The sequence below is a fragment of the Limnobacter sp. G6BE5S genome (genome assembly GCF_058448965.1).
The window spans coordinates 57052-114359 of the sequence record NZ_JBZFLM010000008.1 but is presented as its reverse complement, the minus strand read 5'-3'; the positions used below and the strand labels follow the sequence as shown (position 1 = coordinate 114359).

The window sequence follows — 57308 nt, the reverse complement described above, 5'->3', positions numbered from 1 at the left end:
CTTTCAGGGTGTCATTCACGCTCATGATTTCACTTCTCAATAATTGCAGTTACACCGATACCACCGGCTGCGCAGATAGAGATCAAGCCCTTGCCGCTGCCTTTTTCATTCAGCAACTTGGCCAATGTGCCAATGATGCGGCCACCAGTGGCTGCAAATGGGTGGCCAACAGCCAATGAACCACCTTTCACGTTCAGCTTGCTGCGGTCAATTGTTCCCAAAGGTGCGTCAAGACCCAGTTTTTCCTTGCAGAACTTGGGGTCTTCCCAAGACTTCAATGTACACAGCACCTGTGCAGCAAACGCTTCGTGAATTTCGTAGAAGTCAAAGTCTTGCAGCTTCACACCGGCTTTCTTCAACATGCGTGGCACAGCGTATGCGGGGGCCATCAACAGGCCTTCCTTGCCAGACACAAAATCAACACCAATGGTCTCGCTGAATGTCAGGTAAGCCAATGGCTGAATGCCACGTGCTTTCGCCCAGTCTTCAGAAGCCAGCAACACAGCAGATGCGCCATCGGTCAACGGTGTGGAGTTGCCAGCAGTCATGGTGCCCTTGCCGCTTTTGCGATCAAACGCAGGCTTCAAACCTTGCAGGCGCTCAACTGAAGAATCAGCACGCAGATTGTTGTCGCGAGTCAAACCATTGAAAGGTACGACCAAGTCATCGAAGAAACCTTCTTCGTAGGCCTTGGCTGCTTTCAAATGGCTGCTTACAGCCAATTCGTCCTGCTCTTCACGGGTAATGCCCCAGGTTTGCGCCATCACTTCACAGTGCGCACCCATGCTCATTTTTGTGCGTGGCTCTGCATTGGCTGGTGGCAATGGTGCCAGGTGCTTGGGGCGAATTTTCAGTAGCGCAGCCAGTTTGCCTTTGGTGTCGCGGGCGCGGTTGGCTTCCAGCAAAATTTTGCGCAAACCTTCGCTTACGGCGATCGGTGCGTCAGTGGTGGTGTCTACACCACCGGCCATGCCCACTTCAATTTGACCCAAGGCAATTTTGTTGGCCACTACAATGGCGGCTTCCAGGCCAGTACCACAAGCTTGCTGAATGTCGAATGCAGGTGTCATTGGGCTCAAGCCTGAACCCAATACAGACTCGCGACACAGGGAAAAATCGCGGCTGTGCTTCACAACAGCACCCGCCACCACATCGCCCAGTTCTTCACCGTGCAACTGGAATTTGTCGACAACGCCACGGAATGCTGCAGTCAGCATGTCCTGGTTGGATTTGCCAATGTAGGCTGTGTTTGAACGTGCAAATGGAATGCGTGAACCGCCGATAATGGCAACGCGACGACCGTGTTTCATAGTTTTCTCCAGATAATTTTTATTTGCAGGTGACGTAAATTAATTACGCGCCCACCAGGTTTTGTCCGCACACACGCAAGGTGGCACCGTTTACACCAGCAGCCAATGGGCTGGCCATGAAAGTCACTGCTTCTGCAATATCCACTGGCAAGCCGCCTTGCGACAGGCTGGACAAACGACGGGCCACTTCGCGGGTTACCACGGGAATCGCAGCAGTCATTTGAGTTTCAATAAAGCCCGGTGCAATCGCATTGATCGAAATGCCCTTGCCTTCCAGTTGCTTGGCCATTGCATCCACATAGCCAATCACAGCGCTCTTGGTTGCAGCGTAATTGGTTTGGCCTGCGTTACCGGCAATGCCACCAATCGATGAAATACACACAATGCGCGCATTCGCACCAAAAGCATCGTCAGCCAGCAGTTGGTCGTTACAACGAACAATCGCACCCAGGTTTACGTCCAGCACCATGTCCCACAAGTGGGCAGCCATGTTGCGCATCATCTTGTCGCGGGTAATACCGGCGTTGTGCACAATAATGTCAATCTTGCCGCCCTTGGCGGAAGCCACAGCAGCCAGCTTCTTGCCAGCATCCGCATCGGTAATGTCCAGCGGGCAGGCAATGCCGCCAATGCTGCTCATGGTGGTACCCAGCACGCTTTCATCAGCCGGGCGATCCACACCAATCACGGTTGCACCTTCGCGGGCCAACACTTCAGCAATGGCTGCACCAATGCCGCGTGCAGCACCGGTGACCACAGCCAGTTTGCCAGTCAATGGCTTCTCAGCAAACGCAGCAACCTTCACACCCTTGGGTGCGCCAACCACGGGCAACACCTGACCAGTTACAAATGCTGAATGCGGGCTCAAGAAAAAGCGCAACGCACCTTCAATGCCGTTTTCGGCACCAGTTTTTACCTGAAGCAAATTGGCTGTGGTGCCGTTCTTGCCACTTTCTTTCGCAAGGCTGCGAATAAAGCCGGGCAATGAAGATTGCGCAGTTTCTGCCAATGCGTCTTTGCAATCACCGCGTGGGCGACCAATCACCACGATGCGGCTGTTCGAAGGCACTTTGCGCAGGCGTGGGTTGAAAAAATCGTACAACAACCGCAGATCAGCCACGTTCGCGGCGGCTGTTACGTCGAGCACATACACATTTTCAGGCACGCCGTTGTCGGCCTGGGAAATGGACACATCAACTTTGGCCTTGGCTGCCGCTTGCTTAATGCCATCCAGACCAGCCAAATCAGCCGACACCTTGATGGAAGCACCCATGGCATTCAAAGCCTTCACCACCGAAGTAGCCACCGGGCCAAATGCGCTGGCACCCACCAAGGCATTTGCATTGACCAGTGCTTTTTCAGCATAGCCAGCCTTGGCGCGCTTCAACATGGGGGGCACGGGCAAGCCCAGTGCGGCGGCAATTTGTTTACCTGTGGAGGTGTGAACAAATTCAAGAATTTTGTCGGCCATGAGTCTCGTCCTTCTTATAGGGGGAATGTCTTTTTTCAGGGCTTAGCATAGCCCAGCAAGACAATGTTACTGTTGCGTAACTTGCGAGTGTATAGAAAGTTGACCAGAAAATCGTAGAGGGTCGTCTCTAACCCGGAAAGGTTAAAGGTATGTCAGCTGGTTGCCAAGGGCTGTACTTCACCATGGCTGTCTCCAGCAAGTCCGATTGTAGAAAGCCTGCGAGCCACTGCTTCAGCGCCTCGTAACCGGGCACAGCATCAAACCAGGCCTCATCAGCAATGCGAAACTGGCGCACGAAAGGAAGAATGGCGAAGTCAGCAAAGCTGGGTTTGTTGCCAAATAGCCATGGGCCTTGCTGCATCAGCACTTCATTCCATTGCATCAGAATTTTTTCACACGCCGCACGGTGCTCAAGCGGATCACAGGTATAAGACTCCGTGTGATATCTGTAAGGGTACTTGTAACGGTCCAGGTTGCGCTTGAACTCACCATCCAGCAACGCAATCCACTCATCACACTGTTGCTGCTGTTGAGCATTCAGCACCAACCAGTCGGCCGGAAAATTCTGACCCACCGCCCAGCGCATTACATCCAGGCTTTCATCAATCACTGTACCGTCTTGCAACCACAATACGGGCACAGTCCCTTTCGGTGAAATTTCCAGCATGTGGGCGGGTTTTGCACGCAACACCAACTCGCGCACTTCAACTTTCAAACCCGCGGCAACAATCGCCAGCCGTGCACGCATGGCATACGGGCAGCGGCGAAAGGTGTACAACACAGGCAAACCAAGTTGGTGCTCCACCCTATTTACTCCGCATGCGCTTCTTTGGGTGGCATCTTGCGGCCAATGTGCTTTTCATTGCGCAGTTTGGCCAGTTGAATCTGCTTCTGGCGCTCGCCAAAACGCTGCTTCTGATCATCCGTCAATGAATCGTAGCAATGCGGACAACCCACACCCTGAATGTACTTCTCGCTTTGCTTTTCTTCATCGGTAATTGGCATGCGGCATGCGTGGCAAAGGTCGTAGTGCCCCACCTGCAAACCATGGGTAACCGACACACGCTGGTCAAACACAAAGCACTCGCCTTTCCACAAGCTTTGTTCTTCAGGAATTTCTTCCAGGTATTTCAAAATGCCGCCTTCAAGGTGGTAAACCTCTTCGAAACCCTGCTCCAGCATGTAGGCCGTGGACTTTTCGCAGCGAATGCCACCGGTGCAAAACATCGCAATTTTCTTCGGACGCTTGTCAACGGGCAGGCTTTTCAAATTCCTCTCCACCCATTCCGGAAATTCTCGAAATGTGGTGGTTGCTGGGTCTACCGCACCTTCAAAGGTACCAATTGCATATTCGTAGTTGTTGCGCGTGTCGATTACCAAGGTATCCGGGTCTTGAATCAAGGCGTTCCAGTCCGAAGGCTTCACGTAGCGCCCCACCAAACGCTTGGGGTCAATGCCGTCTTTGCCCATGGTCACAATTTCACGCTTCAGCTTCACTTTCATGCGTGTAAAGGCCTGCTCGGGCGCAATCGAATACTTGGGCGCCAAATCCGCAAATCGGGCATCGCTCCACAAATAATTCATCAGCGCCACAAGGCCTGCGCGCGGTGCACTCACTGTGCCGTTGATGCCCTCTTTGGCCAGCAGCAAGGTGCCTAGCACGTCGTTATCAGTGCACACCGCTTCAAGCGCTGGCTTGATGTCTTCGAAATCGGGCAGGCTGACAAACTTGTACAAAGCTGCAACCACGATTTGGTCGGATTGTGGAATAGAGGATTCGCTCATGGACATGGCAATACTTTCAAAAAAATCATCTGACAAAACAACTTAGCCCGTTATTGTAACCGAGCCCCCGGTTTTACCCAATCAAGCAAAAAGCCAAAGCGACACGGGCTTTGGTAAACTGGCAAACACGGCCGCACAACGCGGCAGCAACACCTACAACAAGAACACACATCATGAATGCCTTCTGGATTTTGGTCCTTTTGATTTTGGTTTCCGGCTTTTTTGCCCTCTCGGAAATGGCGCTGGCCTCTAGCCGGCGGTCCAAGCTGCAAACCATGGCCGACGCAGGCAACCCAAAAGCACGCATTGCCCTGCAAATTATGGACAACCCCAGTCGCCTGCTGGCCGCCACACAAACCGGCATCACTGCGGCCGCATTACTCATGGGTATTTACGGCGAATCCGCCCTAACAGCCACCTTTCAGCATTTCATTGACCAGTACTTCCCGACACTGACCGATTGGGCCGATGCCATTTCTTTCACAGTCACCATCGCCTTAGTCACCGGCTTCTCGATCATTTTTGGTGAAATTGTTCCCAAACGGCTGGCCATTGCCAACCCTGAAAAAGTAGCCGCCTTTTGCGCTCCCTTCATGTCAGTGTTTCTGAAAGTACTCAGCCCGGCCATTGCCCTGTTGTCCAAAGGCTCCGATCTGGTACTCAGTTTTATTCCCTTCAAGGCGGCTCCCGCAGTCAGCACCATCGAGGAAATTCAGGCATTTCTGGATGAAGGTGCAAAAACCGGCATGCTGGCCCCGGAAGAACGCCATTTGATGAGCAATGTGCTGCGCCTTGAAGACCGGCGGCTGGCCTCGGTCATGACCCCGGTCAGCGACATTGCCTACATTGATTTGCATGCCCCACGTGAAGACAACCTGCGGTTGTTGCGGGAAGCGCCCCACTCCATGCTGCCGATTTGCAAAGGCAGTTTGCAGCAAGTCATTGGCGTGGCAGAAAGCCACGACATTCTTCAGGCCGCCATGGAAGGCGACATCGACTTTGCAGAAATACCCCTGCAAAACGCCTTGTTCGTACCCGCCTCACTCACACTGGTTGATTTGCTGCGCACCTTCCGGCAACAGAAAAACACCTTCGCATTTGTGGTGAGCGAATTCGGCATGACCGAAGGCATTGTGACCATCGACGATGTGTTGTCTAGCGTGGTGGGCGACATGATGCCGATGATGGACACCCCCGAAGAAGCACTGGCAGTGAAGCGCGAAGATGGTTCGTGGCTGCTGGACGGCCTGCTGCCCATCGACGAAATGAAAATCAAACTGGGTATTCGCGACCTGCCCCAAGAAGACTTGGGCAACTTTCACACCGTGGGCGGGTTCGTGTTGGCCTCACTTGGGCGCATACCCAAGAAAACCGAGAAATTCGACTGGAACGACTGGCGATTTGAAGTGGTCGACGTAGACCGCAACAGGGTGGACCAGGTGTTGGCCACCCCGAAAACTCCAGGCTGATTAATCAAACCTTGGGGTTCAAACCCGAGGATTCAAACCTTTCGGCATGGGGAAAGCAATATTTTCTTCCACGCCTTCCAGATTGCGCACTGACAAAGCGCCCCACTCCTTCAGGCGCTTCACCACACCCTGCACCAAATGCTCGGGCGCAGAAGCACCCGCAGTCAAACCAATGTGCTTTACACCCTCGAACCAGGTTTGCTCAAGGCTGTCTGCGTTTTCAATCAACTTGGCAGGCACACCCAGCTTCTCGGCCACTTCACGCAAACGGTTGGAATTCGAGCTGCTGGGGCTACCCACCACCAACACCAACTGCACCTGGCGCGCCATGAATTTCACCGCATCCTGCCGGTTTTGAGTTGCGTAACAAATATCGGCTTTTTTGGGTTCCCGAATGTCTGGAAATTTGGCTTTCAGCGCTGCAATTACTTTGGACGCATCGTCCACACTCAATGTGGTTTGGGTCACAAACGCCAGCGGTGTGCCTGCAGCAATGGCAAGCCGGGCTACGTCCTCTTCGGTTTCAACCAGGTAAATACCGTCGTTGACCTGCCCCATGGTGCCTTCCACCTCCGGGTGGCCCTCGTGACCAATCATGATGATTTCACAACCCTGAGCACGCATTTTGCTCACTTCCACATGCACCTTGGTGACCAGCGGGCAAGTGGCATCAAACACCTTCAATCCCAGGCTTTCAGCCTGGCTGCGCACGTCTTGCGACACGCCATGGGCAGAAAACACCACGGTGGAACCTGTGGGGACATCTTCAAGTTCATCGACAAAAATTGCACCCTTGCCACGCAAATCCTCGACCACAGTTTTGTTGTGAACAATTTCATGCTTCACATAAATCGGCGAGCCAAACTGCTGCAGCGCGCGTTCCACAATTTCAATGGCGCGGTCAACACCCGCGCAAAAACCACGTGGTTGGGCCAGGCTAATTTCCATACTCACCTCACAGCACCCCGATCAACTGCACTTCGAATGTCAGCGCCTTGCCGGCCAGGGGGTGGTTAAAGTCAAACAAAATATCGTCTTCACGCTCCTCCACCACCGTGCCTGCAAACTGGCCACCATCGGGGGCAGGAAAATGCACAAATTCGCCCGACTCAAACTTTGTTCCTTCCTCTGCGTACTTGGACAACAAGGCTTTGCTCACCGGGCGATACAAATCGGGATTGGTGTCGCCATAACCGCTGCCAGCAGGCAAGGTAAATATGTCACGTTGACCTGCCTGCATGCCAAACAGGCAACGCTCCAACCCCTCGGCCAACTGGCCGGCGCCAATGCTCAAGGTCGCGGGTTTGTCCTCAAAAGTGGAAACAATTACCTGCTGGCTCTCAGCCAGGCGAATACGGTAATGCAAGGTCACGAATGAAGATTCATTCACCACGGGCTTGGGCTGTACTGCATCAGTCATTTCAACATCCTGAAATCATTTCAAAAACGCCTCTATTCTACGCCTTTGAAAGCGTTCAAGCAGTCATAGACTGGCGCGAATGGTTCGAGTTCGTCCTCACATTGTGGTAATAACATGAAGGTAAAACTTAAATATCCGAATTTAAAAATGCATTGAAGAACGAACAAAGGAGTTTAAACGCCATGGCATTTAATACAGAGAATCACCCTGGGGCGTGTGCAAAAGTACCCGATGCCACCCAAGGTTTCGTTTTGAACCACAGCATGTTGCGTGTGAAAGACCCCGCGGTTTCGCTTGATTTTTACACCCGGGTCTTGGGCATGCGAGTGCTTCGAAAACTCGATTTCCCGGAAATGAAGTTTTCACTTTATTTTTTAGCCCGAATCGATAAGCAAGACGAAGTGCCCGAAGAAGAAGGCCAGCGAACAGCCTGGACATTCAGCCAGCGAGGCATTCTGGAGTTAACTCACAACTGGGGCACCGAGAACGACCCCGAGTTCAAATATCACGATGGGAATCAGCAACCACAAGGATTTGGACACATTTGTTTTTCGGTCCCCGATCTGGCAGCCGCAGTGCGCTGGTTTGACGAGAACGAGGTCAACTATGTGAAGCGCCCTGATCAAGGCAAGATGAAAAATGTCGCATTCATCAAAGACCCGGATGGCTACTGGATCGAGATCGTGCAACCTTCGCTGCTTCACGCCTTGGGAAAATCCTGAATTAAAATTCAGTCGCACAGTGTGAACTTGCCCTCCCTGAAAGCCACTCAATGGCTTTCAGGTTCAATTCCCGATGAGTATTCAAAGCTGGCCCAAACACGATCGTCCTCGCGAGCGGCTTATTAAACAAGGGGCACAGGCTCTCTCCGACGCTGAACTTCTGGCAATTTTTTTGCGCACCGGCCTTCCAGGTAAAAGCGCCGTCGATCTGGCTCGCGAAATGATCACGCAGTTCGGTGGCTTACAAAACCTGAATCGCGTTTCGCTGGCAGAATGGGTTCAAATTCGCGGCCTTGGCGAAGCCAAATATGCGCAACTTCGTGCCTGCCTTGAAATGGCGAAACGCTGCCTGAATCATGAATTGCGCGAGACACCCAACTCGCTGGGCACACCAGACCAGTTTGAACAATTTGTGCGGGCTCAAATCGGCCTAAGCGACGTTGAAAACTTTTTGGTTATTGCCCTGGACAGCCAACTCAAAGTGCTTGACCACAAAATACTGTCGAGTGGTACTGTCAACAAAACAGCTGTTTTTCCGCGTGAAGTTCTTAAATTCGCCATACAAACCAATGCGCCGCGCCTCATGATCGCCCACAATCACCCCAGCGACTGCTGTACGCCGAGCAACTCGGATGATCGCCTGACATGCGAGCTTTCCGCCGCTTTGGCCCTTGTTGATATAGACTTGGTGGACCATTTGGTTGTCGGTCCCACCTGTGGGTATTCCTACAGACTCAACAATCGTCCACCTTTTTGATTTTTTCCGCAAAAAAGGCTGGGCAAAGCAATCGTAATTGGTTACAATCTTGGACTTCGCCGCAAATCCATGGCTTTTCAATTTATGCCGTGTGGTTTTGCAGATACACTAATTTGCTGAATTTTTTGGGGTCATCATGGCTCGCGTATGTCAAGTAACGGGTAAGCGCCCGATGGTTGGAAACAAAGTTTCCCATGCCAACAACAAAACAAAACGTCGTTTCCTGCCTAACTTGCAGTCACGCAAGTTCTGGGTTGAAAGCGAAAACCGCTGGGTTCGCCTGCGTCTAACTAATAACGCCCTGCGCACTATCGACAAAAACGGCATTGATGCCGTTCTGGCCGATCTTCGTGCACGTGGCGAAATCTAAGCAGGAGTAAATCATGGCTAAAGGTGGTCGCGAAAAAATCAAACTCGAATCTTCCGCTGGTACTGGTCACTTCTATACAACGACCAAGAACAAGCGCACGAAGCCCGAGAAAATTGAAATCATGAAATACGATCCAGTGGTTCGTAAGCATGTGTCATACAAAGAAACCAAGTTGAAGTAACTCAACCTACTTCGCTGTTTCTACAGAAACCCGCTACTGAAATTCAGAGCGGGTTTTTTGTTGGCCACTGCTTCGGCGAGGCTTAATAGTTGATGTAGATGTGGCTTGGGTGATTTGCAGCAGCGTTGCATTATCCTGCCGATTCAAGATCAAGTCGCCCGCTTGATTCGCAGCGAGGGGCGATTGCGAAGCAAGCGATGCGAAGACGCTTTGGCGTTTCGAATGCCCCAAGCCAGAATCAAAAGCGGGGAATTCGACTTGGATCTTGGCAGGATGAGTAGCGCTGCTGCAAATCACCCCCTGCAAACTACCCACAAAAAAAGCCGCTGATTCTCACCAGCGGCTTTCACAAATCAAACAACTTCCAAATTACGCTGCGTAACGACGAATCCGGATCGACATGTCTTCCAGCCAGCGAATTCCGCTTTGCTCAGCACGCTCACACCACGCTTGCAACTGAACCAACATTTGCTCACGGCTCAAGTTGGTTTTCTCCCAAATCTGGCGAAGCTCTGCGCGCATCTCAACCAAAGTGTTGATCATCTTGGATTGAGCGCACAGCTGGGCCAATTCGGCACGCTGCACATCGCACAGCTTGCTCTCGTCGATCGACAACAGCTTGGTGCCCTTGGACAACACCTTACGCTCTTGTGCGTTGGCTGCTTTTTGCTTCAATGCAGCCACTTCCGAACGGAAAGCCTTGCGCATGGAACTTGCATAACGCGCCATCACATCGTAGCGGTGATTCACAACCGCCTGAACAGTGACCAAACTAAGCACCGGCTTGCTTTCAGACGAAAACTTCGGTGACTCAGCCACTTTTTTCACCTTGGCCAGGCCAAGGAAGCTGAAAATCTTGATGTACATCCAGCCAATGTCGAACTCGTACCACTTGTTGCTCAACTTGGCTGAAGTGGCGTGCGTGTGGTGGTTGTTGTGCAACTCTTCACCACCGATCAGGATACCGAAGGGTGAAATATTGCGGCTTGCGTCAGGGCAATCGAAATTGCGGTAACCCCAATAGTGACCAATGCCGTTGATAACGCCAGCGGCCAGCACAGGGATCCACAACATTTGAATCGCCCAAATACTTACACCAGGAAAACCAAACAGGATAAAACTGAGCACCAAGGTAAAGCCCACGCCTTGCCACGGGAAACGCTCGTACACCTGAAACTCCAAAAAGTCGCTCGGTGTACCGTGGCTGTATTTGGCCAGGGTTTCAGTGTTCTTGGATTCACTACGGTATAGCTCGGCACCGCGCCAGAATACAGTTTTCAAGCCACGGGTTTGAGGGCTGTGGGGGTCATCGGGCGTTTCGCACTTGGCGTGGTGCTTGCGGTGAATGGCCGCCCATGCACGGGTGCTCATGCCGGTGGTCAACCACAACCAGGCGCGGAAAAAATGCGCCAGAGCTGGGTGCACTTCCAAGGCACGGTGGGCTTGGCAACGATGCAGGTACACGGTTACGGCCACAATGGTGATGTGTGTCACGATCAGGGTGTAAATCACCATTTGGCCAATGCTGGCACCGGTAATACCCGAGGTCAAAAATTCAATCATATTCACTAACTCTCAACAGGTCGTATTTCAAAGGTTACGGCCATCTCAATTTGCTTCTGAAGGAGCCGTATCATATTTTCAGTGTACAAGTGTACTTTTAAAGTCGGAACAGATTTGGAATTTATATTCAGTTCAGGCTTTGGACCGTTGTAACACTGCTGCAAAGAAGCCGTCAGATTCTCCATCCTCTGGCCACAATCGAAGCATGTCGTCAGTCGTGTTCGCCTTGACAGGCCGTTCTCCAGGGTTCAACACTTCAGTCCAGCGGCGAAGCCGGAATTCCGGATGACTTTCCAGGAACGCATTGACAATGTCTTCGTTCTCATCGCGAAGTACACTGCATGTGATGTAAACAAGCCGACCATCGGGCTTTACCAATTTGGCTGCATGCTCGATGATGGATTTTTGCTTCGCGGTCAATTCTGCCAGACTCTGCAAGTTCTGTCTAAACTTAAGATCCGGGTTACGCCGTAAGGTTCCCATGCCGCTGCAAGGCACATCGGTGACCACACGGTCTGCCTTGCCAAAATACTTGTTCAGTCGCGGGTCAGCTTCGTCGTTGATGACCATGGTGTAAAAGTTGCTCAATCCAGAGCGTGCCGCGCGGGGCTTGAACTTCACCAAACGCTTCTCTGAAGTATCCAGCGCAACAATACGGCCGGTGTTTTTCATTTGCGCACCAATGGCCAGGGTTTTACCGCCAGCACCTGCGCAAAAATCAACCACCAAATCGCCGCGGCGCGGGGCCACAAGGCGGCTAACCCACTGGCTGCCAGCGTCTTGCACCTCGAAATAACCCTCTTGAAACACTTCCGTTTTGCCCACGATAGGCTTGCCCACAGCGCGCAAACCTTCCGGCAAACCTTCAATCGGGTTCACTTGAATACCCATATTGGTCAATGCCGCCAGCAAATCGGTGGTGCTGGCCTTCACAGTATTCACGCGCAAATCCAGTGGAGCAGCACTCAACACTGCCTGCGAGAACGACTCCGCCCTGTCCTGCCCGAATTGCTCAGCCAGCTTGGTGTAAAACCACTCAGGCAAACAGGTGCGGGCTTCAACACCCAGGTCATCGGCTGAAATATTGATGACTCGGCTTAGCCACTCATTGTCGGCTTGCTTGCCGGCCGACCAGATTTGCTCAGGCGCACCCGACCACAACAAGGCCAGCTTGGCTTGGCGAACCACAGAAGGCCCCTCGCCCGACTGTGCCAAGTGGTTAATTCTGTAGCGATAGCGCAACCAGCAGTACACAGCCTCCGCCACCATGGGGCGATCTCGCCCACCCAGCTCGGGATGGTCTTTGAAAAACCGGGAAATTGCCGCGTCTGCAGGGCCTTCGAACTGGGCCAGCAAATCAATCAACTGGGCCACGGTGCTAACCAGGCCATAACGCGATTGGGCGCCCTGGCGCTCTACCTTGGTTTCGCGCCGTTTAACTGGCTTTCGAAATGGGGTGTTTTTAGTGGAGCCGACCATATACTTGTATTTCCTGATTATTGAATTGCGTGGACCAGGGCTGTGGCCAAAGTGCCATGCAGTTTCCCGTCCACCATTTTAATTTGCCCGCTGGCCAAAGCTGCCAGTGCACGGGGATAAATTTGATGCTCCAGTGCCAACACGCGAGTCGCCAGGCTTTCTGCCGTGTCTTCGGGCATCACCTGCAACAGCGCTTGGTCCACAATGGGGCCGTGATCGAGTTCAGGTGTGACCAAATGAACTGTGACACCATGCACCCGCACACCTGCGTCCAATGCTTGCTGGTGAGTTTTCATGCCAGGGAACGCGGGAAGCAACGAAGGATGAATGTTGACCAAGCGCCCCAAATAACGATTCACAAAACCTGCTGTTAACACCCGCATGAACCCTGCCAACACCACCCAGTCCGGCTGATACTGATCGATCAAACCAGCCAATGCTGCATCAAAGACTTCTCGGCTTTCGTATTCGGTGTGATCAAGAACGGCCGTGTCGAGCCCCGCCGATTGCGCCAAAGCCAAGCCAGCCGCGGCTGGGCGGTTGGAAATGACTGCTCGAATTTGGTAGGCCCCGGTCTGTTTGGCGTGATCGATCAGGGCATTCAAGTTTGAACCTCGCCCCGAGATCAAAATGACGACGGAAGGTGTGGAATTTTGCATGGCGCGAGTTTATCACTGTGCGGGCGAAAAAGCCCTATTTTTCACCATTCAGGCCTTATAATGACCGGTTGTTTTGCAACCACTAAAGAGCCGACACACTCGGTATGAAAATCATTCGCCGCCCCCGGCCACACACATTTGCCAAGGGCACTGCGCTCACCATTGGAAACTTCGACGGCGTTCACTCCGGCCATGCCGAGTTGTTCCGCCGTGTGGTGTCCGCCGCACACGCGCAAGGTTTGGTGCCCACCGTGGTGACTTTGCACCCGCACCCGAAAGAATTTTTCAATCCGGCTTTCAAACTTGACCGCATTTCAACACTTCGAGACCGAATCATTGAAATGAAGCGTTGTGGTATTGAACAAGTGTGCATTTTGCCCTTCGACAAACACATGGCCAGCTTAAGCCCCGAGGCCTTTGTTCAGGAAGTGCTGCTGAAGCAATTGAATGCCAAACAGGTTTGGGTCGGCGACGACTTCCGGTTTGGTGCCAAGCGGGCGGGCGATTTCACCATGCTGAAAGGCTTGGGCGACTCCCTGGGCTTCACAGTCAACGACCTTGCCGAAGTTCAAAACAACGGCAGCCGCGTTTCCAGCTCCAATATTCGCGAAGCCCTGAAGGCTGGAGACATCGCAAAGGCCACACACATGCTCGGGCACCCTCTGGTTTACTCCGGGCACATTGTTCACGGCAAAAAACTGGGGCGTACGCTGGGCTTTCCCACCATGAACCTGCGTATTGCAGGGCGGGCCAGTGCCCTTACCGGTATTTTGGCGGTGTGGGTGCATGGTCTGGAAGAACACCCACTGCCCGCCGTAGCCAGCATGGGAGTGCGCCCTACTGTTGAACAATCCGATCAAATTTTGCTGGAAACATTCATTCCAGACTGGCAAGGCAATGCCTACGGCAAGTTGCTGCGCCTCGAGGTGTTGGCGCACATTCGCCCAGAGCAACACTTCGATTCACTCGATACGATGGTTGAGCAAATGCACAAAGACACGACACAAGCCATGACTTTGCTGGCCGCCAACCAACCCCAGATTTCAAATACAGGCTGCTAACCCGACATGGATTACAAGAACACACTGAACCTGCCCGACACCCCCTTCCCCATGCGCGGCAACCTGCCGGCAAGGGAACCGAACTGGGTTGAACAATGGTGCAAGGAAGACCTGTACAAGGTGATTCGCCAGTCCAAGGCTGGCAAGCCAAAGTTCGTACTGCACGATGGCCCACCCTATGCCAACGGCGATATTCACATTGGCCACGCTGTCAATAAAATCCTGAAAGACATCATCGTGAAATGCCGTTGCCTGGCCGGTTACGACGCACGTTACGTACCCGGCTGGGACTGCCACGGCATGCCGATTGAAATTCAAATCGAAAAAACCCACGGCAAGGGCAAGCCCACACTGGAAGTACAAGAGAAAAGCCGCGCCTACGCCACTGAGCAAATTGAACGGCAGAAAAAGGACTTCATTCGCTTGGGCGTGCTGGCCGACTGGGAGAACCCTTACAAAACCATGAATTTTGGCAACGAGGCGGATGAACTTCGCGCCCTGGGCAAGATCATGGAAAAAGGTTACGTGTTCCGCGGCCTGAAACCCGTGAACTGGTGTTTCGATTGCGGCTCTGCCTTGGCTGAAGCCGAGGTGGAATACAAAGACAAACAGGACATCGCAGTCGATGTGGGGTTCGCTTTCAACGCAGAGAACCTCGACAAACTTGCAGCCGCTTTCAATGTGCCACTGGCCACCCTGCAAGCCAAACCTGGGCAGTTGGTGATCTGGACCACAACCCCCTGGACCCTGCCTGCCAACCAGGCGCTGAACATGCACCCGGAACTGGTGTACAGCCTGGTGGATGTGGGTAGCAAGTATTTGTTGCTGGCGCAAGAACGTGTGAAGCCCTGCCTTGAAAGCTATGAACTGGAAGGTTCTGAGATTGCCACCGCTTCAGGTGCCAAGCTTGAAGGCGTTGCTTTTCATCATCCCTTCTACGATCGCCTAAGCCCGGTGTACTTGGCTGACTATGTGAGTACCGATACAGGTACCGGCATTGTGCATTGCTCGCCCGCCTATGGCGTAGACGACTTCTTGACCAGCAAAGCTTATGGTCTGAAAGACGCCGACATCATCAACCCAGTCATGGGCAATGGTGTTTACGCTGACTCCCTGCCCTTCTTTGGTGGGCTGCACATCTGGAAAGCCAACCCGCTGATCGTCGAGAAAATGATCGAAGTGGGATCGCTCATCAAACAGGTGAAGTTCGGCCACAGCTACATGCATTGCTGGCGCCACAAAACCCCCATCATTTATCGAGCCACTTCGCAATGGTTTGCCGGCATGGACGTGCATTCCATTGATGGCAGCGGCAGCTTGCGGGAAAAAGCACTTGCGGGCGTTGAAGCCACCGAATTTTTCCCGGCCTGGGGCAAAGCTCGCCTGCACGCCATGATTGCCAACCGGCCCGATTGGACCCTCTCGCGTCAACGCCAGTGGGGTGTACCCATGGCTTTTCTGGTGCATCGCGAAACCGGTGAATTACACCCACGCACACCCGAGCTGATCGAGACCATTGCCCAACTCATCGAGAAACAAGGCATTGAAGCCTGGCAACACCTGTCTGTTGAAGACTTGATCGGTGAGCAAGCAAAGGACTACATCAAGAACCCCGACACACTGGATGTGTGGTTCGACTCGGGCACAACGCACGAAACGGTGTTGCGCGGCAGCCATGCCGAGGAAAGTCACTTTCCCGCCGACCTGTACCTTGAAGGCTCCGACCAACACCGAGGCTGGTTTCATTCTTCATTGCTCACCAGCTGCATGATCAATGGTGTTCCACCCTACAAAGCCCTGCTCACCCACGGTTTTGTGGTCGATGGCCAGGGTCGCAAAATGAGCAAATCGGTGGGCAATGTGATTGCGCCCCAACAGGTGTCCGACAAAATGGGCGCTGAAATTTTGCGCCTGTGGGTGGCCAGCACTGATTACTCTGGCGAACTGACCATTTCAGATGAAATTTTGAAACGGGTGGTTGAAAGCTATCGACGCATTCGCAACACCCTGCGTTTTTTGTTGGCCAATATTTCTGATTTCGACTTCGCCACTGAAGCAGTTCCCACCGAAGAACTGGCCGAAGTGGATCAATACGCACTTACGCTGCTCGCGAAATTGCAAAGCGAATGCGAAGCGCATTACACGAAGTACGAGTTCCACCCCATTGTCAGCAAGCTTCAAATTTTCTGTTCCGAGGATTTGGGCGCGTTTTACCTGGACGTGTTGAAAGACCGCCTGTACACCACTGGCGGGAATTCCAAGGCACGTCGCAGCGCGCAAACCGCGCTGTATCACATTACACATTCGCTACTACGCCTCATGGCGCCTATTCTCAGCTTCACAGCCGAAGAGGCTCGTGAAGTGATGGGTAATGTGGAGCCATCCATTTTCTGCAATGAGTTTTACAAAGTACCCGGCGTGGACAACGCTGATGAACTTGGTACCAAATGGGCCGAATTGCTGGCACTGCGTGCGCGTGTGGTCAAAGAACTGGAAAACCTGCGCACCGATGGCAAAATTGGCTCGTCCCTGCAGGGCACCGCAACGCTTCATTTGCCAGCCAACCTTTACAAAGCCGCCGCAAGCCTGGGCGATGACCTGAAATTCCTGTTCATTGTTTCCAAAATTGAAATTGTTCAAGCCGCTGAGGAGAAAATTGAAGTGGGTATTGCCGAAGGTGAAAAGTGCGAGCGTTGCTGGCATGTGCGACCCGACACGGGTGCCGACCCCGAACACCCTGGCATCTGTGGCCGCTGTGTAAGCAACCTGTTTGGTGAAGGCGAGGTGCGCAACCATGTCTAAACCCATGCCAAGAAAACCAGCCAGGGCAACCACTGCTTTGAAACCACCCAAAAAATCCATTCTTCCCTGGATCGGCTTTTCATTGCTGCTTATTTTGATCGATCAAATCAGTAAACTTTGGGTTCAATCACGCCTTGATTTGGGCGCCGTAGTTGAAATCACAAGTTTTTTCAATTTGGTCTACGTGCTTAATCCGGGTGCTGCATTCAGCTTTCTGGCCGACCAGGCGGGCTGGCAAAAGCACTTTCTATCGGCTGTGGCAGTCATCGCGTCCATCGTCATTCTGTTCATGATGCGCTCCTCCAGCCATCGCAAATTCGCAATGTTCTGCCTGGCCTGTATTTTGGGCGGAGCGATCGGCAATTTGATTGACCGTGTTGCACACGGTGCGGTCATCGACTTTCTCGATTTTTATGTCGGCAATTACCACTGGCCTGCGTTCAACGTGGCCGACATTGCAATTACCATAGGTGCAATCGGCTTGATCATTGATGAGCTGTTCTTTAACAAAGAACACAAAGCCGCCAAACCCGAAAAAAGCGAATAAGGTTTTCAGCCCATGCGCCCAATCGAATTGCCACAGCTTCCCGGTTTAAACCAACTGCGCGTGGTGTTGGGTGTGTGTGGCGGCATTGCGGCCTACAAGTCTGCTGAGCTGGTTCGCCTGCTTGTCAAACAAGGCTGCTCAGTTCAAGTGGTCATGACTGAATCGGCAACCCGGTTTATTGCCCCACTCACCTTTCAGGCGCTCTCTGGTAAAACAGTACACGTGTCGCAATGGCCGTTAGAACACAACGAGCAACTGAGCGCCGACCGTGGCATGCCGCACATCGACATCAGCCGCAATGCCGATTTCTTGTTGATCGCACCCTGCACTGCCAATTCCATGGCCAAATATGCACACGGCTTTGCCGACAATCTGCTGGATAACCTGGTATTGGCCCGCAACTGCCCAATGGCCATTGCGCCTGCCATGAACGTGGAAATGTGGAACAACCCAGCCACCCAGCGCAATGTAAACCAGTTAAAACATGATGGCGTGCATGTATTTGGTCCTGCAGCGGGCGAACAAGCCTGCGGCGAGGTGGGTAGCGGCCGCATGCTGGAACCCTTTGAAGTGGTGCTTGAGCTGGCCCGTGCAGTCAACCCCAAACCACTGGCAGGCAAAAAAGTGTTGTTAACTGCTGGGCCCACATTCGAAGCCATCGACCCGGTGCGCGGCATCACCAATCGCTCTAGCGGAAAAATGGGATACGCCCTTGCACAGTCTGCCTGGTTCATGGGTGCTGAAGTCAATTTGGTAAGCGGCCCCACCGCCCTGCCCGCACCCTATGGCGTGCGCATGTTGTCTGTTCAATCGGCCAAACAGATGCATGCCGCTGTGTTCAGCCAAATTGAGCAAAGCGACCTGTTTGTTGGTGTAGCGGCAGTGGCCGATTATGGTGTTAAAAATCCAAGCACGCACAAGCAGAAAAAACAGAATGATCAGCCTGCTGGCTTGCACATGGAATTCGAACTGAACCCGGACATACTTGCAGAAGTGGGTGCGTTCGCCGGTACAAGCAAAAAGCCGCTGACAGTGGTCGGCTTTGCCGCCGAGACAGAAAATCTCGATGAATACGCAAGTCGCAAGCTGGACAGCAAAAAAGCGCAATTCATTGTCGGCAATCTGGCGCAACATGCCTTGGGCGCGGATCACACCGAGCTGACTATTTACAGCAAGAAACTCAAGCCTGAACACTTGGGTAGCATGAACAAGCTTGAAGCTGCACAAACCCTATTGACCTTCATTTCCAAATATTCCTGAACCTACACACGCCATGAAAATTCAAGTTGAACTGAAAGTTCTCGACCCACGCATGCAAGATCAACTGCCCGCCTACGGCACACCTGGCAGCGCGGGTATCGACCTGCGTGCCTGCCTGGGCGAAGCACTAACCTTACAACCAGGGCAGGCCGAACTCGTGCCCACAGGGCTTTCCATGTACATTGGCGACCCCAATTACTGCGCCACCATTCTGCCTCGTTCCGGTTTAGGACATAAAAAAGGTTTGGTACTCGGTAACCTCGTGGGTCTGATCGATTCCGACTACCAGGGTCCGCTCATGGTCTCGGCCTGGAACCGCAGCCTGGTGCCAGTGACCATTGAACCCATGGAACGAATTGCCCAACTGGTCATACTGCCAGTTGCACATGCTGACTTCAAAGTGGTCAGCGACTTTACGCCCAGCGAACGCGGAGAAGGCGGATTCGGCAGTACCGGAACACGCTAGGGAACCTACCCACAAAGTTTTGCCACTGAGTGTCATTGTGAATCATTAGGAAAACAATGGACTCAGGGGGCAGCGGACCAAGCGCAACCACAGGCCGCACATGGTGGGTTCATGCAATCAAACACCTGCGCCCCTGTTCAGAAAAAACCATCCGCTATTTTTGGTTGATACTCTGCGCCATTCTGGCCGCAGTTGCCTTGTTCAATTACAGCCAGGCGCATCAAATTCAAGGTGAACTGGCCCAAAGAAGACTTCTTGAAATTTCATTGCAGGATCTGATCGTGCAAAGCACTGCCTTGCATCATCTTGGCAATCAGCACACCTATGAAACAAAACTTGGCCTGGAAACACGTGGATATAGTTCGCCCCAGGAATTACTGAATCAACTTGCCGCCAGATTGGCAGTGATCGAGGCCATTAACCCCCACAGCGGCTTGACGGTGTCAGCTTCCAGCCTTCGAGAACACCTGATCGTGATGGACCAGCAACTTGCCCGGCTCGGCCGACCCGACCCCAAACGCATCGAGCTTTGGTTAATTGAGCTTGGGGTATTCAATGCCACCTTGAAAAACGATGCCAAGGTAGCCGACGACAAGGTCAATCAATTACAACGCAACAACTTGATACTGACACTCATCGTATTGCTTCATTCCGTGAGTTTTGTCAGCCTGACACTGTGGCGCCAATCAACATTGCGCAAGCGTTTCGCAATTGAACTGCTTCACCTCAGCAACCAGGCTCGCACCGATCCACTCACTGGCCTGCTCAATCGTCGGGGCTGGCAAGACCTTAGCAGCGCATACCTGCGAAAAATGCAAAGGGAAAATCAACTGCAAGGCAGCGTGGCCATTATCGACATCGATTACTTCAAGCAATACAACGACACCTTTGGTCACGAAGCCGGAGATATACGGCTTCGCGAATTTGCTGAAACATTGAGAAGCAATTTCAGACCTGTCGACCTGATTGCCCGCGTTGGAGGCGAGGAATTCGCAGTGCTGCTACCCAACTGCACTGCCGACGACACACAAAGAATTATCGATAGAATCCGCTTGAACGGGAATTGCACGGTCGGGTTTTCAGCCGGTATTTGCAATATTGCGCACCTGGACAGCATTGACCGCACAATGGCTGAAGCTGATCAGGCACTGTACCAAGCCAAAAACAAGGGAAGAAATCGCAGTTGCCTGGGGAAGGTGAGCAGTTAGCACCTACAAACACGCAGCCGCAAAAGAAAATGCCTGAGTAGGCCCCCACAAGGGCACTCAGGCATGCTGTTGGGTCAGCTGTTTAGGTGTGTGTTAGTCCACCGCCACTTCGGTGCCACTTTCAGACTCTTGGCCCGATGAGCCTTCGTCAAAAGTCAGCGACACTTGGTCGTTTTCTTCATTGTGGTCCACAGTCACCTTGCCACCGTTCACTAACTTGCCAAACAACAGTTCGTCGGCCAAAGCTTTTCGAATGGTGTCCTGGATCAAGCGCTGCATTGGGCGAGCACCCATCAGCGGGTCGAAACCCTTTTTGGCCAGGTGTGTGCGCAACTCATCAGTGAATACAGCGTCCACTTTCTTCTGGTGCAATTGTTCTTCAAGCTCCATCAGGAACTTGTCGACCACACGAAGAATAATTTCTTCATCGAGCGCACGGAAGGAAATCACTGAATCCAGACGATTTCGGAATTCCGGGCTGAACATGCGCTTGATGTCTTCCATCTCGTCGCCCTGCACCTTCGATTCCATGAAGCCAATACCGCGCTTGGTCAAAGCCTCCGCCCCCGCATTGGTGGTCATGATAATGATCACGTTACGGAAGTCGGCTTTGCGGCCGTTGTTGTCGGTCAGCGTGCCGTTGTCCATCACCTGAAGCAGAATGTTGAACACGTCCGGGTGGGCCTTTTCGATTTCATCAAGCAGCAACACGCAATGTGGCTTCTTGGTAATGGCCTCGGTCAGCAAACCGCCCTGATCAAAACCAACATAACCGGGAGGCGCACCAATCAGGCGTGATACGGCGTGGCGTTCCATGTATTCCGACATGTCAAAACGCAGCATCTCGATACCAAGGACAAATGCCAACTGCTTGGCCACCTCGGTTTTGCCCACACCTGTGGGGCCGCTGAACAGGAATGAACCAATTGGCTTGTCGGCCTTGCCCAAACCGGCACGCGACATTTTGATCGCGTTGGCCAGCGCATCAATGGCTGGATCCTGACCAAACACAGTGGCTTTCAAGTCGCGATCAAGCGTGGCCAGCTTGTTCCGGTCGTCGGTGTTGACCGACTGAGGCGGAATGCGTGCGATTTTCGACACGATATCCTCAATGTCGCCTTTGGTAATTGTTTTACGTTGTTTGCTTTTCGGCAAAATACGTTGAGCCGCACCGGCTTCATCGATCACGTCAATGGCCTTGTCGGGCAAATGGCGATCGTTGATGAATTTGGCAGACAATTCTGCAGCGGCAGAAATCGCAGCGCTGGAGTACTTCACGCCATGGTGGTCTTCAAAGCGACTTTTCAGGCCACGCAGAATTTCAATGGTTTGCTCCACGGTGGGCTCAGACACATCAATTTTCTGGAAGCGGCGTGACAGCGCGTGGTCTTTCTCGAAAATGCCACGGTACTCGGTGAAGGTGGTCGCACCGATGCACTTCAACTGACCTGACGACAAAGCAGGCTTTAGCAGGTTAGATGCGTCCAGCGTGCCGCCCGACGCCGAGCCTGCGCCGATCAAAGTGTGAATTTCATCGATGAACAACACCGAGTCTGGATTGGCTTTGAGCTGCTTCAATACTGCTTTCAAGCGCTGTTCAAAATCGCCGCGGTATTTGGTACCCGCCAGCAGTGCGCCCATGTCCAGCGAATGCACTTGGGCACTGCTCAAGATCTCGGGTACATCACCCTGCACGATTCTCCATGCCAGGCCTTCAGCAATCGCGGTTTTACCCACACCAGCTTCGCCCACCAACAGCGGGTTGTTCTTGCGGCGGCGACACAGCACCTGAATGACGCGCTCAACTTCCTGCTCACGACCAATGAGGGGATCAATTTTTCCTTCCTTGGCCAAGGCATTCAGATTCTGCGTGTACTGATCCAAAGGCGACTGCTTGTCACCCACGGTTTGCGCAGTCTCCGCTTCCTGTTCCGGATTCTCGTTTTGAGCATTTTCGGGCTTCGGTGCGGGTGTCTGTGGTGTTTTGGTAATGCCATGGGAAATGTAATTCACCACATCCAAACGCGTAATGCCTTGCTGGTGCAAGTAGTACACGGCGTGGGAATCCTTTTCACCGAAAATTGCAACCAGTACGTTGGCGCCGGTCACTTCCTTCTTGCCATTCGAGGTGCTTTGAACATGCATGATGGCGCGCTGAATAACGCGCTGGAACCCAAGTGTTGGCTGGGTGTCCACTTCATCCTGACCTGTCACCACAGGGGTGTTGTCCTTGATGAAGTTTTGCAGGTTCTTGCGAATTTCCTCAACATCAGCGGAGCAGGAACGAAGCACCTCTGCTGCGGACGGATTGTCCAGCAAGGCCAATAACAGGTGCTCTACTGTGATGAATTCATGCTTTTGCTGACGTGCGTCAACAAATGCCATGTGCAAACTTACTTCCAATTCTTGCGCAATCATGTTTCCTCCATCACGCACTGCAGCGGGTGTTGATGCTGCTTTGCGAAACCGCATACCATTTCGACTTTTGTCGAGGCGATGTCCTTGGGATATACCCCACAGACCCCTTTGCCTTCTCGATGCACTTTCAGCATGATCTGGGTGGCCTGTTCCCTTCCCTTTCCAAAAAACTTCTGCAAAACAATCACGACGAACTCCATGGGGGTGTAGTCATCGTTCAAGAGCACGACTTGATACATCGGGGGCAGCTTCGCTTTTTGCGCCTGCGACTCTACGACTGTTGTTGGACTGTTTTGCGAACTCATAACTTCATTGTAATCACTTCTAAGGGGCACGCAACAAGGATTAGAGAGCAATACACTGCCTTTATTGAAGGCTAGAAAATTTTCCTGAAAATTCAATCAGCAACACGTCAAAAAATATGCAAACCCTCAGTCCAATTTGCAATTTTGGCCCCACCTGGTCAATCACCCAAAAAGCCGGATGTGACTAGATATAGACAGATCCTGTCTATTACAAGGGGTAAACCCTGAAAAAATGTATCTATTGTATGGTTGACCCCAGCGTAAACAGGTCAAAGAATAGGAGTCAAGCTGGCTATGACTGGCGAGTTGTCGGAAAGTTCTTGCGTTCCGATCGAAGTATTGTTTTTTGAAGGAGGTTTCGCGATGGCGACCGGCACCGTAAAATGGTTCAATGATGCAAAGGGTTTTGGTTTTATTACTCCAGATCAAGGGAGTGATGAACTATTTGCCCACTTTTCAGCAATCCAGGCATCTGGATTCCGCACACTTAAAGAAGGTCAGAAAGTGACTTTTGAAGTGGTGGATGGACCAAAAGGTAAGCAGGCTCAGAACATCTCTGTAATGGACGCAACCAGCGCCGCCTGATAAGTAAAATAATCAAACCATCGATTAAGAAAAAAGCCGGCCCCAAGCCGGCTTTTTTCTTGGGACAAACAGACGAATGCCTTACATGTGGTCGATCATGACCTGACCAAAGCCAGAACAGCTCACTTGCGTGGCGCCTTCCATCAAGCGTGCGAAGTCATAAGTCACTTTCTTGGAAGAAATGGACTTCTCCATCGAACTGATGATCAAGTCAGCCGCTTCAACCCAACCCATGTGGCGCAACATCATTTCTGCAGACAAAATTTGCGAACCTGGGTTCACGTAATCTTTGCCCGCGTACTTGGGCGCCGTACCGTGTGTGGCTTCAAACATGGCGATGGAATCGGACAAGTTCGCGCCTGGGGCAATGCCAATACCGCCCACTTGTGCAGCCAACGCGTCGGAAATATAGTCGCCATTCAAATTCATGGTGGCGATTACGCTGTATTCAGCAGGGCGCAACAAGATTTGCTGCAAGAAGGCATCCGCGATCACGTCTTTGATTACGATATCGCCGTGAGCTGCCTTGATCTTCATCCATGGGCCACCGTCCAGCAATTCTGCGCCAAACTCATTCTTGGCCAATGCATACGACCAGGCTGCAAATGCGCCTTCGGTGTACTTCATGATGTTGCCCTTGTGAACAATAGTCACAGAAGGCTTTTTGTTGTCGATCGCGTACTGGATTGCCTTGCGGAACAGGCGTTCAGTACCTTCCTTGGAAATGGGTTTAATACCAATACCCGAAGTTTCGGGGAAGCGAATTTTGCTCACGCCCATTTCTTCGCGCAAAAACTTGATCAGTTTTTGGGCCTTCTCAGTTTCGGCTTCGTATTCAATGCCTGCATAGATGTCTTCCGAGTTTTCACGGAAAATAACCATGTCGGTTTTGTGGGGCTCTCTCACCGGGCTGGGCACGCCAGTAAAGTAACGCACAGGGCGCAAGCACACATACAGATCAAGCTGCTGACGCAAGGCAACGTTAATGGAACGAATGCCACCACCTACTGGCGTGGTCAGCGGGCCTTTTACAGACACCACATATTCTTTCAACACTTCCAGGGTTTCTTCAGGCAGCCACACATCGGGGCCATACACCTTGGTGGACTTTTCACCGGCGTAAATTTCCATCCAGCTGATCTTGCGCTTGCCACCGTATGCTTTGGCCACAGCGGCGTCGACCACGTCGATCATCACTGGTGTAATGTCAAAGCCAGTGCCATCGCCTTCGATGTATGGAATGATGGGTTGATCGGGTACGCTCAACGAGTAATCACTATTGACCGTGATTTTTTCGCCGACTGATGGGACTTTAATGTGTTGGTACATGGTCTCTCCGCTGCTTCTCTGGTGTGTTAGAGGGAACACTCTAGTGTATCCCTTCACTACGAAAATCACAATTATTTCGCAATATGAAATTGCATTCCTTATTGCGCCAAGCCGTATAATAACGCCATCTTCTTTCAGATCTCTGACAGGAACCAGATTTCATGCACTTTGATCAAATGAACAATCACCGCGCCACATTCAGGCTGACACTGGCGGCGACCGCACTGGGCTTGGCTGCCTGCATAAGCAATGCGGCAGGACCGGTTCAGGCGCAATTGCCAATCGTACAGCTTCGTGTGGGCGAACATGTCGTGAAAGCCGAGCTGGCCAACAGCGACCTAACCCGCCAAATTGGTTTGATGAACCGACAAAATCTAGGAAAAAACGCTGGGATGCTTTTTGTGTTCAAACACAGCGAAACCCAGTGCATGTGGATGAAAAACACGTTGATTGATCTCGATGTGGCCTTTGCAGACAGCAACGGAGTCATTCTGAATATTGAGCCAATGAAAGCCGGTAGGGCAGATATTCACTGCTCCAGTGGCAGCGCCAGGTTTGCACTGGAAATGAATCAGGGCTGGTTCTCAAAACTCGGTATTGAGGCAGGCGAGCAGTTGCATCTGCCCGAACAAGCCAAGGACACACAACCATAACGAACATAAAAAAACCGACCCTTTGTTGCACATGCTGCACAACTCGAGGGTCGGTCTTCTCAATCTGATTTCGAAAAATTTAGCCTTCGAAATTCTTGGATGCAAATTCCCAGTTCACCAGGTTCCAGAAAGTCTCAACGTACTTGGGGCGGGCATTGCGATAGTCGATGTAGTAAGCGTGTTCCCACAAGTCGCAGGTCAACAGGGGCTTGTCCTGGGTAGTCAACGGTGTGGCAGCGTTGCTGGTGTTCACAATGTCCACAGAACCATCGGCTTTTTTCACCAACCATGTCCAGCTGGAACCAAAATTACCGATTGCACTTTTTGTAAATGCTTCCTTGAATGCATCAAAGCTGCCGAATTTGGCATTGATTGCGTCAGCCAGTTTGCCGCTTGGTGCGCCGCCACCATTGGGTGACAGGCAATGCCAATAAAAAGTGTGGTTCCAGATTTGCGCTGCGTTGTTGAATACGCCGCCGGTCGACTTCTTGACGATGTCTTCCAGGCCAGAGTTTTCAAACTCAGTGCCCTTTACCAGGTTGTTCAGATTTGTAACGTAAGCAGCATGGTGCTTGCCGTAGTGGTATTCCAGTGTTTCTTTGGAAATATGGGGAGCCAGCGCGTCCATCGCGTAGGGCAGTTCGGGCAGTGTGTGTTGCATATCAGTATCCTCTCTCACTTCAATCAATACGAAAACTTCAGCTTGGGGCAAAACCCGGCATTTCAACCCCTCTGATTCTATCTTGATTTTTTGACATCCTTGTTGAACGTTCCGCGCAGCTCTGTTTTCTCGCGAACATTCACCACAATTTCACCGTCGGCCAGGGTGGCGCGCAAACCATCGCCTGTTTGCACATCCGCCACAGAGCGAATCACCGTATCACGACCTTCTGGCTGCAAAAAAGCATAACCTCGCTCAAGGGTTCTTTGAGGGGAAACAGCCTCGACCACAGAACCCAAACGCTCGATGCTTGAATCAAATGCGGCCATGCGCCGTCGCTGAGCCGCCGAAAGCGCACTTTGCAGAAATTGAGTGCTTCGGTCCACCGAATTTTGCGAGGCCTCCATTTCAAGTGACATGGATTGCCACAAACCGCCAATTGAGTTGGACTGTTGCACCAGTCCACGCTCCACCAGCTTTGGCAAACGGCTACTGGCGCTACTCAGGCGTGACTCAAGAGAATTCAAATAAGCCGTGGGTGTCAGCAAGCCCAGCTCGGCACGATCCACGCGCTGAACCAGCATTTGAGCCCGGTGACGCAAGGCTTTGCGCAAGCCCATGTGCAAACCTTGAATCTCGGCCAGCAATTCACGCGTAGGCCGGCTGATCAATTCAGCGGCGGCAGTCGGTGTTGCGGCACGCAAATCTGCGGCAAACTCGGCCAGCGTCACATCGGTTTCATGCCCCACCCCAACCACAATTGGCGTTTTACACGCCGCCACCGCGCGCACAACAGCCTCTACGTTGAAACACCACAGATCCTCCAGGCTACCACCGCCGCGGCAAAGTACAAGCGCTTGGTGACCTGCTTGGTCGGCCTTGCGCAAGGCCTCAATAATTTGCGCTGCCGCCTGCTCACCCTGTACTGCGGTGTGATAAACGGAATATTCGACATGGGGCGCGCGCCGAGCCAGAGCCTGTTTTACATCGGCAAGCGCTGCGGCTTGCAAAGAGGTAATCACGCCAAGATTGAATACAACAGACGGAAGTGAGCGTTTGCGACCAGAATCGAACAAGCCTTCCTGGGTCAACTTGGTTTTCAGTTGCAAATACTGCTCATGCAAATTGCCCTGCCCGGCTTTCTTGATCACATCAACGATCAACTGCAGTTCGCCACGTTGCTCGTACATGGCCAATTGGGCAAGCACCTCGACTTTGTCCCCCACAGCCGGAAAAAAGCCTGCAAGGACATTGCGTTGGCGGAACATGACCGCCTTCAATTGAGCAGATTCGTCTTTCAACGCCAAGTACCAATGCCCGGAAGAAGCACGGGTAAACGCTGCCACTTCGCCTTGAATCCGGATCGAACCAAATTCATTTCGAAGATGATCATTCAAGTGCCGCGCCAGTTGGCTGACCGAGAAAACTGTTTTTAAGTCAATCATTTATAGACCAAACTGGCTAAAAAACCAGAACATTTCCACATGCGATAACAAAAGATTACTTTCTGTGCAACATGCCCGAAATACAAGAGAACAAACATAAGCAACTGATTACAAAAGAAAAAACAAACAAATTACAGTGCACAAAAAGTTCATTTTTCTTAAAAGCAGCTGATAATTCAAAAATTTGAGGGGCTTTTCCCCAAAGTTATCCACAATGAACAAATATTTCGACTTCGGCGCAATTTGTGTAATGTTGGTTTTTTCGCTAGAGTCCGTGTCTTACTGAATAGGAGTCTACTTGTGTGGTCAATCATTTCTGCGGCGGGCTGGCCAATTTGGCCTCTGATTTTTGGTTCGGTGGTCGCCTTGGCAATCATGCTGGAACGCATTTGGGCCTTACGCAAGAAGGACTTGATACCTGAAAATCTGGTGACCGATGTTTGCAAAACCCTCCCCCAGTTCAAAGACCGACAAAACATTGCCCGACTAGAGGCACACAGTGCGTTGGGTGGTTTGATGGCCGCAGGGCTTTCCGCGTTCTACAAGAACGAGAGCATTGAGACCGCGATGCAGGATAAATCAATCGGAATTCAAAACACGCTCGAGAAACACCTGGATGTGTTGTCCATGATTGCCAGCGCCGCCCCTTTGATGGGCTTGCTGGGCACGGTCATCGGCATGATCGAAATTTTTGCTGTTCAAGGTTCCGGGGCTCAAACGCCAGAAGCGATTGCTGCAGGTATTGCCGTGGCCCTATACAACACTGCTTTCGGCTTGATCGTGGCCATTCCCGCCTTGGTCGCCTATCGACTGTTCCGGATCCGGATCAACAGCCTGCTCGATGACATGGGCGACTCGCTCAAGCCGTTTGAAGATTTGCTCAAACAGCACGCCAACTCGCGCAAACAGGCCTGAGGGGCGGGCATTGAGAATCAAGCGAAAAACAGGCACTGAAGCACCCGACATCAACCTCATTCCACTCATTGATGTGTTGTTGGTGATTGTTATCTTTTTGGTGGTGTCGACTACGTTCATGCAACCGAGCCAACTAGAGGTAGACCTGCCCGGCACCCAAAGCGCGAAGGAAGACACCACGCCGCCGGAAGCACTGCGAATACGAGTAGGTCGAGATGGCAATTACGCACTGGGTGCTCAAAGTGTACTGACCGAAACCCAATTGCGCACCGAGCTCAGCAAGACTTTGGCTGCAAAACCGGCTGGCGAAGAACGCAGGGCAATTGTGGAGGCCGACGCAGCAGCAACGCATCAATCTGTCGTGCTGGTCATGGACATGCTGGCCTCACTGGGCGTTGCAAGGGTATCGATCGCCACTGCCGGCGGCAAAGCCCCATGAACACCGGGAATCGCAAGGCCCAGGTTGAGTCGGGCTTGCTTCAGATTTGGTATGGCGGGCACAAGCCAAGCCTCATCGTCGGTCTGTCCTTAAGTTTGCTCGAATTGATTTACAAAAGCCTGCGCTGGGTGAGCAGACAAAACAAAAAATCGGTCGCTGCCAAAAAAGCCTGCAGACCTCCTGTGTTGGTTATTGGCAATCTGATTGCGGGTGGTGCCGGCAAAACCCCGATCGTGATGGCAGTGTGCCAACACTTTTTGGCGAATGGTCAGCAGGTCGGAATCGTCAGCCGTGGGTACGGTCGTTCAGCACAAACCCCCATGCTGATTGACCCCGGGCAGACACTGCCTGCAGCAAGTGAGGTAGGAGACGAGCCTCTCTTTTTAAGCCATGAAACCGGTTGCCCGGTGGCCGTGTGCGCCGATCGAAGCCAGGCGGTCAACCTTCTGTTGCGACACTTCCCCGATTTGAGTTTGATCGTGTCAGACGATGGTTTGCAACATCACCGCCTTGCCCGCCAACTTGAATGGGTTGTGTTTGATTCCCGCGCGCATGGCAATGGTCGCCTTCTGCCTGCTGGCCCTTTGCGAGAGCCACTCGCCAGACTCGACTCTGTGGATGCGGTGCTGTGCTCTAACATTGCACCGCAAGTGCTGAGCAAGGCACTGAACAGGCCGGTTCAAAACAATTGGCACGCCATACAGGTTCAACTGACAGGATTCAGTCAACTGAGCTCTGGCCTTTTCTTGACAATCGACCAAGCCAAGGAACACTGGAAAGGGCTGAAATTAGTGGCATTTACCGGAATGGGCAACCCGGAAAAATTGTTCGCTGCGCTTCGGTCTGCCGGCCTGAACCTGGATGCCAGCCATGGACTTCCGGATCATTTCAACTATCCTGAAGACTTTTGCGCACAGTTCATTCAACAGGTGCTGATCACAAGCGGCAAAGATGCCGTAAAATTGGATCATTCGAACCCAAAGGTGTGGGTGGCCGAGATAAGCGTCACACTGCCCCCCGCCCTGACACAAGCCCTAGAGGATTGCATTGGACCCACAATTGATTGACATCCTGGTTTGCCCCATCTGCAAAGGGCCACTTGTAAAACGGCCAAGCGACGGCTACCTGGTGTGCAAAGCTGACAAACTCGCATTTCCTGTGCGAGACGGAATCCCCATCATGCTGGTGGATCAGGCTGAACCCGTTTCAACTTCCAACCCTTAAGCCCCATGTTCAAAGCCGTCATTCCGGCCCGTCATGCATCCACCCGCCTGCCCGGCAAACCGCTACTCGACATTGCGGGAAAACCCATGGTGGTGCGCGTGGCTGAACAGGCCTTGAAGTCTGGAGCCGACGAAGTGCTGGTGGCCACGGATCACCCTGACATTGAGACGGTGTGCAAAGCGCATGGCCTGCAGGTTGTCATGACGCGTGGTGACTGGCCAACCGGTACGGACAGAATTGCAGAAGTAGCCCAGATCAAAGGCTGGGCAGACGACACGGTGGTGGTGAACGTGCAGGGTGACGAACCTCTGATTGACCCCGCCCTGATTGACCTGGTAGCCAAAGCCTTGCTGGACGACGCGCAAGACATTGCGACGTGTGGGCACACCATCGACAACTGGGAAGAATTCAAGAACCCCAATGTGGTGAAGATCGCCATGCGGGAAGACGGTGAAGCGCTTTACTTTTCCCGGGCCCCGATTCCTTACCCGCGAGATGCGTATGCCTTGGAATCCTGGCCAACAGGTGCGCCTGCAGGGCAGCTGGGTATTCGCCACATTGGCTTGTACGCCTACCGCGCCCGTTTTCTCAAGGTGTATCAAACACTGCCCCCAGCCCGAATCGAAGTGCTTGAATCACTTGAACAACTGCGGGCGCTGGCCAATGGCTTTCGTATAAAAGTGTGTATGATTCAGGATGCCCCGCTTCCGGGGGTAGACACCGTGCAAGACCTGGAAAAAGTCAGGACATTGTTCGGGTCTCGTTAAGGCTGAACGACCATGAAGAAATATTCGAGTCCGCCTGTGGGTAAGTTTTCTGCAAGTTGAACCACCCATAATCGCGAAGGCTTCGAATAAGAATAACCGGCCAAAAAATATTGCCTGTTGTAAACAACGCGTCTTGTACAACAGGCCAGCAGATTTAAAACTCTTGAGGCGACTATGCGTTTAATTCTATTGGGAGCGCCCGGTGCTGGTAAAGGCACGCAGGCGACATTCATCAAGGAAAAATTTGGCATTCCCCAAATTTCCACCGGCGACATGCTGCGCGCTGCAGTCAAAGCAGGCACCCCCTTGGGCATTGAGGCTAAAAAAGTCATGGACAGTGGCGGCCTGGTTTCAGACGAAATCATCATTAACCTGGTGAAAGAACGTTTGAAAGAATCCGACTGTGCCAATGGTTACTTGTTTGACGGCTTTCCCCGCACCATTCCACAAGCTGAGGCCATGAAAGAGGCTGGCGTAAAAATTGATTTCGTGCTGGAAATTGATGTTCCCCACGACGCAATCATTGATCGAATGAGCGGCCGCCGTACTCACCCTGCATCAGGCCGGACTTATCACGTTAAATTCAATCCCCCCAAACAGGAAGGCATTGATGACGTGACAGGCGAGCCTTTGGTTCAGCGTGACGACGACAAGGAAGAAACCGTCAAGAAGCGCCTTGAAGTGTATGAAAAGCAGACACGCCCCTTGGTGGACTACTATGGTCAATGGGCAGCCACAGGCGATGCCAATGCGCCCCAATACCGAAAAATTGCTGGTGTTGGCAGCGTTGAAGAAATCAAAGGCCGCGCCTTTGACGCATTGAAGTAATTCAAACCTGCTTGCAGCGCCCTGTTCGGGGTGCCGCAAGCAATCAAACTGCAGGCTTGCGAACCAAGCGCTTCGGATTCAAACCCAAAGCGGCCAATACAGCAAAATACACTGCACCACACACCCCGATTACTCCCAGCACAATACCAACCCGCAACAGCGGCGTTGAGGCCATTGCAAGCCAGTCAAATTGCTGATTCATGAACCACAGCGCGACACCCATGACCACGGCAGCCGCCAACACTTTGACAAAATAAACGGCCCAACCCGTTGATGGCGTGTACAAGCCACGCCTGCGCAGCCCCCAATACAGCACCCCAGCATTCAACAAAGCCCCTCCGCTGATGCTGAGCGGCAAACCCGCATGCCCCAGCAAAGGCACGGTGACAAGGTTCATGAGCTGGGTAGCCAGCACCACCGCAATGCCAATTTTTACCGGGGTGCGAATATCCTGCTTGGCATAAAAACCAGGGGCAAGAATTTTCACCAATACCAAACCTGCCAAGCCCAAGCTATAGGCGACAACGGCCTGGCTGGTCATGGCCACATCATTGGCATCAAAACGGCCATAGTGAAACAGCAAGGCCACCAAGGCATCCGAGAACAGCCCCATGCCCACAGCGGCAGGCAGCACCAGTACAACGGTCAGGCGTAGCCCCCAGTCCATCAGGCGGGAATACTCCTCGTGACTGCGGGTGGCAGCTGCAGAAAGCGAAGGCAACAGCACGGTGCCCAAGGCAACCCCCAACAAGGCGGTGGGAAATTCCATCAAGCGGTCGCCATAAGAAATCCAGGACACACTGCCCTTGTCCAGATGCGATGCAATATTGGTATTGATGATCAAGCTGATTTGCGCCACAGACACCGCCAGGGTTGCAGGCACCATGTTCTTCAATACTCGACGAACCCGATCGTCCTGCCAGGCGGCTTTTATGGATCCAAATCCGGCAAACGGGTTGATCAAACACCCCGTGCGGGCCAATCCATACCAAAGCACAGCCACCTGCAACACACCACCCACCATGACAGCAATGGCAAATGCCTTGACCGCTTGATCAAAATAAGGGGCAAGTAGCAAGGCACCCGCAATAAAGCTGACATTGAGCAACACCGGCGCAAAAGCAGGCAATGCAAATGATCGGAAGGTATTCAACAAGCCCGAGGCCAAGGCCACCATTGAAATTAAAAGGATGTACGGAAACATCCATTGGGTAAGCAGCACAGTCAGCTCAAACTGTTCGCTGCCTTGCTCCAAACCACTGGCCATGCCCATGACCACCCAGCTGCCGCCGAGAACACCCAACACAACAATCAACAACAAACAGAGAAACAGCAAGGAACTGACACGCCGCGCCAAATCGACTGCAGCCGCTTTGCCCTCGGTGGCGTTTGTTTGGGACAAAATCGGAATAAAGGCCTGCGAAAAAGCACCCTCGGCGAACAATCTGCGCAAAAGATTTGGAATTCTGAAAGCAATGAAAAAAGCGTCGGACTCCGCCCCTGCCCCCAAGAGGCGCGCGGTGATTGTCTCTCGGATCAGACCTGTTATCCGGGAGAGCATTGTCATGGCGCTGACTGCAGCGGCCGATTTCAATAAATTCATATAGTGATTGTGAAAGGGCTAGTATTTTGTTAAAATTGCGGGTTTTCGAATTCTACACCCTGGAACACAAGCAATATGGCCAATTCAGCACAGGCGCGCAAGCGCGCAAAACAAGCCGCCAAAGCAAATGCGCACAATTCTGCCATTCGCTCAGCGATGAGAACCGCGATTAAAAAAGTACGCGCTGCCGTTGATGCAGGCGACAAAGCCGCTGCACAAGCAGTGTATCGCGAAACAACCAGCATTCTGGATCGCGTGGCAGACAAAGACCTGGTCCACAAGAACAAGGCTTCGCGTAACAAGTCCCGCTTGTCTGCGCTCGTAAAAGGCATGGCCGCTTAAATTAGCGACCGGGAAAGCTGGTTCAGCTTTCCACCTGACGAAAAGTCCGTTTCACATGAAAAAGCCCCTTGATTTCGAAAGGGGCTTTTTGTGTTTTCCGAAAATAAAGAAAGTGCCTTGCGCGCATTACTCCGGGTCGGGCAATAAGCAGGCGTCAAGCAGCTGCAAATCGTTGTCGCGTGCAAAATTCAATACGAAAGTCATCGCCATGGGCTCGATTTCGCGCAAGCGCTCGTCGATCACCACACATTTAATGTTGTTCATCAAGATAGGTTTGGCGTAAGGGCTGTAGGCCAAATGCTGCTGGCTCTGCTGGCGCCCAGGCGGGCGGTAGCAAGACAACACGCCGCACAGGCGCTCTGCCCAGTCCGATGGGCGGAAAGGCCGCCCGCCTGACATTAGTCCGAGAATAAAGAATTCCTTGGGCTTGACCTTGGGTGGTTCAGCCATAACCAAATAGCTCCTGAGGTGTACTCGCACCCCGACATTTATTTTGTGCGTATTGTCGGGGTTGATTCTTACAGCGTGCTGAAGAATCGATGAGAACTGGCTTTAAGCTCGATCTATACGTGCATACGCCGAGTGGTTGTGAATGGACTCGAAGTTTTCCGCTTCCACTGTGTACTGCCCCACCTGCGTGAATTTGTTCATGGCAATGGCAACATCGCGAACCAGATCTTCAACGAACTTGGGGTTGTCGTAAGCGCGCTCTGTTACATACTTTTCGTCTGGGCGCTTGAGCAAACCATACAACTCACAAGAGGCCTGCTGCTCGATTGCCGAGATGAACTGAGCAATGTCCACATCGTCTTTTAACTGCACACGGGCTGTAACGTGCGAACGCTGGTTGTGCGCGCCGTACTCGGAAATTTTCTTGGAGCAGGGGCACAGGCTGGTCACAGGTACAACCACGGTAAGGTAAATGTCTTGACCTTGCTCGTTGGCAGAACCCTCCAGGGTCAACTGGTAATCCATCAAACTGGAAACACCGCTGATGGGCGCGACCTTGGACAGGAAGTAAGGCAACTCCATTTTGATGCGACCTGAAGGTGCACCCAGGCGCTGCAACATGTCAACCAACATGGCGCGGAAACCGCTCACGGTGAGCACAGCACCCTGTTGCTCTTCCAGCAAGGCGATGAAACGTGACATGTGCGTGCCTTTTTGATCGGCGGGCAGAAACACGGTCATTTCGAACTCGGCCACGGATGGCATGGGCTTTTGGCCCTGTAGTTCAATCAGAACTGGATATTTGACAGAACGAATACCCACCGATTGGATTGCAATGTGGCGGGTATCGATGGTGCTTTGGACATCGGGAATAGCCTGGTCGTTTGGATTGGTGGCCACGGCATTCTCCAAGCCTTTGTCACGTGTATTCATAACTTCCTCATGTGTTCGCGGAACGCCCTGCTACATGGCGTACCACATTGGTGTGGCGATCAAAGAGCTCGCCATAGTGCTGCTTGATGGACGTTTCTATGCCTTGGGCGTCCAGTCCAAGATTCTTGAGCAGGAGCGCAGGGTCTCCGTGGTCGATGAATTCATCGGGCAAGCCGAGCTGCAAAACTGCGTTGTTAAAGCCTTGGGCGTGCAAGTGTTCCGTTACCGCCGAACCAGCGCCACCCATGATACAGCCCTCTTCCACAGTCACAAAGCTGTAGCGCTGCTCTGCAAACCGTTGTAACAATTCTGCATCAATCGGCTTGACCCAGCGCATGTCCACCACGGTGGCACCCAGCGCACGACCAGCCTCAAGGCTTGGTTCACACATGGAGCCAAATGCCAAAATTACAAGTTTATTCTCAGACTCATCGGGCGAATAACGCACAATTGCCCTGCCAATTTCAAGCGAATCCAGCGATTCATCGGCCACAATGCCCGGCCCCATACCACGCGGATAACGCACAGAGGCACAACCAGGATAGTGATAAGCCGTGGTCAGCAACTTGCGACACTCGTCTTCGTTGGACGGTGCAGCAATGATCATATTCGGGATACACCGCAGATAGGCAACATCGTAATTGCCGGCGTGGGTTGCACCGTCGGCCCCAACCAAACCTGCTCGGTCCAAGGCAAAAGTGACATCCAGATTCTGCAAGGCCACATCGTGAATCAGCTGGTCGTAGGCACGTTGCAAGAAAGTGGAGTAAATGGCCACTACGGGTTTCATGCCCTCGCAGGCCAAACCTGCCGCAAATGTGACCGCGTGTTGTTCTGCAATGCCCACGTCAAAATACCGTGAGGGAAAGCGTCGCTCGAATTCAACCATGCCCGAACCTTCACGCATGGCGGGGGTAATGCCCACCAGTTTGCGATCCGATTGCGCCATGTCGCACAACCACTTGCCAAAAATTTGGGTGTAAGTGGGTGGCTTGGGCGTGGTTGACTTTTGAATGCCAATGCTTGGATCGAACTTGCCGGGGCCGTGGTACAGCACAGGGTCTTGCTCGGCCAGCTTGTAACCTGCGCCCTTTTTGGTGATCACATGCAGAAAAATCGGGCCTTTCATGGCACGCAGGTTTTGCAACGTAGGCACCAAGGCATCCAGATCGTGGCCGTCGATCGGGCCGTAATAGTTAAAACCAAATTCTTCGAACAGCGTGGCCGGGCTCATCATGCCTTTCACATGCTCTTCGAGCCGGTGCGCGAGTTCGTACAAGGGTGGGGCCACGCCCAAAATGCCCTTGCCGACTTCTTTCACATTGTTCAGCATGCGGCCAGACAACAACTTGGCCAGGTATTTGTTCAGCGCACCCACAGGCGGTGAAATCGACATGTCGTTGTCATTCAAAATGACCAGCAAATCGATGTCGGGGGTAACACCCGCGTTATTCAGGGCCTCGAAAGCCATGCCGGCTGTCATCGAACCGTCGCCGATCACCGCAATGTGCTTGCGGTTTACGCCCAAATTGCGGGAGGCCACGGCCATACCCAAGGCGGCAGAAATGGAGGTGCTGGAGTGTGCAGTACCAAAGGCATCGTATTCGGATTCCGAACGCTTGGGAAAACCGGATATACCGCCGTACTGACGCAAACCGGGCATGGCCTCACGGCGCCCAGTCAAAATTTTGTGCGGATAAGTTTGATGGCCCACGTCCCAAACGACGCGATCGTTCGGTGTGTTGAACACATAGTGCAAGGCCACAGTCAATTCGACTGTACCCAGGTTGGATGACAAATGCCCGCCGGTTTTGGCCACTTGCTCCACAATGTAATTGCGCAACTCATCGGCCAACTTGGGCAGCTGGTTTTCAGACAATCGCCGCAAGTCTGCGGGGCAATCAATTTTTTTCAGCAGATCGGTCATGATTTCCGGTTTGTAATCAATTCTACAAGGGATTCCAGCGGGGCTCTGCGTTGCGGCGCAATGGCGTCACAGGCGCTCAGTGCTTGCTCGCGAAGCCGAGTCAACAGCGCTTTGGCTTCGCCCAACCCCATTAAACTCACCATAGTGGGTTTGTTGTTCAGTGCGTCTTTGCCCGACGTTTTACCGAGCACTTCGCTGGTGGATTCCACGTCTAATATGTCGTCTATTACCTGATATGCCAAGCCCAAACAATGGGCGTAGGCCTCTAATCCTTCCTTTTCAACGTTTGAAATGTCGGGATTGCTGACATAACCCATGCGAACCGAGGCTTTAATCAAATCGCCAGTTTTTCGCGCATGCATGTTTTCAAGTGCAGACAAGTCCATGGGTTTGCCCACATGCGCAAGGTCAATGGCCTGCCCTGCAGCCATGCCCTGAACACCGGACGCACCGGCCAAGGCCGCAATTTGTTGCATACGAACCTGCACACTACCTTGGCCTGATTCTGCAAGCCACTGAAAAGCAGTGGTTTGCAATGCGTCACCAGCCAACAAAGCAAATGCTTCGCCAAATTTAACGTGACAAGTCGGCTTGCCACGGCGCAACACGTCATTGTCCATGCAAGGCAAGTCGTCGTGAACCAGCGAATAGGCGTGCATGGCCTCGATGGCACAGGCCGCATCGCTTAGTTCGCCTACAGGCGTGCCCACAGCGTGGCCAGCAGAAAATACCAGCATGGCCCGCAGGCGTTTGCCGCCATCCAGCAAAGCATATTCAATGGCCTCGTTAAGCACGGTTGAAGGGCCTTTGCGCTGCTTAAGCTTCTCACACAATATGTCCTCAAAACCCGCGCGGGTTTCATCAAACCAATTCAGCTTAATAGGTTGAGGGAAGCTCACTGATCACCTTCGTCGACTGGTTTGTTCAAGGCTTGTTCAATCTCGGTCACCTCTTTGCGAACCTGGCTCAATCGGTCGCGACAATACTTCACTAGATAAGCACCGCGCTTGTAATCGGTCAACAATTGATCCAGTCCAAGATTCTGGGAATCCATGGTGTCGACCAGTGCTTCCAGTTCGGCTGCCGCTTCTTCGAAGGAGGCTGGTACCGCTTGGGCGGATTCAGCGGGTGCTGTTTTTGATTTGCTTGGGCTCATTGTGCTGCTGTGCGTAGTGCAAAGTCTTCCATTTTACTGCGAGTTTGCTCAAAGGCGAAAAGTCTTTGGCCGGAATGCGGACTAAAGGGTACAATCCCACTTTCTCTTTTTGTTCAACAGGTTAATTTGCATCAGTGTCGATCAGGGACACTGTTGGAGGAGGTCCCCGGGATCATGTCCGATTTGAGTGATTTGTCCAATGTGTCACATGCCGTGACGCAGTCAAGTTTGCAGCCTCATGTTTCAACGTATTTTGATGAACATGTTTTGAAGGATGAAATCCAACTACTCTATCGAGACGGACCGGGTTACGTCGGTCACACCCATTGGGTGGCCGAGCACGGCGACTGGAGGTCACTTCCGTGGGAAGGAGACGGTCGCATTCTGGTGAACAACGGCTCTGAAATTGAGCTTTTGTCCAATGTATGTCGACACCGTCAAGCCATTATGCTGAAAGGTCACGGCAACTCCAGCAATATCGTTTGCCCGCTTCACCGCTGGACCTACGATTTGAAGGGCGAGTTGCTGGGAGCCCCCCATTTTGCACAGCAACCTTGCACCAGGCTACAGTCCTACCCGCTTCAAAACTGGCGTGGCCTGCTGTTTAATTCTGGTCGCAATGTGCTGGACGAGCTGAAAAATGTGCCGTTCCTCGAAGAACTCGATTTTTCGAACTTTCAGCTTGATTCGGTAAAAAGCAATGTGTTGCCCTACAACTGGAAAACCTTCATTGAGGTTTATCTGGAGGACTACCACGTGGAGCCGTTTCACCCGGGGCTGGGTCAATTTGTGAGCTGCTCCGATTTGCAGTGGTACTACGGCGAGAACTGGAGTGTGCAATCGGTGGGCGTCAAGGCCGGGCTTCGTCGCCCGGGCACGCCGGTTTATCGCCAGTGGCACGATGCGGTCAAAAAATTCAGCAACGGTGTAGAACCCAAATACGGCGCAATCTGGTTTTGCATGTACCCCAATATCATGGTGGAGTGGTACCCACATGTGTTGGTGGTTTCCACGCTGCACCCGAAGGGGCCACAGGAAACATTGAACGTGGTTGAGTTTTATTACCCCGAGGAAATTCGCCTGTTTGAGCGGGAATTCGTCGAGGCTGAGCAAGCCGCCTACATGGAAACTGCAGTGGAGGATGACGAAATTGCCGAGCGAATGGACGAAGGCCGCCGCGTGCTGATGGAACGTGGAGAACACGACGCTGGCCCCTACCAAAGCCCAATGGAAGACGGCATGGCGCACTTCCACGCTTGGTATGGTGCCCAAATGAACCCGGCTCACCACCAATCCGGAAAGTTGAAAAAAATACTCTGAAAAGCTACAACACGCATCGTCCAAATCAATATCGCGATTTCTATTTTTGTTTAATATTTTTCTGGTACATTGATTAGACAAAAATAAAACTCTGGATATATTCAAATGATGCGTGGCGCCAATTCTTTGGACGGGCCCGTCGTACGTAGTGGCGGCCCCGCCTACCAACAAATCAGTGAAGTGCTGACCCATGAAATTTTCAGGCAAACCTGGAAGGTTGGCGAACCACTGCCCAATGAAAAAAAACTCTCAGACCGCTTTCAAGTGTCAATCGGCACAATTCGCCGCGCAATTGAAGCCCTGGAGACGTCTGGCTTAGTGACAAAAATGCAGGGACTGGGCACATTCGTTACCAACAAAGCCTTGCCTTCCCCGGTATACGATCGGGCAGACCCATTCAAGCTGAATGACCACTGGGCCACCGAATATGCGGGCACCGAGGTAAAAACCGAGTTGATCAGCCTGGAAAGCATTCAAGCCAATACCGAGGAATCTCGCGCCCTTGGCGTCACATTGGGTGATCCGATCTGGTTGATTGAAGTTCGGCACATGCTGCACACTCAATTGATTGCCTATGAACAATTGTGCCTTTCAAAGAAAGTCTTTCCAAAACTGAGTATTGAGATGCTTCAAAAATCGGCGGGTAATCTTTACCGGCTGGCCTCGGAAGTCTTTCAAATGCGAATTGGCCAAATGACTGACGAAGTGTCGGTCAAATCCATGGAACCGCGAATCGCCAGCCTGTTCAATAAAATTCCGGATGCACCAAGCCTGCGTGTATTCCGTATTACCCATTCCATGGACAACACACCGATTGAAAAACGCGAGGTATGGCTTGACCCCAGCTTTGCGCATTACAAAGCAACCCCGGAATTATCCTGACGCTCGGCGCAAGCCGAACAGTCGCGCTACAATCTGCCCCCATGCAAGCACTCTGGATGTTAATGGCCTGCCTGTGCTTCGGCACCATGGGCCTCATGGTCAAATTGGCGGGCTCCCATGTCTCGTTGGGTGAAATTGTGCTGTTTCGCGGTGCGGTACCGGTTATTGGCATCACGGTTTGGGCTGTCATTCAGGGTCTTAGCCTGAAAAGCCCGGTTGCCATGTTGCACCTAAAACGAAATATCGCAGGAATTATTGCAATGTGGTGCGGTTTCTATGCCACCACGCAATTGCCGCTGGCTACGGCCACTACGCTGATGTACACCTCCCCCCTGTTTATCGCGCTGATTCTGTGGCTTTGGTTTGGTCAATCGAGAAACTGGCTTGAACAACTGGCCATTGCCATTGGGTTCGGTGGGGTTATTGCCGTACTTCAACCCGTGATTGCAAGTGACCAGCTTTCAACCGCACTGATTGGCTTGGGTGCCGGAGCTGTGTCAGCGATCGCATACCTGCAGCTAAAAAGCCTGGGCCAAGCAAAAGAAGCAGAGTGGCGAACAGTGCTGTACTTCGCGGGCACCGCAACAGTTACTTCGCTGGTTTATCTATTGGGTTTCGGCGAATTTACAGTATTCAAGACAGCGGGCTACGAATGGCAGCTGCTGTGGCTATTGGCTTTGGGGGTTTTTGGCGGTGCTGGCAACCTGGCGCTGACCCGGTCGTTTGGCAGCGGCTCAACCTGGCTTTCAGCCGCACTGCAATACTGCACCATTCTGGTGTCTACGTTTTATGGCATCACGGTATTGGGTGACATTCCAACAAACACCACGTGGATTGGCGTGCTATTGATTATCACTTGTGGTGGCATTTCTTCCTATGCCACCCACAGACGCAAACTGAATAATTATTGAATTTGCTTTTAGTGATGATGGTGCAGTATTTCGGCCAACAAGGCGATCAAGGCCACACCGCCACCAATGCACAACAATTGCACGAAACTCTCTTTGATTTTGACGCGTTGCTGCATTTGTGGAATAAGGTCGGCCACGGCAACATAAATAAAACTGGCGGCGGCAAACACCAAGGCATATGGCAACAATGCTTGCAGTTCGGTAAACAGGGTGTAACCCAAACCCGCGCCCAGTACTGCGGCCAAACCAGCCACCGACATCAGCTGCAAGGCTTTTTTGCGTGCAATTCCAGCATTCACCAGCACGAGATAATCCCCGGTTTGCTGGGGAATTTCGTGTAGCACCACGCTCAGCGTGGTCACCAAACCCAATTCGAAATCGACCAGAAAGGCACTGGCCACCAGCAGGCCATCAGCAAAGTTATGAATTGAATCACCCACAACAATCAGCAAGCCACCTCGCCTTGCCTCGCGCTTGTCGAAACCGTGGTGATGGTCATGCCCATCGTGCTCATGGTGGTGACTGTGGCGAAAGATGGCGAACTTTTCCAGCACAAAGAAAAACAACAAACCGACTAACAACAAAGCAAATAGCTTGTGATGGTCCATGCCTTTGTCCAGCGCTTCAGGCAGCAAATGCAACAGCGATGCGCCAAGCAACACACCAGCGGACACACTGACCATGGGCTCAAGCGAACGGGCAATGTGGCGGGCTGTTAAAAGCGCAGATGCAAATATGGCCAAGGCCGTGCCCAAGGCAGCGGCCAGGAGAACAAGCGGTAAACTGGATTGCACGATTGATTCGGTCCGAGATTAGATCAGGTTCTTGCCCCGCAAGAACTCAAGCGCCTGATTGTACGCCTGTTTCGCCGCGGTGGAATTGTAGGTGGGGCGATAATCGGCGTGGAAACCATGCTGTGCCTTGTCAAACACCGTGATACTGCTGGCTTGTGCATTTGAATTGCCCTGGGCGGCAGCCAAGGCCTTTCGCATCTGCTCCACCGTGTCCAGCGGAATGGAGCTGTCTTCGGATCCATACAAACCCAACACCGGGGCCTTCAATTGAGTAGCCACATCCACAGGGTGTGTAGGCGTTAATTCAGTTTTTGCGCCCACCAGGCGACCATACCAGGCCACACCTGCTTTAACCGCAGGCTGGTGAGCGGCATACAACCAGGTAATTCGTCCACCCCAACAAAATCCGGTCACGGCGAGTTTCTCGGCGTCAGCGCCTTCGGTGGCCGCATGTTCGACACATTTGTCCAAATCAGCCATCACCTGTTTGTCATTCATTTTTGAAATGACATTTTCCAAAATGGCGGCCACCGTGGCGTACTGCCCTGGCTCGGAATGTCGAAAGAATATTTCGGGTGCCAAGGCATAAAAGCCGGCCTGGGCAAAACGACGGCATACATCTTCCAGATAGGCATGAACACCAAAGATTTCAGGCACCACCAGAATAACTGGCGCGTTCTTTTTGCCTTTTGGATAAGCCCGGTAGGCGAACATGTCATCGTCGCCCACATCCACAAACACCCGGCCTTCTTCAAGGCCGTCGCTTGGCGTGGTAATGGCTTGGGCCAACACAGGCGACGCGGCTGCGGCAAAACCACCCACAGTAAACCCTTTGAGAAGGGTGCGACGGTCAATGGTCAGTTTGCCACCGCCAGTCAAAGCCTCAAGGTGTTCCTGATGTTCGGTTTTTTTGCTGTCGCTCATGTGCCTGCTCCTCATTTCTTCTGAAATTTAATGCGCCTCTTCCCAGTTGTTGCCAACGCCACAACCCACTTCCAGCGGTACGCGCAATTTCGCAACTTGCGTCATGATTTCAGGTACACGCTTCTGGATCAATTCGAGTTCACCCTTGGGTACTTCAAAAATAACCTCATCGTGCACCTGCATGATCATTTTGGTTTGCAGCTTTTCAGTTTTTAGCCACGATGACAATTCGACCATGGCCATTTTGATGAGATCCGCCGAGGTACCCTGCATGGGCGCATTGATCGCAGCCCGTTCAGCACCCGCACGGCGAGGGCCATTGGGGCTTTTGATCTCGGGCAGCCACAAGCGGCGACCGAACACGGTTTGCACAAAGCCGTCTTCCTTGGCTTGGGCACGTACATTGTCCATGAATTTCGCCACGCCGGGATAACGCGAAAAATAGCGGTCAATGTAAAGCTTTGCGGCCTCGCGGGTAATGCCCAGGTTGCCGGCCAAGCCAAATGCGCTCATGCCGTAGATCAGACCGAAGTTAATCACCTTGGCGGTTCGGCGGTGATCCGAAGTCACCTCATTCAAACCCACACCAAAAATTTCAGACGCAGTGGCACTGTGAATGTCCAACCCTTCATTGAAGGCGTGGACCAAGGCTTCATCGCCTGAAATATGGGCCATGATGCGCAACTCAATTTGAGAATAATCAGCAGACACCAATACACAACCCGGCGCGGCAATGAATGCCTCTCGAACCCGGCGCCCTTCAGCTGTGCGCACTGGAATATTCTGCAAATTGGGATCGTTACTGGCCAAACGGCCTGTAACAGCCACCGCCTGCGCGTAATTGGTGTGCACGCGCCCTGTGCGCGCATTCACCATGCGGGGCAGTTTGTCGGTGTAGGTGCTTTTCAATTTGGCCAGTGAGCGGTGTTCCAGCAATTTGGCTGGCAGCGGATAATCTTCTGCAAGCTTGCTTAGCACTTCTTCATCCGTGGACGGCGCGCCGCTGGCCGTTTTTTTCACCACAGGCAAACCAAGTTTGTCGAACAACAACTCGCCAATTTGTTTGGGCGAATTCAGGTTAAAACTGCCACCCGCAAGCTCAAAGGCCTGCTCTTCAATCAGCTTCAACTTGTCTGCAATCTCGGCACTTTGGGCCTCGAGTTTGTCAGAATCAATCAACACACCATTGCGTTCAACCTCGAACAGCACTTGCCCAAAGGGCAACTCTACATTGCGGTACAGCTTGACGAGATCGGGTACTTTGTCCAGCTCGGCTTTCAAGGTGTGTGCAAGGCGCAAAGTAACCTCGGCGTCTTCTGCTGCGTATTTGGTGGCCGTATCAATGGGCACCTGATCAAAGGTAATTTGACTGGCCCCCTTGCCGGCCACTTCCTCGTATTTGATGGTGTTGTAGTTCAACCAGCGCAGGGCCAAGGCGTCCATGCCGTGCGGCTTGTGAGCCTCCAGAATGTAGCTGGCCAGCATGGTGTCTTCAAACAGGCCCTTCACCCACACATCGTGATTGGCCATGACATGCAAATCGTATTTTGCATTCTGGGCAATTTTGGGCGAATCGGAATCTTCGAACCAGGGCTTCAGAAATGCCAACACATCGGCCAGCGGCAGTTGCGGCTCAGCCGTCAAATCCTGATGCGTTAAGGGGATGTAATAACCCACGCCGGGCTTCACGGCAAATGACAAGCCCACAATTCGGGCATTCATGGGCTCTAGCGAATCAGTTTCTGTGTCAAAGGCCACGGGTGTTTTGCTGGCAGCGGCAGCTTTTAATTCTGCAAGTAGCGAATCAAGTTGTGCTTGCGTTTGCACGCAAACCGTTTCAATGGACTCCACAGCCTGCGTGGGCGCATCAAACAAACTCATGGAGCTGCCATCGGGTGGGCCATCCACTTTCGGTTTTGATGCCACCTCGTCTTCGGCCACTCCGCCCAAGGCACGAAACCAGGTTTTGAACTCAAAGCGTTGAAACAATTGTTTCAACGCGTCGGTATTTTCCGGGTGCGCCTTCAACTGCTCTTCAATGTGCCTGCGAAGCTCGAACTCGCAATCCATTTTGATGGTGACCAATGTTTTGCCGGTGGGCAACCAGTCCAGCGCTTTTTGCAGGTTCTCACCCACCTTGCCACCAATTTTGTCCGCATTGGCCACAATCGCGTCAAGGGTTTTGTATTCAGCCAGCCACTTGGCTGCGGTTTTCGGGCCCACCTTTTCTACGCCTGGCACGTTGTCCACGGTGTCACCTACCAGGGTCAGGTAATCCACAATTTGCTCGGGGTACACGCCAAACTTCTCGAATACGGCGTCCCGAGTCATCACCGCATTTTTCATGGTGTCGACCAAGCGAACCTTGTCGTTCACCAACTGGGCCATGTCTTTGTCGCCCGTGGACACAATCACTTCATCAAATCCTTGTTCCATGGCCACCTGGGCCAAGGTGCCAATGACATCATCAGCCTCAATGCCTGGCTCCATCACAATAGGCCAGCCCATGGCGCGCGTCACTTCATGGATGTGGGGGATCTGCGCAGCCAAATCCTCTGGCATGCTGGCCCGGTTCGCCTTGTATTCCGGGTAAATGTCGTCGCGAAAGGTTTTGCCCGGCGCATCGAACACACAGGCGATACAATTGGAGGTGATATCGTCGGTGTTGTAGTCTGCACGCAGGCGTCGAAGCATATTAACCATGCCGTAAATGGCCCCGGTGGGCTCACCAGCGCGGTTGCGCAGGTCAGGCATGGCATGAAAGGCACGGTACAGGTAGCTCGAACCATCAACCAGGAGTAATCGCTTCATATGACAACCAAAAATAAGAATATTCCAACATTGCGCCACCTCCCCTCCAAAGAACAATCCACCGCAGTGAAGGCCCGTGAGTCATGGCATGTGTTGGGAATTATGGCAGAGTTCATTGAGGCGACTGAGAAGCTGTCGGCAATTCGCCCCTCGGTCTCCATTTTTGGTAGTGCCAGAACACCTACGGATCACCCTTACTACGCACTGACCGAGAATATTGCCCGTGCATTGTCTGATTCAGGCTTCGCGGTGATTAGCGGCGGTGGCCCCGGCATCATGGAAGCAGCCAACAAAGGTGCCCACGCAGGCGAATCTCCCAGCGTCGGGTTGAATATTGAGCTGCCCTTTGAACAAAGCGGTAACGCCTATCAAGACATCTCGCTCACGTTTCGCCACTTTTTTGCCCGCAAAGTTGCTTTTGCGAAGTACGCCAGCGCCTATGTAGTCATGCCCGGTGGTTTTGGAACGCTCGACGAGATGTTTGAAGCACTAACTTTAATTCAAACCAACAAGGGGCGACGCATTCCGATCATTTTGGTGGGTTCGAAGTTTTGGGCAGGCCTGATTGACTGGGTTAAAAGCCATTTGCTGGGTGAAGGCATGATCAGCCCCGGCGATATGGATCTGTTTGAAGTGGTTGAAACACCCGAAGAGGTTTTGGGATGTATTTTCCGTTTCTACGAAAAACGCACCTTCAACCCATCAGAGAGTGAAACAGAGAAGCTGCTGGACTTATAAAGCAGGGCCAAACACGGGTAAAATCCGGGGTGCTTTGTCGGTGTTGTGACCTTCTCGGGATATTGAATGGCTGTTTTTACGCGTATTACACAAGATGAACTGCAGCAGTGGCTAAAAGACCGCAAGTGCGGCGAACTGCTTTCATTCGAAGGAATTGAGTCGGGCATCGAGAACACCAATTACTTCGTGAACACCAGCACGGGCAGGTTTGTGCTCACGCTGTTTGAGAAGTTGCGCGCAGAAGACCTGCCGTTTTACCTGGGTTTGATGGAACACCTGGCAAAAAAAGGTTTGGCTGTTCCTGGACCGATCGCAAACGCCAAAGGCGAGCTGTTCAATACGCTGCACGGCAAGCCCGCCACGCTGGTGACTTGCCTTAGCGGAAAATCGGTGGATCACCCCAACACCGAGCAGTGCCACGCAATTGGCAAGTTCAGTGCCCAAGCCCACTTGGCCGTAGCCGACTTCGCAGGAAACACCCCCAACCCGCGTGGCTTGGCGTGGATCGAAAATGCAATGAATGAACTGGACGACCATTTGCCCGATGCCGTGTGTAAACTGCTGCACGACGAAGTGAGTCACCAAAAAACCGTGGCGGCAGGAAATGCCTACAAAACCCTGCCAAAAGGCGCGGTACACGCTGATTTGTTCCGCGACAACGCCTTGATGCAGGGCGACACACTGGGTGGTGTCATCGACTTTTATTTTGCAGGGCTGGACACCTATCTCTTTGATTTGGCAGTAACTGCCAACGATTGGTGTATCAACCTGGACAGCGGTGAATTCAAGGATAACCTTCTGGATGCCTTGCTGAACGGTTACCAGGAAGTTCGCCCATTGACCATTCACGAGTGTGAACTTTGGCAAGACATGCTCCGCGCCGCGGCGCTACGCTTCTGGGCCTCTCGCCTTTACGACTTTTACATGCCCCGAGAAGCCGAGGTTTTGAATGTGAAAGACCCGCAACATTTTGAGCGAGTATTGTTGGCGCGTCGCCAAGGTATTCCATTTGCAGTGCAACCGAACTAAGGACTTTTCAATTGGCCAATTATGTACACACGTGCCCACCCAGCGCTGGTTGGGAGTGGCTGATGCAGGGCGTACAGCTTTTTCGCAAAAAGCCGGGCGAGATGTTTTTGTTCGGCAACACTTACCTGTTTATCATTCTGTTTGTGGGGCTGTTGATTCCATTTCTGGGTGCAGCCGTTGTGGCCATAGCGTCACCCGCCATGGGGTTCGGCATTATGCTGGCAGGACGCATGGGGCAGAAAGGATTGCGGGTCAGCCCGATTGTTCTTTTCAGCGGCTTCAGTCAGGAACACAGAAAACACCTGCAGTCGCTGATCGTGCTCGGTGCGATCTACACCGCATGCTTTGCGGTGATCAAGCTGCTGGCGCACCTGTTGCTAGGCGCACAACCCAATGTGTCCATTGAAGACCTTCAAAAAGCAGACCCGGCAGCAAGTGCTGCCTTTATGGAATACATGGTGCTGTACATGGTCTTTGTGGGCATCACCAGCATCCCGGTGTTGTTGGCATTCTGGTTTGCGCCAGTGCTGGTGGTGTGGCACAACATGAAACCTGTGCAGGCCCTGTTCTCAAGCTGGGTTGCGGTGTGGCGCAACAAGGCCAGCTTTTTCATCTATGGCATGGGTTGGCTGGTTCTGGGCTTGGGTTTCTCATCGGTGTTTGTGGTCATTTTTACCATGCTCGGTTTGCCTGCAGTGTTTGTAAGCGCACTGAACATGATGTGTGTGGCCTTGGTGATGGCAGTGTCGCTGTGCACGTTTTACCCCACTTACCAGGCAGTTTTTGAACAAGACCCGCAGGTGTAACCTTTTCAACTTCGCTCAAGCTTCGCCAAACTGAGCATCAACCACTTCATGCCCTGGCGACCAAAGTTGATTTGAATTCTTTGGTCGTCACCCTCGCCTTCATAGGCCACCACGACACCACTACCAAACTTGGCATGCGCAACGCCTGTACCAATGTCATACGGACGTTTGGGCGCTTTGTTGCTGTATCCAACATTCAGGGTTTTGTTTTGCCCCCACACTTTGGAATCGAGCGCATCCCAACCCTGGCTGGCAATGTGCGCGCGCTTGGGGGTGAGCCACTTCAGCACTTCTTCGGGCAACTCATCCAGAAAACGCGAACGCAGGTGGTAACGAATTTGGCCATGCAGCATGCGCTGCTGGGCATGGCTCAAAAACAGTTGCTCGCGCGCACGGGTAATGGCCACGTACATCAAGCGGCGCTCTTCTTCCACAGCTTCCACACTGGTGCCGTCGCCGCCCTCCACTGAATTGCCAATGCTGTTCTCGTGCGGAAACAGACCTTCTTCCAACCCAGTCACGAACACACATTTGAATTCAAGACCCTTGGCAGAATGCGCTGTCATGAGTTGAATGGCCTCTTGACCAGCCGCAGCGGCGTTGTCACCTGCCTCTAGTGATGCATGCGATAAAAAATCCGCCAGGGGCGTAATCAGTTTTTCTTCGTCCACCATGGTGGCGGCTGCATCCTGGTAATAGCCTTCTGAAATCGCAAAGGAGGCCGCGGCGTTGACCAGTTCCTTCAAGTTTTCCACGCGGTCTTCGCCGTCTTTGTCGGCTTGATAATGCGCGATCAAACCGGACTCATTAATCACTTTGTCGACCAAATCGGCCAGGCTCAAGCCACGGGTCTCGAACCGCATGCGCTCAATCAAGTCAGCAAATTTTTTCAAACCCGCCTGCGCACGCCCTTCCATGCGGTGGATAGCGCGATACAAGGAAGTACCCTGCGCAGTGGAAATGTCTTGCAACTGCTCCACACTGCGCGCACCAATGCCGCGAGTGGGAAAATTAACCACCCGGGAAAATGAGTTGTCATCGTCTGCGTTGTCCATCAAACGCAAATACGCCAAGGCATGTTTAATTTCAGCGCGTTCAAAAAAGCGCAAGCCGCCATACACCCGGTAAGGAATACCGGCGTTGAACAAAGCCTGTTCAACCACCCGTGACTGTGCGTTGGACCGGTACAGAATTGCGACGTCGGATCTGCTAAAACCTTCATCCAGAATCAACTTTTTGATTCGATCAATAATGAATGCGGCCTCGTCTTGATCGCTCACCGCCTCGTACACACGAATGGCTTCGCCCTCGCCTGCTTCAGTCCACAATTCTTTGCCCAGGCGGGCTTTGTTGTGCGCAATCAGCACGTTGGCCGCCTTCAGCACATTACCAACCGAGCGATAGTTCTGTTCAAGCTTGATTCGGTTTTGTACATTGAAATCGTTTTCAAACTGCACCATGTTCGCCACGCGTGCACCGCGAAATGCGTAGATGGACTGGTCATCGTCGCCCACGGCAAATATGCATCCTTGTGGCCCAGCCAAACGCTTCAGCCAGTTGTACTGCAGGCTGTTGGTGTCTTGGAACTCGTCCACCAAAATGTATTTGAATCGGGCTTGGTAATGCTCGCGCAATGCGGGGTTGGCACCCAGCAACTCGAATGAACGCAACAACAACTCCGCGAAATCAACCACACCTTCGCGCTGGCACTGGGCTTCGTAGGCCTCGTACAACCGAACCATCATTCGGTGGTATTCGTCGTGCGCTTCGACATCTTTTGGGCGCAAACCCTGGTCTTTCGCAGAGCCAACGAAATAACTGAGCTGCTTGGGGGGAAACTTTTCAGCGTCAATGCCCAAGACCTTGTACATGCGTTTGATGGCCGACAACTGGTCTTGCATGTCCAGAATCTGGAAGGCCTGCGGCAAACCGGCTTCTTTCCAGTGTGCCCGCAACATGCGGTTGCACAAGCCGTGAAACGTACCCACCCACATGCTGCGGGTGTTAATGGGCAGCATGGTTGAAATGCGATGAAGCATTTCTTTTGAAGCTTTATTGGTGAAGGTAACCGCCAACACCCCATTGGGCCCCACCTGCCCGGTTTGAATCAACCAGGCAATGCGTGCAGTCAGCACTTTCGTTTTTCCGCTGCCAGCACCCGCAAGAATCAGCGCAGATTCACGCGGCAAAGTGACGGCTGCCAGTTGTTCGGGATTCAGGCTATCGAGTAAAGACACGGCTTCTCACAATCAAATTTGGTTTTGCTGTTGATTTTAACAGTGATTGGGGTACCAGCCGCGCCCGTAAAAAACGAAAAAGCCCGATATAATGACCGATTGGCCTGCCCAACCCGGCATGGTCCCGCCCGCATTCAAAATTCACACCAAGTTTCAACGCCACCATGTTTGACAAATACGCCGCACAAGACATTGAAAACGCCGTTCAAGGCCTATGGAAAAAATCGGACGCTTACAAAGCCGAGGCTTTCGCAAAAGATGCAAGCGGCAAACTCAAGCCCAAGTACTACTGCGTATCGATGCTGCCTTACCCCAGCGGAAAACTGCACATGGGCCATGTGCGAAATTACACAATCAACGATGTAATGATTCGCCAAAAACGCATGAAGGGCTACAACACCCTGATGCCCATGGGCTGGGACGCATTTGGCATGCCCGCGGAAAACGCCGCGATGGCCAACGGCAAGCCGCCAGCGGCCTGGACTTACAGCAACATTGATTACATGAAAAAGCAGATGGAATCCATGGGCTTGGCCATTGACTGGTCCAAGGAAGTGGCCACCTGCAAGCCCGATTACTACAAATGGAACCAGTGGCTGTTTTTGAAAATGCTTGAGAAAGGCATTGTGTACAAAAAAACAGGCACCGTGAACTGGGACCCAATTGACCAAACTGTGCTGGCCAACGAGCAAGTGATCGACGGCAAAGGCTGGCGCTCGGGCGCTGTCGTTGAGAAGCGCGACATTCCGATGTACTACATGGCGATTACCGACTATGCCGACGTATTGCTCGACGATTTGAATGGTTTACAGTGGCCTGACCGCGTGAAGGTGATGCAGGAAAACTGGATCGGCAAATCCACAGGCGTTCGTTTTGCTTTCCCGCATGAGATCAAAAACGCTGCTGGTGAATTGATTCAAGACGGCAAAATGTATGTGTTCACTACACGCGCCGACACCATCATGGGCGTTACATTTTGCGCCGTGGCGGCTGAACATCCCTTGGCTGCGCTTGCCGCTGAAACAAATCCTGAACTTCAGGCATTCATAGCCGAATGCAAAGCGGGTGGTGTGGCCGAGGCCGACATGGCCACCATGGAAAAGAAAGGCATGCCCACTGGCCTGAAAGTAACCCACCCATTGACCGGGGATGAAGTACCCGTGTGGGTCGGCAACTACGTGTTGATGAGCTACGGCGATGGTGCCGTAATGGGTGTGCCTGCACACGACGAGCGAGACTTCGCGTTTGCCTTGAAATACGGCATTGCCATCAAGCAGGTGATCGGCGTGAAAGGCGAAGTATTCAACAATGCTGAATGGGCCGAGTGGTATGGCGACAAAGAACGTGGCCAGTGCATGGCCAGTGGCCCGCTTGATGGGTTGAATTACACAGCAGCTGTGGACAAAGTGGCTGATCTGTTGGCTGCCAAAGGACTGGGCGAGAAACGCATTCAGTTCCGCCTGCGCGACTGGGGTATTTCACGCCAACGTTATTGGGGCACCCCCATTCCCATCATTTATTGCGACACCTGCGGCGATGTACCAGTACCCGAAGCCGACTTGCCTGTGGTGTTGCCTGAAGACCTGGTACCGGACGGCAGCGGCAACCCACTGGCCAAAAGCGCTGCATTCTATGAATGCAAGTGCCCAAAGTGTGGCAAGCCTGCGCGCCGTGAAACCGACACCATGGACACCTTCGTAGACTCCAGCTGGTACTTCACGCGCTATGTGTGCAACGACGCCCCCACCATGACAGACGAGCGCAGCGATTACTGGATGCCCATGGACCAGTACATCGGCGGCATCGAGCATGCCATTTTGCATTTGCTCTACAGTCGCTTCTGGACCAAGGTCATGAACGACCTGGGCCTGGTGAAATTCCGCGAACCCGCCACCGCCCTGCTGACCCAGGGCATGGTGTTGAACGACACCTATTACACCGAAGAAGCCAACGGCAAAAAAACCTGGATCAACCCGGCTGATGTCGCAGTTGAATTCGACGACAAGGGCCGCCCGGTGTCTGCACGCCTAAGCAGCAACGGCACCGCGGTGCAAATCGGTGGCGTGGAAAAAATGTCGAAGTCCAAAAACAACGGCATTGATCCACAAGCCTTGATCGACCAATACGGCGCCGACACCGCACGCCTGTTCACCATGTTTGCGGCCCCACCCGAGCAAAGCCTGGAGTGGAGTGATTCCGGTGTGGAAGGTGCGCACCGCTTCCTGAAACGCCTTTACCAATTGGCCCTGAACAAGCAAGAGGCGATCAAGGCGCAGCCCGCATTGAACCCAGCCAAACTTGGCAAGGCGGCGCAAAACACCCGCCGCGATGTGCATGAAATTCTGAAACAAGCCAACTTTGACTACGACCGCAATCAATACAACACAGTGGTGTCTGCCGGCATGAAAATGCTCAACACCCTGGATGCGTTTGCCAGTGAAGCCCATACCACCACTGACCACGCTGTACTGTCAGAGGGCCTTGGTATTTTATTGCGTGTGCTGTATCCGATTGTGCCCCATGTCACCTGCCACCTGTGGAGCAGCCTGAACTACAGTCAGGCCCATGGTGAGTTGCTGGATTCCCCATGGCCAGAAGTGGATGAAAAAGCGCTGGTGCGGTCTGAACTCACCCTGATGGTTCAGGTCAATGGCAAGCTGCGTGGCAGCATTGAAGTGCCTGCAAATGCCGACAAAACCAGCATTGAAGCGACCGCATTGGCCAGCGAAGCAGCTGAAAAATTCATGGAAGGCAAACCCGCAAAGAAAGTCATTGTGGTACCCGGCAAACTGGTCAATATCGTTGTTTAAGATCGACCCCAACAAGAAGCGAGCCCTTATGAAACGATTCATTCAAGCCATTGCATTACTGACAACAACCCTTGCGCTGACTGCCTGCGGTTTTCAGCTACGTGGTCAGTACAACTTCGACTTTGAAAAAATCGAATTGCGCGGCATGGAAAATTCGGAAATGAACCGCAATATGGACTTGCAACTTCAGATCCTGAACCTGAAAGTGAATCCTCCGGAAGGCGCACCTTTGAAGCTGAATTTGTTGGGTGAAACACGCGACCGGAGCATTGTGACGTTTAGCGCCACAGGCCGTGCGCGCGAGGTTCGTGTCACCTATGAGTTGGTGTACAGCGTGGTCGACACAAACGGGGACTTCCTGATTGCGACCAGCCAGCTAAGCCAGCGCCGCGAACTCACTTATACCGATGATCAAATCTTGGGCAAGGAAGCCGAAGAAAACCAGCTTTACACCGAAATGCAACGTGACATTGCGCGCCAAATTACCGGGCGGCTAAGCGCGTTACAACTGGGCAATGCGAAAACGACGGGGCAAGCCACGAAGTGAAACAGATTGCGCTCGACACCTGGTTAAACGATGAGGCAAACATCACTTTGCCCCAGTTGCTGTGCGTATTTACTGATGAACCTTTGTTTGCCACCCAAGCTGCTGACCTGTATCGCCAGCGCCTGAAAAAGCAAACTGAATACCAACGCCAAATCGTTGAAGTTGACCGGCAATTCGACCCACAGGAATTTCTGTCCCTGTTTGCCGAGGTTTCCCTGTTTGGTGATGTCTCCCTGGTGGATTTGCGGATTAACCAACCCAAATTGAGCAAGGAAGCTGCCGAAGCCCTGGGCAAAGCAGCCCAATGGATTGCATCTGGCGAGACGGCTCACTGCCTCTTGGTCAGCGCCCCAAAATTAAACAAAACCCAAGAAAAAAGTGCTGGCTTTGCTGACCTGCTCGCCAGGGGAACCGAGATTGCCTGTCGCCCCGTAAGCGCTGACGCATTACCTAGCTGGATCGCGCAATCCGCCAAACGCAAAGGTGTACAACTTACCCGTGAAACATGTGCCTGGCTCGCTGTAAAAACCGAAGGCAATTTGTTGGTGGCGCACCAAACCATTGAAAAACTGGCAATCGAACACCAAGGCACGGTGGATATTGAACAGGTACAAGGCATGGTCGCCAACTCAGCCCGCTTCAATGTATTTGATTTGGGTGGCAGCCTGCTGGCCGGTGACACCAAACGCGTAACGCGCATGATCGAAGGGCTGGAGGCCGAAGGTGAGGCACCCACTCTGGTGTTGTGGGCCTTGCAGGAGGAAATTCGTGCCATTCGCGACACACAGCATGCCATGCGACGCGGAATGTCTTTGTCGGATGCCTGCCGGCAAAATAGAATTTGGGGACAGCGACAAAATCACATCAGTGCCGCACTGAAACGGCACAACCCCGCCAGCCTGCAAAAGCTGACGGCCTGGTGCTACGCCGCTGAAAAAACCATCAAGGGCATGAAACAGGGCAACCCCTGGACCCTGTTTGAAATAATCGGTTTGGGTGTGGCTGGCGTTGAGCCACCCGAACTATGGAATACCTGAACGAGTAAGCATCATGAGCATTGAAGAACAAATTCTGGCTATTGGCAAAAAAGCCCGTGCTGCGGCCGTTGACATGGCCAAAGCCAATACCCACGCCAAAAACCAGGCACTGCTTGAAACCGCCAAACTGATTCGAGCCAACAAGGCCGAACTGACCAAAGCCAATCAGGCTGACATGGCCCAAGCCCAGGCCAACGGCCTGGATGCTGCCCTGCTTGATCGTTTGGCCCTGAGCGACAAAGCCATTGAAACCATGGCCGAAGGCCTGGAGCAAATTGCCCAATTGCCAGATCCAATTGGTGAGATGACCGACTTCAAGAATCGTCCATCCGGCATTCAGGTGGGCAAAATGCGTGTGCCTTTGGGCGTAATCGGCATCATCTATGAAAGCCGCCCCAACGTGACCGTAGACGCGGCAGGCCTGTGCATCAAATCAGGCAATGCCACCATTCTTCGTGGCGGTTCGGAAGCGTTTCGCTGCAATCAGGCTTTGGCCGCAATCGTGGCCCAAGGGCTGGAGGCCGCAGGTTTACCTGCCGATGCCGTACAGGTTATCGACACCACCGATCGAGCCGCCGTGGGCACTCTGATCACAATGACACAATACGTGGACGTGATTGTGCCCCGTGGTGGCAAAGGCTTGATTGAACGCATTTCCCGCGATGCCAAAGTGCCTGTAATCAAGCACCTGGACGGCATTTGCCATGTATTCATCGACGAGTCGGCAAACCTGACCCATGCAGTGAATATTGCCGAGAATGCGAAAACCCACCGCTACGGCACCTGCAACACCATGGAAACACTCTTGGTTCATACCCATGTGGCCAAGCCCGTTCTTGCGGAACTTGCGCAGCGTTATGCTGCCAAAAGTGTTGAACTGCGTGGCTGCAAACGCACCATGGCTTTGTTGCCATCAGTTAAGGCCGCCACCGAAGAAGACTGGAACACGGAATACCTGGCACCGATTTTGTCGATCAAGGTGGTCGATAGCCTGGATGAAGCCATTGCGCACATTAACCAATATGGCTCTCAACACACCGACAGCATCGTGACCGAAAACCACAGCCACGCCATGCGCTTTATTCGGGAAGTGGATTCCGCTTCTGTCATGGTGAACGCATCGACTCGTTTTGCTGACGGATTCGAATATGGCCTGGGCGCTGAAATCGGTATTTCTACCGATAAAATTCACGCCCGTGGCCCTGTGGGTCTGGAGGGTTTGACCAGCCAGAAATACGTGGTGTTTGGTCATGGCGAAACACGCAACTAAGCATTTGAAAACCAACTAACTGGAGCAGTACATGGGTGGTTATCTTTGGGTGAAAGCCTTTCACATTTTGTTTGTGGCTTCATGGTTCGCAGGCTTGTTTTATTTGCCGCGTATTTTCGTGAACCTGGCCATGGAAACAGAACCTGCGGCCACGGCACGCCTGTTGCAAATGGCCAGAAAACTTTACAAATTCATGACCTTATTGGCCATACCCGCATTGTTGCTGGGCTTCGCCTTGGTTGGGGTTTATCAAATTGGAGTGGGCGGCCAAAGCGGCTGGCTACATGCCAAAATCCTGATTGTCTTCATCATCGCTGGTTACCACTACAGTTGTGGTCGTATTTTGCGCAAATTCGAAGCAGGCCAAAACACGCGCAGCCACACCTACTTCCGCTGGTTCAATGAAGTACCCGTGGTGCTCATGGCCATCGCCATCATTCTGGTGGTTGTTAAACCGTTCTAATTTTTAAAAGCAATTCATGCCCAATTCAAATCAACACAACTCCACCAAGCAAAGCGTATTCAAATGTTTTGCAAGTTGCCCGCGCGGTCTGGAAGAAATTCTGGTGGCTGAACTGGAAACCATGGGTGCACAAAAAACACGTGCAGTCACGGGCGGCTGCACCTTCGAGGCCAGCTGGCGCCAAGCCACCCGCATGACATACTGGAGCCGCTTTGCAGG

The 57308-nt window shown here is 52.6% G+C and carries 57 protein-coding genes (2 of these 57 only partly in view); 32 read left to right on the top strand and 25 right to left on the bottom strand.

Annotation, left to right across the window (positions count from 1 at the left end; all coding sequences use genetic code 11):
* The 5 genes from ACVL1J_RS14685 to trhO form a co-directional block, all read right to left on the bottom strand.
* Positions 1-25: the start of a MaoC family dehydratase gene (locus tag ACVL1J_RS14685; RefSeq protein WP_491665450.1), read on the bottom strand. 866 nt of this gene lie to the left of the window's left edge; the window shows 25 of its 891 coding nt (coding positions 1-25); its start codon is at positions 23-25; its stop codon lies beyond the left edge, outside the window.
* A gap of 4 nt (positions 26-29) precedes the next feature.
* Positions 30-1310 (bottom strand): acetyl-CoA C-acetyltransferase, encoded by a 1281-nt coding sequence (locus ACVL1J_RS14680; protein ID WP_159568460.1) that lies wholly within the window; start codon positions 1308-1310, stop codon positions 30-32.
* Positions 1311-1353: 43 nt separating this feature from the next.
* Positions 1354-2781, bottom strand: coding sequence for a 3-oxoacyl-ACP reductase (locus tag ACVL1J_RS14675; protein WP_341236453.1), 1428 nt, complete (start codon positions 2779-2781; stop codon positions 1354-1356).
* A gap of 127 nt (positions 2782-2908) precedes the next feature.
* Positions 2909-3586, bottom strand: coding sequence for a glutathione S-transferase (locus tag ACVL1J_RS14670; protein WP_341236454.1), 678 nt, complete (start codon positions 3584-3586; stop codon positions 2909-2911).
* Positions 3587-3591: 5 nt separating this feature from the next.
* Entirely contained in the window at positions 3592-4566 is a 975-nt protein-coding gene (trhO, locus tag ACVL1J_RS14665) for an oxygen-dependent tRNA uridine(34) hydroxylase TrhO (RefSeq protein WP_491665449.1), read from the bottom strand.
* A 173-nt stretch (positions 4567-4739) separates the two neighbouring features.
* Between trhO and ACVL1J_RS14660 the strand changes: the two genes are divergently transcribed.
* Complete coding sequence (locus tag ACVL1J_RS14660) at positions 4740-6035, top strand: hemolysin family protein (protein ID WP_341236456.1); 1296 nt, start codon at positions 4740-4742, stop codon at positions 6033-6035.
* A gap of 18 nt (positions 6036-6053) precedes the next feature.
* Here the strand turns inward: ACVL1J_RS14660 and ispH are convergent, their stop codons facing one another.
* Both ispH and ACVL1J_RS14650 read right to left on the bottom strand, forming a co-directional pair.
* Entirely contained in the window at positions 6054-6983 is a 930-nt protein-coding gene (gene ispH, locus ACVL1J_RS14655) for a 4-hydroxy-3-methylbut-2-enyl diphosphate reductase (protein ID WP_159568455.1), read from the bottom strand.
* 7 nt (positions 6984-6990) lie between these two features.
* Positions 6991-7455 carry an FKBP-type peptidyl-prolyl cis-trans isomerase gene (locus ACVL1J_RS14650; protein ID WP_341236457.1) on the bottom strand — a complete coding sequence of 155 codons (465 nt, stop codon included), beginning with the start codon at positions 7453-7455 and terminating at the stop codon, positions 6991-6993.
* Positions 7456-7637: 182 nt separating this feature from the next.
* Here ACVL1J_RS14650 and gloA point away from each other — a divergent pair, with 182 nt between their 5' ends.
* The 4 genes from gloA to rpmG all read left to right on the top strand — a co-directional run bounded on the left by gloA (position 7638) and on the right by rpmG (position 9485).
* Complete coding sequence (gloA, locus tag ACVL1J_RS14645; RefSeq protein WP_341236458.1) at positions 7638-8177, top strand: lactoylglutathione lyase; 540 nt, start codon at positions 7638-7640, stop codon at positions 8175-8177.
* A gap of 73 nt (positions 8178-8250) precedes the next feature.
* Positions 8251-8934, top strand: a complete 684-nt coding sequence (gene radC, locus ACVL1J_RS14640) for a RadC family protein (RefSeq protein WP_341236459.1) — start codon at positions 8251-8253, stop codon at positions 8932-8934.
* Positions 8935-9070: 136 nt separating this feature from the next.
* Positions 9071-9304, top strand: a complete 234-nt coding sequence (rpmB, locus tag ACVL1J_RS14635) for a 50S ribosomal protein L28 (RefSeq protein WP_008253404.1) — start codon at positions 9071-9073, stop codon at positions 9302-9304.
* 13 nt (positions 9305-9317) lie between these two features.
* On the top strand, positions 9318-9485 hold the full coding sequence (gene rpmG, locus ACVL1J_RS14630) for a 50S ribosomal protein L33 (protein ID WP_008253405.1): 168 nt from the start codon (positions 9318-9320) through the stop codon (positions 9483-9485).
* 369 nt (positions 9486-9854) lie between these two features.
* Here rpmG and ACVL1J_RS14625 read toward each other — a convergent pair whose 3' ends face one another.
* From ACVL1J_RS14625 to purN, 3 genes are all read right to left on the bottom strand, one after another.
* Positions 9855-11048, bottom strand: a complete 1194-nt coding sequence (locus tag ACVL1J_RS14625; protein WP_159568451.1) for a DesA family fatty acid desaturase — start codon at positions 11046-11048, stop codon at positions 9855-9857.
* A 132-nt stretch (positions 11049-11180) separates the two neighbouring features.
* Positions 11181-12527, bottom strand: coding sequence for an RsmB/NOP family class I SAM-dependent RNA methyltransferase (locus tag ACVL1J_RS14620; RefSeq protein WP_159568450.1), 1347 nt, complete (start codon positions 12525-12527; stop codon positions 11181-11183).
* A 17-nt stretch (positions 12528-12544) separates the two neighbouring features.
* Entirely contained in the window at positions 12545-13186 is a 642-nt protein-coding gene (purN, locus tag ACVL1J_RS14615; protein WP_341236460.1) for a phosphoribosylglycinamide formyltransferase, read from the bottom strand.
* Between the two features lie 104 nt (positions 13187-13290).
* Between purN and ACVL1J_RS14610 the strand changes: the two genes are divergently transcribed.
* Genes ACVL1J_RS14610 through ACVL1J_RS14585 form a run of 6 tightly spaced genes read left to right on the top strand, consistent with a single transcriptional unit; the run spans position 13291 to position 20530 of the window.
* On the top strand, positions 13291-14247 hold the full coding sequence (locus ACVL1J_RS14610; RefSeq protein WP_159568448.1) for a bifunctional riboflavin kinase/FAD synthetase: 957 nt from the start codon (positions 13291-13293) through the stop codon (positions 14245-14247).
* 6 nt (positions 14248-14253) lie between these two features.
* Positions 14254-17049 (top strand): isoleucine--tRNA ligase, encoded by a 2796-nt coding sequence (gene ileS, locus ACVL1J_RS14605; protein WP_341236461.1) that lies wholly within the window; start codon positions 14254-14256, stop codon positions 17047-17049.
* 4 nt (positions 17050-17053) lie between these two features.
* A complete protein-coding gene (gene lspA, locus ACVL1J_RS14600) occupies positions 17054-17596 on the top strand; it encodes a signal peptidase II (protein ID WP_159569595.1) in 543 nt (180 codons plus the stop codon).
* A gap of 12 nt (positions 17597-17608) precedes the next feature.
* Positions 17609-18856: a bifunctional phosphopantothenoylcysteine decarboxylase/phosphopantothenate--cysteine ligase CoaBC gene (coaBC, locus tag ACVL1J_RS14595; protein ID WP_341236462.1), complete on the top strand. Its 1248-nt coding sequence runs from the start codon at positions 17609-17611 to the stop codon at positions 18854-18856.
* A gap of 13 nt (positions 18857-18869) precedes the next feature.
* A complete protein-coding gene (gene dut, locus ACVL1J_RS14590; RefSeq protein WP_371717146.1) occupies positions 18870-19322 on the top strand; it encodes a dUTP diphosphatase in 453 nt (150 codons plus the stop codon).
* Positions 19323-19378: 56 nt separating this feature from the next.
* A complete protein-coding gene (locus ACVL1J_RS14585) occupies positions 19379-20530 on the top strand; it encodes a GGDEF domain-containing protein (protein WP_341236463.1) in 1152 nt (383 codons plus the stop codon).
* A 93-nt stretch (positions 20531-20623) separates the two neighbouring features.
* Here ACVL1J_RS14585 and clpA read toward each other — a convergent pair whose 3' ends face one another.
* Both clpA and clpS read right to left on the bottom strand, forming a co-directional pair.
* Positions 20624-22948: an ATP-dependent Clp protease ATP-binding subunit ClpA gene (gene clpA / locus ACVL1J_RS14580; protein ID WP_341236464.1), complete on the bottom strand. Its 2325-nt coding sequence runs from the start codon at positions 22946-22948 to the stop codon at positions 20624-20626.
* Positions 22945-23253 (bottom strand): ATP-dependent Clp protease adapter ClpS, encoded by a 309-nt coding sequence (gene clpS / locus ACVL1J_RS14575; RefSeq protein WP_159568443.1) that lies wholly within the window; start codon positions 23251-23253, stop codon positions 22945-22947. Before clpS ends, clpA begins: the two co-directional genes overlap by 4 nt.
* 363 nt (positions 23254-23616) lie before the next feature.
* Between clpS and ACVL1J_RS14570 the strand changes: the two genes are divergently transcribed.
* A complete protein-coding gene (locus ACVL1J_RS14570; protein ID WP_008252332.1) occupies positions 23617-23838 on the top strand; it encodes a cold-shock protein in 222 nt (73 codons plus the stop codon).
* Positions 23839-23919: 81 nt separating this feature from the next.
* Here the strand turns inward: ACVL1J_RS14570 and icd are convergent, their stop codons facing one another.
* On the bottom strand, positions 23920-25167 hold the full coding sequence (gene icd / locus ACVL1J_RS14565; RefSeq protein WP_341236465.1) for an NADP-dependent isocitrate dehydrogenase: 1248 nt from the start codon (positions 25165-25167) through the stop codon (positions 23920-23922).
* A 161-nt stretch (positions 25168-25328) separates the two neighbouring features.
* Here icd and ACVL1J_RS14560 point away from each other — a divergent pair, with 161 nt between their 5' ends.
* The gene (locus ACVL1J_RS14560) at positions 25329-25820 is read left to right on the top strand and encodes a DUF192 domain-containing protein (protein ID WP_341236466.1); all 492 of its coding nucleotides are present in this window, start codon (positions 25329-25331) and stop codon (positions 25818-25820) included.
* A 79-nt stretch (positions 25821-25899) separates the two neighbouring features.
* Here the strand turns inward: ACVL1J_RS14560 and sodB are convergent, their stop codons facing one another.
* Positions 25900-26481 (bottom strand): superoxide dismutase [Fe], encoded by a 582-nt coding sequence (sodB, locus tag ACVL1J_RS14555; protein ID WP_159568441.1) that lies wholly within the window; start codon positions 26479-26481, stop codon positions 25900-25902.
* Between the two features lie 77 nt (positions 26482-26558).
* Positions 26559-27926: an exodeoxyribonuclease VII large subunit gene (xseA, locus tag ACVL1J_RS14550; protein WP_341236467.1), complete on the bottom strand. Its 1368-nt coding sequence runs from the start codon at positions 27924-27926 to the stop codon at positions 26559-26561.
* Positions 27927-28226: 300 nt separating this feature from the next.
* On the opposite strand from xseA, the gene ACVL1J_RS14545 reads away from it, so the two are divergent.
* From ACVL1J_RS14545 to adk, 6 genes are all read left to right on the top strand, one after another.
* The gene (locus tag ACVL1J_RS14545) at positions 28227-28841 is read left to right on the top strand and encodes a MotA/TolQ/ExbB proton channel family protein (protein ID WP_159568439.1); all 615 of its coding nucleotides are present in this window, start codon (positions 28227-28229) and stop codon (positions 28839-28841) included.
* 10 nt (positions 28842-28851) lie between these two features.
* Positions 28852-29280: an ExbD/TolR family protein gene (locus ACVL1J_RS14540; protein ID WP_236550786.1), complete on the top strand. Its 429-nt coding sequence runs from the start codon at positions 28852-28854 to the stop codon at positions 29278-29280.
* Positions 29277-30347: a tetraacyldisaccharide 4'-kinase gene (gene lpxK, locus ACVL1J_RS14535; RefSeq protein ID WP_341236468.1), complete on the top strand. Its 1071-nt coding sequence runs from the start codon at positions 29277-29279 to the stop codon at positions 30345-30347. The genes ACVL1J_RS14540 and lpxK overlap by 4 nt, the downstream gene beginning before the upstream one ends.
* On the top strand, positions 30328-30504 hold the full coding sequence (locus ACVL1J_RS14530) for a Trm112 family protein (RefSeq protein ID WP_159568436.1): 177 nt from the start codon (positions 30328-30330) through the stop codon (positions 30502-30504). The genes lpxK and ACVL1J_RS14530 overlap by 20 nt, the downstream gene beginning before the upstream one ends.
* 5 nt (positions 30505-30509) lie before the next feature.
* A complete protein-coding gene (kdsB, locus tag ACVL1J_RS14525) occupies positions 30510-31271 on the top strand; it encodes a 3-deoxy-manno-octulosonate cytidylyltransferase (protein ID WP_159568435.1) in 762 nt (253 codons plus the stop codon).
* A 174-nt stretch (positions 31272-31445) separates the two neighbouring features.
* The gene (adk, locus tag ACVL1J_RS14520) at positions 31446-32099 is read left to right on the top strand and encodes an adenylate kinase (protein ID WP_159568434.1); all 654 of its coding nucleotides are present in this window, start codon (positions 31446-31448) and stop codon (positions 32097-32099) included.
* A gap of 43 nt (positions 32100-32142) precedes the next feature.
* Here the strand turns inward: adk and murJ are convergent, their stop codons facing one another.
* The gene (gene murJ / locus ACVL1J_RS14515) at positions 32143-33702 is read right to left on the bottom strand and encodes a murein biosynthesis integral membrane protein MurJ (protein WP_159568433.1); all 1560 of its coding nucleotides are present in this window, start codon (positions 33700-33702) and stop codon (positions 32143-32145) included.
* A gap of 75 nt (positions 33703-33777) precedes the next feature.
* Here murJ and rpsT point away from each other — a divergent pair, with 75 nt between their 5' ends.
* Complete coding sequence (gene rpsT, locus ACVL1J_RS14510) at positions 33778-34044, top strand: 30S ribosomal protein S20 (protein ID WP_159568432.1); 267 nt, start codon at positions 33778-33780, stop codon at positions 34042-34044.
* Between the two features lie 126 nt (positions 34045-34170).
* On the opposite strand, the gene ACVL1J_RS14505 is transcribed toward rpsT, so the two are convergent.
* From ACVL1J_RS14505 to xseB, 5 genes are all read right to left on the bottom strand, one after another.
* Positions 34171-34494, bottom strand: coding sequence for a DUF3579 domain-containing protein (locus ACVL1J_RS14505; protein WP_341236469.1), 324 nt, complete (start codon positions 34492-34494; stop codon positions 34171-34173).
* 102 nt (positions 34495-34596) lie between these two features.
* The gene (gene folE2 / locus ACVL1J_RS14500; RefSeq protein ID WP_159568430.1) at positions 34597-35427 is read right to left on the bottom strand and encodes a GTP cyclohydrolase FolE2; all 831 of its coding nucleotides are present in this window, start codon (positions 35425-35427) and stop codon (positions 34597-34599) included.
* A 7-nt stretch (positions 35428-35434) separates the two neighbouring features.
* The gene (gene dxs / locus ACVL1J_RS14495; protein WP_341236513.1) at positions 35435-37357 is read right to left on the bottom strand and encodes a 1-deoxy-D-xylulose-5-phosphate synthase; all 1923 of its coding nucleotides are present in this window, start codon (positions 37355-37357) and stop codon (positions 35435-35437) included.
* Positions 37351-38253, bottom strand: coding sequence for a polyprenyl synthetase family protein (locus ACVL1J_RS14490; protein ID WP_341236470.1), 903 nt, complete (start codon positions 38251-38253; stop codon positions 37351-37353). The genes dxs and ACVL1J_RS14490 overlap by 7 nt, the downstream gene beginning before the upstream one ends.
* Positions 38250-38510 (bottom strand): exodeoxyribonuclease VII small subunit, encoded by a 261-nt coding sequence (gene xseB / locus ACVL1J_RS14485; RefSeq protein ID WP_341236471.1) that lies wholly within the window; start codon positions 38508-38510, stop codon positions 38250-38252. The genes ACVL1J_RS14490 and xseB overlap by 4 nt, the downstream gene beginning before the upstream one ends.
* 192 nt (positions 38511-38702) lie before the next feature.
* On the opposite strand from xseB, the gene ACVL1J_RS14480 reads away from it, so the two are divergent.
* The 3 genes from ACVL1J_RS14480 to ACVL1J_RS14470 all read left to right on the top strand — a co-directional run bounded on the left by ACVL1J_RS14480 (position 38703) and on the right by ACVL1J_RS14470 (position 41623).
* Positions 38703-39830, top strand: coding sequence for an aromatic ring-hydroxylating oxygenase subunit alpha (locus tag ACVL1J_RS14480; RefSeq protein WP_159569585.1), 1128 nt, complete (start codon positions 38703-38705; stop codon positions 39828-39830).
* A 105-nt stretch (positions 39831-39935) separates the two neighbouring features.
* A complete protein-coding gene (locus tag ACVL1J_RS14475; RefSeq protein WP_159568428.1) occupies positions 39936-40712 on the top strand; it encodes a GntR family transcriptional regulator in 777 nt (258 codons plus the stop codon).
* Positions 40713-40753: 41 nt separating this feature from the next.
* Entirely contained in the window at positions 40754-41623 is an 870-nt protein-coding gene (locus tag ACVL1J_RS14470) for a DMT family transporter (RefSeq protein ID WP_341236472.1), read from the top strand.
* 8 nt (positions 41624-41631) lie between these two features.
* Here ACVL1J_RS14470 and ACVL1J_RS14465 read toward each other — a convergent pair whose 3' ends face one another.
* Genes ACVL1J_RS14465 through polA form a run of 3 tightly spaced genes read right to left on the bottom strand, consistent with a single transcriptional unit; the run spans position 41632 to position 46152 of the window.
* Positions 41632-42417 carry a ZIP family metal transporter gene (locus ACVL1J_RS14465; RefSeq protein ID WP_341236473.1) on the bottom strand — a complete coding sequence of 262 codons (786 nt, stop codon included), beginning with the start codon at positions 42415-42417 and terminating at the stop codon, positions 41632-41634.
* A gap of 18 nt (positions 42418-42435) precedes the next feature.
* Positions 42436-43341, bottom strand: a complete 906-nt coding sequence (locus tag ACVL1J_RS14460) for a dienelactone hydrolase family protein (protein WP_159568425.1) — start codon at positions 43339-43341, stop codon at positions 42436-42438.
* A 27-nt stretch (positions 43342-43368) separates the two neighbouring features.
* Complete coding sequence (gene polA, locus ACVL1J_RS14455; RefSeq protein ID WP_341236474.1) at positions 43369-46152, bottom strand: DNA polymerase I; 2784 nt, start codon at positions 46150-46152, stop codon at positions 43369-43371.
* Here polA and ACVL1J_RS14450 point away from each other — a divergent pair, their 5' ends adjacent.
* From ACVL1J_RS14450 to ACVL1J_RS14440, 3 genes are all read left to right on the top strand, one after another.
* Positions 46153-46890, top strand: a complete 738-nt coding sequence (locus ACVL1J_RS14450) for an LOG family protein (RefSeq protein ID WP_159568423.1) — start codon at positions 46153-46155, stop codon at positions 46888-46890.
* A gap of 66 nt (positions 46891-46956) precedes the next feature.
* Positions 46957-47919, top strand: coding sequence for a homoserine kinase (locus ACVL1J_RS14445; RefSeq protein WP_341236475.1), 963 nt, complete (start codon positions 46957-46959; stop codon positions 47917-47919).
* Between the two features lie 11 nt (positions 47920-47930).
* The gene (locus ACVL1J_RS14440; RefSeq protein ID WP_159568421.1) at positions 47931-48725 is read left to right on the top strand and encodes a BPSS1780 family membrane protein; all 795 of its coding nucleotides are present in this window, start codon (positions 47931-47933) and stop codon (positions 48723-48725) included.
* Between the two features lie 5 nt (positions 48726-48730).
* Here the strand turns inward: ACVL1J_RS14440 and ACVL1J_RS14435 are convergent, their stop codons facing one another.
* Positions 48731-50962: a UvrD-helicase domain-containing protein gene (locus tag ACVL1J_RS14435; RefSeq protein ID WP_341236476.1), complete on the bottom strand. Its 2232-nt coding sequence runs from the start codon at positions 50960-50962 to the stop codon at positions 48731-48733.
* Positions 50963-51126: 164 nt separating this feature from the next.
* Here ACVL1J_RS14435 and leuS point away from each other — a divergent pair, with 164 nt between their 5' ends.
* The 6 genes in view from leuS to ACVL1J_RS14405 are tightly spaced (at most 31 nt apart) and all read left to right on the top strand, a layout consistent with a single transcriptional unit that may run on beyond the window.
* Positions 51127-53772 (top strand): leucine--tRNA ligase, encoded by a 2646-nt coding sequence (leuS, locus tag ACVL1J_RS14430; protein ID WP_341236477.1) that lies wholly within the window; start codon positions 51127-51129, stop codon positions 53770-53772.
* Positions 53773-53800: 28 nt separating this feature from the next.
* Positions 53801-54319: an LPS-assembly lipoprotein LptE gene (locus tag ACVL1J_RS14425; RefSeq protein ID WP_159568418.1), complete on the top strand. Its 519-nt coding sequence runs from the start codon at positions 53801-53803 to the stop codon at positions 54317-54319.
* Entirely contained in the window at positions 54316-55356 is a 1041-nt protein-coding gene (holA, locus tag ACVL1J_RS14420) for a DNA polymerase III subunit delta (protein ID WP_341236478.1), read from the top strand. Before ACVL1J_RS14425 ends, holA begins: the two co-directional genes overlap by 4 nt.
* Positions 55357-55369: 13 nt before the next feature.
* Positions 55370-56626: a glutamate-5-semialdehyde dehydrogenase gene (locus ACVL1J_RS14415; protein WP_159568416.1), complete on the top strand. Its 1257-nt coding sequence runs from the start codon at positions 55370-55372 to the stop codon at positions 56624-56626.
* A gap of 31 nt (positions 56627-56657) precedes the next feature.
* Positions 56658-57089: a CopD family protein gene (locus ACVL1J_RS14410; RefSeq protein WP_159568415.1), complete on the top strand. Its 432-nt coding sequence runs from the start codon at positions 56658-56660 to the stop codon at positions 57087-57089.
* Positions 57090-57105: 16 nt separating this feature from the next.
* Positions 57106-57308: the start of a THUMP domain-containing class I SAM-dependent RNA methyltransferase gene (locus ACVL1J_RS14405; protein ID WP_341236479.1), read on the top strand. The gene runs 1081 nt beyond the window's last position; the window shows 203 of its 1284 coding nt (coding positions 1-203); the start codon lies at positions 57106-57108; its stop codon lies off the right edge, out of view.

Bases quoted from the DNA above. Each gene is read 5' to 3' on its own strand.
- sodB (WP_159568441.1), bottom strand. From the start codon at position 26,481: ATGCAACACACACTGCCCGAACTGCCCTACGCGATGGACGCGCTGGCT.
- rpmG (WP_008253405.1), top strand. From the start codon at position 9,318: ATGGCTAAAGGTGGTCGCGAAAAAATCAAACTCGAATCTTCCGCTGGT.
- ACVL1J_RS14620 (WP_159568450.1), bottom strand. From the start codon at position 12,527: ATGGTCGGCTCCACTAAAAACACCCCATTTCGAAAGCCAGTTAAACGG.
- dut (WP_371717146.1), top strand. From the start codon at position 18,870: ATGAAAATTCAAGTTGAACTGAAAGTTCTCGACCCACGCATGCAAGAT.
- ACVL1J_RS14475 (WP_159568428.1), top strand. From the start codon at position 39,936: ATGATGCGTGGCGCCAATTCTTTGGACGGGCCCGTCGTACGTAGTGGC.
- ACVL1J_RS14570 (WP_008252332.1), top strand. From the start codon at position 23,617: ATGGCGACCGGCACCGTAAAATGGTTCAATGATGCAAAGGGTTTTGGT.
- purN (WP_341236460.1), bottom strand. From the start codon at position 13,186: ATGCAAAATTCCACACCTTCCGTCGTCATTTTGATCTCGGGGCGAGGT.
- ACVL1J_RS14560 (WP_341236466.1), top strand. From the start codon at position 25,329: ATGCACTTTGATCAAATGAACAATCACCGCGCCACATTCAGGCTGACA.
- ACVL1J_RS14460 (WP_159568425.1), bottom strand. From the start codon at position 43,341: ATGAGCGACAGCAAAAAAACCGAACATCAGGAACACCTTGAGGCTTTG.
- ileS (WP_341236461.1), top strand. From the start codon at position 14,254: ATGGATTACAAGAACACACTGAACCTGCCCGACACCCCCTTCCCCATG.
- folE2 (WP_159568430.1), bottom strand. From the start codon at position 35,427: ATGAATACACGTGACAAAGGCTTGGAGAATGCCGTGGCCACCAATCCA.
- ACVL1J_RS14415 (WP_159568416.1), top strand. From the start codon at position 55,370: ATGAGCATTGAAGAACAAATTCTGGCTATTGGCAAAAAAGCCCGTGCT.
- ACVL1J_RS14410 (WP_159568415.1), top strand. From the start codon at position 56,658: ATGGGTGGTTATCTTTGGGTGAAAGCCTTTCACATTTTGTTTGTGGCT.
- ACVL1J_RS14505 (WP_341236469.1), bottom strand. From the start codon at position 34,494: ATGGCTGAACCACCCAAGGTCAAGCCCAAGGAATTCTTTATTCTCGGA.
- murJ (WP_159568433.1), bottom strand. From the start codon at position 33,702: ATGAATTTATTGAAATCGGCCGCTGCAGTCAGCGCCATGACAATGCTC.
- ACVL1J_RS14625 (WP_159568451.1), bottom strand. From the start codon at position 11,048: ATGATTGAATTTTTGACCTCGGGTATTACCGGTGCCAGCATTGGCCAA.
- xseB (WP_341236471.1), bottom strand. From the start codon at position 38,510: ATGAGCCCAAGCAAATCAAAAACAGCACCCGCTGAATCCGCCCAAGCG.
- clpA (WP_341236464.1), bottom strand. From the start codon at position 22,948: ATGATTGCGCAAGAATTGGAAGTAAGTTTGCACATGGCATTTGTTGAC.
- ACVL1J_RS14680 (WP_159568460.1), bottom strand. From the start codon at position 1,310: ATGAAACACGGTCGTCGCGTTGCCATTATCGGCGGTTCACGCATTCCA.
- ispH (WP_159568455.1), bottom strand. From the start codon at position 6,983: ATGGAAATTAGCCTGGCCCAACCACGTGGTTTTTGCGCGGGTGTTGAC.
- ACVL1J_RS14425 (WP_159568418.1), top strand. From the start codon at position 53,801: ATGAAACGATTCATTCAAGCCATTGCATTACTGACAACAACCCTTGCG.
- ACVL1J_RS14610 (WP_159568448.1), top strand. From the start codon at position 13,291: ATGAAAATCATTCGCCGCCCCCGGCCACACACATTTGCCAAGGGCACT.
- lspA (WP_159569595.1), top strand. From the start codon at position 17,054: ATGCCAAGAAAACCAGCCAGGGCAACCACTGCTTTGAAACCACCCAAA.
- polA (WP_341236474.1), bottom strand. From the start codon at position 46,152: ATGAAGCGATTACTCCTGGTTGATGGTTCGAGCTACCTGTACCGTGCC.
- ACVL1J_RS14660 (WP_341236456.1), top strand. From the start codon at position 4,740: ATGAATGCCTTCTGGATTTTGGTCCTTTTGATTTTGGTTTCCGGCTTT.
- ACVL1J_RS14675 (WP_341236453.1), bottom strand. From the start codon at position 2,781: ATGGCCGACAAAATTCTTGAATTTGTTCACACCTCCACAGGTAAACAA.
- coaBC (WP_341236462.1), top strand. From the start codon at position 17,609: ATGCGCCCAATCGAATTGCCACAGCTTCCCGGTTTAAACCAACTGCGC.
- ACVL1J_RS14650 (WP_341236457.1), bottom strand. From the start codon at position 7,455: ATGACTGATGCAGTACAGCCCAAGCCCGTGGTGAATGAATCTTCATTC.
- xseA (WP_341236467.1), bottom strand. From the start codon at position 27,926: ATGATTGACTTAAAAACAGTTTTCTCGGTCAGCCAACTGGCGCGGCAC.
- leuS (WP_341236477.1), top strand. From the start codon at position 51,127: ATGTTTGACAAATACGCCGCACAAGACATTGAAAACGCCGTTCAAGGC.
- gloA (WP_341236458.1), top strand. From the start codon at position 7,638: ATGGCATTTAATACAGAGAATCACCCTGGGGCGTGTGCAAAAGTACCC.
- trhO (WP_491665449.1), bottom strand. From the start codon at position 4,566: ATGAGCGAATCCTCTATTCCACAATCCGACCAAATCGTGGTTGCAGCT.
- ACVL1J_RS14445 (WP_341236475.1), top strand. From the start codon at position 46,957: ATGGCTGTTTTTACGCGTATTACACAAGATGAACTGCAGCAGTGGCTA.
- icd (WP_341236465.1), bottom strand. From the start codon at position 25,167: ATGTACCAACACATTAAAGTCCCATCAGTCGGCGAAAAAATCACGGTC.
- clpS (WP_159568443.1), bottom strand. From the start codon at position 23,253: ATGAGTTCGCAAAACAGTCCAACAACAGTCGTAGAGTCGCAGGCGCAA.
- adk (WP_159568434.1), top strand. From the start codon at position 31,446: ATGCGTTTAATTCTATTGGGAGCGCCCGGTGCTGGTAAAGGCACGCAG.
- kdsB (WP_159568435.1), top strand. From the start codon at position 30,510: ATGTTCAAAGCCGTCATTCCGGCCCGTCATGCATCCACCCGCCTGCCC.
- lpxK (WP_341236468.1), top strand. From the start codon at position 29,277: ATGAACACCGGGAATCGCAAGGCCCAGGTTGAGTCGGGCTTGCTTCAG.
- rpmB (WP_008253404.1), top strand. From the start codon at position 9,071: ATGGCTCGCGTATGTCAAGTAACGGGTAAGCGCCCGATGGTTGGAAAC.
- radC (WP_341236459.1), top strand. From the start codon at position 8,251: ATGAGTATTCAAAGCTGGCCCAAACACGATCGTCCTCGCGAGCGGCTT.
- rpsT (WP_159568432.1), top strand. From the start codon at position 33,778: ATGGCCAATTCAGCACAGGCGCGCAAGCGCGCAAAACAAGCCGCCAAA.
- ACVL1J_RS14585 (WP_341236463.1), top strand. From the start codon at position 19,379: ATGGACTCAGGGGGCAGCGGACCAAGCGCAACCACAGGCCGCACATGG.
- ACVL1J_RS14450 (WP_159568423.1), top strand. From the start codon at position 46,153: ATGACAACCAAAAATAAGAATATTCCAACATTGCGCCACCTCCCCTCC.
- ACVL1J_RS14470 (WP_341236472.1), top strand. From the start codon at position 40,754: ATGCAAGCACTCTGGATGTTAATGGCCTGCCTGTGCTTCGGCACCATG.